Below are 57,671 nucleotides of genomic sequence, written 5' to 3'. Positions count from 1 at the left end.
TCGCTGCCAGGTGGCGGCGTCCAGCATCAGCCCGGACGACGTGGCGGCCTGATCGGCGAGCTCGCGGAGGTATCCCCCGGACAGGGGCGTGGACTCCGCGCTGTCGTAGAGGAAACGCAGGGAGATGGACGGCTGGATCCAGAGGGTCGTGCGCGCGCGCTGAGCGGGCGTGTCCGTCCAGGTGATGGTGAACGACTCGTTCCGACGCAGCTTGGTGGACAGGACGACCTGGAGGTACTGCAACAGGCGGTCCTCGATGTCTATGGGCTGCGGGTCGGAGCCGTAGAAAAGCATTCCCATGATGACTCCTGACGTGGCGGGTGGTCGAAGAGTGCTGAGGACGAGGCGGGCGGCGTTCACGCGCGAGCGGATGCCAAAATTTCAACCTCGATGATCATAAACCTAGCAGATAGTAAACGCATTTAGATAAGTTTGTTGATCATCACGAATCGTGAAAATCAATCACGGTGAAGGTCAGTCCGGGAATCTTAGGGCGTTAGGTATAGTTTCGGGACCACACGGAACGACGGGAGCGCATCGATGACGGCGGAATCGGGCGAACCCTCGTCTCTCATGGCCGCGCTGACGCACTACTCGCGGGAGCGCGAAGCGGCAGCTGTGAGAGCGCGGAAGCAGCTCGGCGTCAACGAGCTCGATGCGAAGGCGATGTCGTTCGTCGGGGAGCACCCCGGAGTGAGGCCGTCGGAACTCGCCGGCCATCTCGGCGTCACGTCCGCGGGTGTCACGACGATGGTGGAACGCCTGGTGCGACGCGGCATCCTCCGCCGTGAGGCCGACGAGGCCGACCGACGTGTCAACCACATCCACCTCGCGATCGACCTCGCGAAAGAGCCGTGGTCCCAGCTGGCGCGCTTCGACGACACGTGCCGACGAATCATCCAGGGACTCGACCCGCAACTCGAAGCCGACCTCGCGGTGCTGCTCCGGCAGACCACGATGGCCGCGAGCGAGCAGGCCGAGCGGGTCGACGTCATCTCGGCGGAGGAGGCCTCCGCCGCCTGATCAAGACGCGGAGTCCGCCTCGCGGAAGCTCATCAGGTGTTCCACCGACTTGGCCTGAAGGAACGAGCACAGGTCGGCGACGTTCTTGAGTTCGCGGCACAGGTCGTAGATCCCCTCGGGGGACAACTCCGTGATCTCAGGCTGCGCTTCGATCGTGACGCGCCACTCCGGGCGCCCCACCGCGACGGCCTGCAGGTAGACGGATGTCGTGGCGTTGCTCAGCGGGTAGACCACGAGCCCGCTGTCGCGGCCGTCCACGGCCTCCTGATCGGCGACGTACGCCACACCACCGCCGTCGGCGCCACTGGCGGTGTGCTCGTCGAGCCAGGCCTGCAGCGTCTCTTTGCTCCGGAACGGCACCGTCCGCACCCTCGAATCTTCCCGGCGCGATCGTCGCGCCGCATGAATCGTACGTCATTCTGGCCTCCGTCCAAGAGTGCGATGGCTCGTCGCGGGCCGGCACATCCCACGGGGATGGGCCCCGCCGGGTGCGGCGCGACCTCGGCTGGGGTGTCCGGGACCCACCGCGGTGTCAAGGATCTGCACGAAAGACGTTCGCGCGCGGATCCTGACGAGGTGATCGACGGCGACAATCCCGCATTCCCCCTGCTCGTGCCCCGTGGCATCCCCGACCTCGAGCGCGTCCGAGTCGCCCTGGAGGGGGCGGATGCCGTCGACGGCCTCGGCACCGACATCTCCGCTACCCTCGCGTGGGCGGCGGAGGTCGCCCCGCCTGCCTCGGTCTCAGCGACCTGGGAGCTGCTCGCGTCGATGGCAGCGCGCGACGTCGCCGCCGCGCGCGTGCTCGAGCCGCACCTCGACGCGCTCGGCATCCTCGACGAGGCGGCGGCGTCGGGCTTCGCACCCGACCTCGACTTGACGGGCACCTGGGGGGTCTTCGCCGCCGAGGGGCCGGGCATGCGGCTCGAGGCACGACACCGCGCGGGCATCTGGACGCTGCACGGAACCAAACCGTGGTGCTCGCTCGCCGCCGACCTCGACCGCGCACTCGTCACAGCCTGGATCGACGACGAGCGACGTGGGCTCTTCGCGCTCGACCTGCGGGATACGGCCGTCACCGCGCGCCGGGACCCGTGGCACGCCCGCGGGCTCGACCGCGTCGTCAGCGCCCCGATCGACGTCGAGGGTGCGCGGGGCGTGCCGGTGGGGGATGCCGGATGGTATCTGCGTCGGCCCGGCTTCGCGCACGGTGGGGTCGGGGTCGCAGCGTGCTGGTGGGGCGGCGCCGTCCCCCTGCGCGCAGCGCTCGCCGACGCCGCCGCCGGTGATCGCGCCGACCAGGTCTCGCGCGTGCACCTCGGCCGGGCCGATACGGCGCTGTGGGCCGCCCGCGCCGTTCTCGTCGAGACCGCACGGGTGTTCGACGCCGGGGGCACGGCATCCGAGGGGCTCCGTGCCGCCCGCGCGCGCACCGTCGTGGCCGACGCCGTCGAGACGACGATCGCCGAAGCCGCCCACGCCCTCGGCCCCCTCCCCCTCGTCGCCGACGAGGCGCACGCGCGGCGGGTGGCCGACCTGCAGGTGTACGTGCGGCAGCACCACGGCGACCGCGACCTCGCGAGGATCGGTGCGGATGTGGCACGGGGAGGAGGGGCGTGGTGAGTTTCGACCATCGCGACGCGGGTACCGACGAAGACGTCTGGGCTGCCGCCCTCCGCCGCGACCTCCCGCCGCTCGACCTCGACGTGGACCGTCTGGTCGTCGTCGCCGCCCATCCCGACGATGAGACCCTCGGGGCGGCCGGCCTCCTGGCCACGGCCGCCGTCCGCGGCATCGCGGTCGAGCTCGTCATCGTGACCGACGGCGAGGGGTCGCATCCCGATTCGGTCACCCACACTCCTGCGACGCTGGGGATGCGGCGTCGCCGCGAACTGCGCACCGCCGTGGCGCGGCTCGGACTCGACGCCGAACCGCTGTTCCTCGGCCTCCCCGACGGCGGCACCGACGACCACCGGGACGCCATCTCGGCAGCGCTCGGCGCGGCCCTCGACCGCGCCGGATCCGACCGCACCGTCGTGCTGTCGCCCTGGCGCGGGGACGGGCACCGTGACCATCGCGTGGTCGGCGAGATCGTCGAGGAGGTGTGCGCCGCCCGCGGCGTACGCTCGCGAGCGTTCCCTATCTGGCTGTGGCACTGGGGCGGTCCCGCCGACGTGCCCTGGGATCGCGTCGAGCGTGTCGTGCTCGACGCCGCGGCGCGGGATGCCAGGACCCGGGCCCTCGACGCGCACGCGAGTCAGCTCCTGCCGTTGTCGGCGGCTCCGGGCGACGAGCCGACGGTGCACGCCCGCATGCGCGCACATGTCGAGCGGGATGCCGAGGTGTCCTTCGCGCCGGAACGGGGCGACCGTGCGCTCGCCGCTCGCCCCGCGACGGAGGACGCCGCGCCGTCGGATCAGCCGCCCCCTGTCCCGGCGGAGCCCCCGCGCGACCCCGCTGTGCCCGCGCGCACCTCGGACTCAACCGTCGGCCAGGCGTACTTCGACGACATGTACGACCGTCACGACGACCCGTGGGGGTTCGACTCGCGCTGGTACGAGAAGCGCAAGCGGAATGCCCTGCTGGCCGCCCTGCCCCGGAGTCGCTATCGCGCGACGTTCGAGGCCGGGTGCTCCACCGGGGCGCTCACCGTGCGGCTGGCGGAGCGGAGCGACCGCGTGCTCGCCGTCGACCTCGCCGCCGCCGCCCTCGACCGGGCCCGCCGACGGATGCCGCACGAGACGAACGTGGAGCTGCGCCGCGGCATCCTGCCCGGCGACTGGCCCGCGGGGACGTTCGACCTCGTCGTGCTGTCCGAGGTCGCCTACTACTGGGCCGGCGCGGATCTGGGTCGCGGCCTCTCTGCGGCCGTCGCGTCCCTGAGCGCCGATGGCCATCTGGTGGCCTGCCACTGGCGGCACCCCGTGGCGGAATACCCCCGCAGCGGTGACAGCGTCCACGCGGCGCTCGCCGGACGGGGCGACCTGGTGCGTCTGGTCCGTCACGAGGAGGAGGACTTCCTGCTGGAGGTGTTCGCACGACCGGGGGCGCGGTCGGTGGCGACCGAGGCCGGGCTCGCATCGTGAGAGCGGTGGCCGTCGTCATCCCCGCGCATGACGAAGAAGGATTGATCGATCGGTGCCTCTCCGCGGTCGCACGCGCGGTCGCGCACGCACGGGAGCGCGATCCCCGTCTCGTGGCGAAGGTCGTCGTCGTGCTCGACGCGTGTACGGACGACACCCCTGCGCGGGTGCGCCGATGGCCCGTCGAGGCCGTCGAGCTCACCGCACGCCGTGTGGGTGCGGCCCGGCGCGCCGGTGTCGCCCACGCCCTGTCTCTGCTCGAGGCGAGCCCGCACGACACGTGGATCGCGATGACGGATGCCGACACGGTCGTGCCCCTGGACTGGATCAGTCACCAGCTCGACCTCGCCGCCGGTGGGGTCGACCTGGTCCTCGGAACCGTGCGACCCGACTTCGCCGACCTCAGTGCGCGGCACGCCGCCTACTGGCGAGCGACGCATCACCGCGGGCGCCCGCCCGGCAACGTCCACGGCGCCAACCTCGGTGTGCGGGCGAGCACCTACATCGAGGCCGGTGGCATCCCGGATCTCCTCGAACACGAGGATGTCGCCCTCGTTCGCGCCGCCCGCGCGATCGGGGCGCGGGAGTGCGCGAGCGACGTGCACGAGGTCGAGACCTCGGGACGACTCATCGGTCGGACGCCCGCCGGGTACGCGGGATTCCTCACGCGCGTGCACGCCTGGATCGACGCTGCGCCCCTCGCCGCACCGGGGCCTTGACGCATCGACCGGGGGCTCGTCAACCACCTCGCCGGGGGCGGCGGGGCGGGCGGACACTGATCGATCCCGGAGCGAAAGGTACGACCATGAAGGCACTGACCTGGCAGGGCAAGCGCACCGTAAGCGTCGAGGAGGTCCCCGACCCCGAGATCCTGGAGCCCACCGACGCGATCGTCAAGATCACCTCGACCGCGATCTGCGGCTCCGACCTGCATCTGTACGAGTTGTTCGGCCCGTTCATCGACAAGGGCGACGTGCTCGGCCACGAGCCCATGGGCGTCGTGGTCGAAGTGGGATCGGCCGTGACGAACCTCGCCGTCGGCGACCGCATCGTCGTGCCGTTCAACATCTCGTGCGGGCACTGCTTCATGTGCCGCCGCGGGCTGCAGTCGCAGTGCGAGACCACGCAGGTGCGCGAGTACGGTAGCGGCGCCGCGCTCTTCGGATACACGAAGCTCTACGGACAGGTGCCGGGCGGTCAGGCCGAGTACCTCCGCGTGCCGCTGGCCGACTACAACCACATCCGCGTGGGCGACGACCTCCCCGACGACCGCTATCTCTTCCTGAGCGACATCGTCCCCACCGCCTGGCAGGGCGTGAAGTACGCCGACGTCCCCGAGGGGGGCACGCTCGCCGTCATGGGGCTCGGTCCGGTCGGTCAGTTCGCGGCCCGCATCGGCGTACATCTCGGCTACCGCGTGCTCGCGATCGAGCCCGAGGCCGACCGCCGCGCGATGGCCGAGCGCCACGGCGTCCTCACCTACGATCTCACCGACACGGTGGTCGAGGAGCTCCTCGACCTCACCGAGGGGCGCGGAGCCGACTCCGTGGTGGATGCCGTCGGCATGGAGGCCCACGGCAACGGCGGTGTCAAGCTGGCGCAGGGCGCGATCGGGCTGCTCCCCGACGCCCTGGCGCAGAAGCTCATGGACAAGGCCGGTCTCGATCGCCTCGCCGCCGTGTACGCCTCGATCGACCTCGTCCGTCGCGGCGGCACCGTCTCGCTCAGTGGCGTCTACGCCGGCGAGGCCGACGTGCTGCCGATGAAGACGATGTTCGACAAACAGATCGCCTTCCGCATGGGCCAATGCAACGTCAAGCGGTGGATCGACGATCTGCTGCCGCTCGTCGAGGACCCCGCCGACCCGCTGGGCGTGATGGACCTCGTGACCCACCATGCCCCGCTCGACGACGCCCCCGGCCTCTACGAGACGTTCCAGAAGAAGGAGGACGGCTGCATCAAGGTGGTGCTGCGCCCCGGCACCTGAGTGCGTGAGAGGTTGTTTTCGGTCGCCGGGCACGCAGCCAGGCGACAGAAACTGACTCCTCACGCGTCGGGACGGCGTCAGGCGCGCCCGGCGTGCACGGCCTCGAGGGCAGCGGCATCCGTCTCGCTCATGCCCTCGATGGGCTCGCCGTCCCACACGATGTCGTCGCCGAGGGCGGCGAGCACTTCCTTGCGGTCGCCGTGCGAGATCTTCGCGCCGTGCACGATCGTGGCCGGACTCCAGAGCATCGCGGCGTCGTCCCACCACCCGGCACCGACGTCGCGCACGTGCAACAGGTCGTGCAGGGTCTTCGGCAGGTGCGAGAGCGGCTCGGTGAACGCGTCGGCGATCACGGCGAGGGTGATCTGCCGCTGCGTGCCGGGGATCGCCACGACGGGCTCGGCGAGCTCGCCGCCGATCGCCTTCGATACGTCTGCGGCCTCGAGCAGGATGATGCCGTTGGTGGGGCGCGGGTTGCACTCGATGATCTTGTAGTCGGGGGCGGCCTCGCTGCCGTGGTCGACGAAGTCGAACGAGATCTGGCCCGTGAAGCCGGGGTCGAGCGCGTCGACGAGCTGCTGCGTGTAGCGCAGGGTGTCGGTGCTGTCGACGGCCACGAAGGCGATCGCGGTGGAGTGCGCCCACTGCTCGGCGGCCTTGTAGGTCGTGTGCGCCTGCACGGTGCCGTCGACCACCACGCTGTAGGTGCACACCATGGGGCCGTCGACGAACGGCTGCACGAGCCACGGCTGCTCGGCGGTGGGTACGCAGTCCTCCACGGGCACCTTGCCCGCGAGCGGACCGGTGTTGGTCAGGAGGCCCACACCGCCACGCGAGAAGGCCGCGCGGGCGAAGTATCGGGGGAACCCATCGATCGCCGCGCGCAGCTCGTCGGGCGAGGTCACCACGACCGTCTCGGGGATGGGCACCCCGGCGGCTTGTGCGAGACGCTGGAAGCTCGCCTTGTCGTGCAGGCGCGCGAGGTCGCCGAAGCTGCCGGCATACAGGCGCACCCCTTCGGGCAGGTCGGCCGCGCGGGCGGCGAGGTAGAAGACCTCCTCGAAGGTCGGGATGATGACCTCGATCCCGTGCTCCTCGACGTAGGCGCTGACCGTCGCGATGAAGCGATCGGTCTCGAAGCGCGGCGACGGCGTCGTCAGATGCCCCGCGAGGAAGCGCGAGTGGCTGCCGACCGCTCCTTCGTACGTGTCGGCCGCGAACACCGTGTGCCCCACGCTCCCGAGCTTGCGGATCAGATCCAGGGCGAACGTGTTGCGGGAACTGGTGACGAGCACGCGCATGGAGGCACCCTTGTCGTTGCGGCGGACGGTGGGCGTCACTCTATCCACACCCCCAACACCCCGACGTCGTCGTGCGGGAAACGTGTCGGCAACACGGTGCTGAGTAGAGTCTCAGCATGGGTGACCTGTTCGACGGTTACGGCTCCACGCTGGCGCCGCGCAAGACCGCATCCGGCATCCCGGCGTACGACGAGATGTTCGGTGCCCCGGCCGCGGCCGGCGACACCGCCCCCTCTCGTGAGGCGTACCGGGAGCTGTACCACGCACTGGCGCAGATGACCCAGGAGGAGCTGCGGGGACGCACCGAGTCTCTGGCGAGTTCGTATCTGGCGCAGGGCGTCACGTTCGACTTCGCGGGCGAGGAGCGACCCTTCCCCCTGGATGCCGTGCCCCGGGTCATCGCGTACGACGAGTGGTCGCGCATCGAGGCGGGCGTGAAGCAGCGCGTCCGCGCGCTGGAGGCGTTCCTCGACGACGCCTACGGCAATCAGCACTGCGTGCGCGACGGCATCCTGCCCGCCGGTCTCATCTCGTCGTCGCAGTACTTCTACCGTCAGGCGGCCGGCATCCGCAGCGCCAACGGTGTGCGCATCCAGGTGTCGGGCATCGACCTCATCCGCGACGAGCACGGCGAGATGCGCGTGCTCGAAGACAACGTGCGCGTGCCCTCGGGTGTCTCGTACGTCATCTCCAACCGCCGGGTCATGGCGCAGACCCTTCCCGAGCTGTTCGTGTCGATGCGGGTGCGCCCCGTCGGCGACTACCCCAACAAGCTTCTCGCTGCGCTCCGCGCGTCGGCCCCGCCCGGGATCGACGACCCCAACATCGTCGTGCTCACCCCGGGTGTCTACAACTCGGCGTACTTCGAGCACACCCTGCTCGCGCGCCTCATGGGCGTCGAGCTCGTCGAGGGCCGAGACCTGCTGAGCATCGGCGGCAAGGTGTTCATGCGCACCACCCGCGGACCCCAGCGCGTCGACGTCATCTACCGCCGCGTCGACGACGACTTCCTCGACCCGCTGCAGTTCCGCGCCGACTCGATGCTGGGTGCCCCCGGTCTCATGCTGGCCGCGCGGCTCGGCAACGTCACGATCGCCAACGCGGTGGGCAACGGTGTGGCCGACGACAAGCTGCTCTACACGTACGTGCCCGAGCTGATCCGGTACTACCTCGCCGAGGAGCCGATCCTGAAGAACGTCGACACCTGGCGTCTCGAGGACCCGGGCGCGCTCGAGGAGGTGCTCGACCGCCTGCCGGAGCTGGTGGTCAAGCCCGTCGACGGCTCCGGCGGCAAGGGGCTCGTCGTGGGCCCCGACGCCTCGCCCGCCGAACTCGACGCGCTGCGCAAGCGGCTGAAAGCCGATCCGCGCGGCTGGATCGCTCAGCCGGTGGTCATGCTCTCGACCATCCCGACGCTGGTGGAAGACGGGATGCGACCGCGTCACGCCGATCTGCGCCCGTTCGCCGTGAACGACGGCGACGACATCTGGGTGCTGCCCGGCGGCCTCACCCGCGTGGCGCTCCCCGAGGGGCAGCTCGTGGTGAACTCCAGCCAGGGCGGCGGGTCGAAGGACACGTGGGTCGTCGGCGGTTCCGCGCCCTCGCACGTCGAGTACGGCCAGGGCAACGGCGTATCGGGACTCGTGGCCGACCAGGCGGCGGTGACCGAGGCGATCCCGATCATCTACGACGGTCAGCCCGCACCCGCCACCTCGCCGCGCGATCACCGCCCGGGTCGAGACCAGCAGGAGCAGCAGCAGCAGGCGGAAGCGGGCGTGCAGCACGGCCCGCAGGCCGAGCAGCAGCAGCAGGCGCGCCAGCGGGGTCCAGACCCTTCGACGGGCTCAGGGTCCTCGGTCGCGCCCGCGGGTGACGGACGGGAGCCGGGATCATGCTGAGTCGCATCGCCGAGAGCCTGTTCTGGATCGGCCGCTACATCGAGCGCAGCGACGGCACGGCGCGCATCCTCGACGTGCACCTGCAGCTCCTGCTCGAAGACCCGTGGATCGACGAAGATACCGCGTGCCGATCGTTGCTGAGCGTCATGGGTTCGGCCTGGCCCGAGAACGTCGACACGGTGCGCCGCGACGACGTGCTCGCCCGCCTCGCCGTCGACCGCATGAACCCGTCGAGCATCGCCTACTCGCTCACCGCGGCCCGCGAGAACGCGCGCCGCGCGCGCGAGATCGTGTCGACCGAGCTCTGGGAGACCCTCAACACCACCAACTCCCGGATGCCGCGGCGCCTGCAGACCGACAAGGTGCACGAATTCTTCCAGTGGGTGCGCGAGCGTGCGGCCCTGGCGATCGGCATCGTCGACTCCTCCACCAACCGCGACGAGGCGTGGCAGTTCTTCACGCTCGGCCGCAGCATCGAGCGCACCGACATGACGGCACGCCTTCTCGCCACCCGCTCGCTCACCGAGGTGTCGGGTCCGTCGTGGACGACGATCCTGCGCTCGTGCGGAGCGTACGAGGCGTATCTGCGCACGTATAGGGGGATGCCGAGCGCCCGCAACGCCGCCGAGTTCCTTCTGCTCGACCGCCTGTTCCCCCGCTCGATCATCTTCTCGATCCAGCGGGCTGAGGACTGCATGAGCGCGATCGATCCGCGCGCCGACCGCGTCGGTCACTCCAACACGGTGCTGCGCGCTCTCGGGCAGATCCGCAACGACCTCGAGTACCGCCCGGTGAGCGAGATCCTCTCGGAACTGCCCGAGCACATGCAACGCGTGCAGACGGTCACGAGGGAGGCGTCGGAGGCCATCCGATCGCGGTTCTTCCCGACGCAGGCCGAGCCCAGCTGGATCGGAGAGATCTCGTGACCCGCATGTACTCTCCGCGACCGGCGGCGCCGAGAGCCCCGCGTCGGACGAAAGGGATGACGCGATGAAACGACTGCGCATCGAACACCAGACCGGCTTCGTGTACCCGGGCGACGTCTCGGCGTCGTACAACGAGGCGCGCATGCTGCCGCACTCGACGGAGAGCCAGTTCGTGCTGAGCTCCTCGCTCGACATCGAGCCGTCGACCTCGGTCAACCAGTACGTCGACTACTTCGGCACGCGCGTCGCGGCCTTCGACGTGTTGTCGCCGCACTCGTCGCTGATGATCACGGCGCGCTCCCTCATCGAGGTGCGGCCTCGCCCGATCGAGCACAGCGACATCACCTGGGAGCAGCTCGCCGCCGAGGCCGGGCGATCGATCTCGACCGTCGAGCAGCTCACGCAGACCCGCCGGACGGCCCCGCATCCGGAGGTCGCCGCCTTGGCGCGGTCGATCGCCGCTCAGCACGATCGTCCGGGCCCCGCCGCCCACGCCATCGCCGAGGCGGTCGGTGACGCCATCGACTACATGCAGGGCGTCACGGGAGTGACCTCGACGGCGGTCGACGCGTGGGAGGCCCGCAAGGGCGTCTGCCAGGACATCGCCCACATCGCGATCGGGGCGCTCCGCGAGGTCGGCATCCCGGCCCGCTACGTCTCGGGCTACCTGCACCCGAAGCCCTCCGCCGAGGTCGGCGAAGCGGTGACGGGGGAGTCGCACGCCTGGGTGGAGTGGTTCGCGGGCGACTGGCAGGGCTTCGACCCCACGAACAACATCGAGATCGGCGATCGTCACGTGCTCGTGGGCCGCGGTCGCGACTACAACGACGTGCCGCCGCTCCGGGGCGTGTACGCCGGTCCCGGTCGCAGCAACCTCAAGGTGAAGGTCACGATCACGCGCGAGACGTGAGCTCCCCGCATCCCGGGGCGCGCTGCCGGGGCAGGCGGAAGAGAAGCGCGCGCTCGTCCGCCACTGCACCGTCCGGATGACACCGGGCCGGGCCGTCGCGGAGATCGAGGCGGCAGTGGTTCCGCCCCGGGTGGGTGCGGGCTGTGGCGACGTCAGACGCCCGCCGTGCGCCTGATCTGCTCCTGCACCTCGCGGTGCAGGTCTACGAGGCTGCCCGACTCCCCGCGGTCGACGCGGCGTGCCCACTCGTCGAGGGTGGTCCGCATCTCGAGCCCGGCCACGCCGGCGGCGGTGCGCACTTCGAGGTCGGTGCGTCCGATGCGCGCGGCGATCTCGGGGATGAAGCGATCGGATGACGTGACCTCGCGCCGGATGGCGGCGCCCAGCAGTCCCGGTTCGTGGGCGATGAGCCGGCGCACGCGCAGATAGCGTTCGCGCGCGCGGGGGTCGGCATCCAGGTTCTGCAATTCGCGGGCGAAGACCGCGCGCAAGCCGGTCATGAGCGCGGAGATGTCGTCACCCGCCGTCCCGACTCCCTGCAGTGCCTCGACGAAGCGTTCGTCGTCGATGAAGACGGCGTCCTCCTTCGTGCCGGCCAGGCGGAAGAACGTGCGGGGCGAGACACCCGCGCGCGCCGCGATCTCGTCGACCGTGGTACCCGCGACGCCTTTCTGCTCGAAGAGGTCGAGGGCGGCGGCGCAGATCTCGACCGAGGTCTCGCGACGGCGGCGGTCGCGCAGGCCCTCGACGGGGGGCGCGGAGGTGCTCATATCCGATACAGTAGTCGATGTCTTATTGGCAGTGTCTGCCAACTTGTCTTGCTCTGCTCAGATTGGACCACCATGGTCGCCACCGGAACCGTCCCCACCGCCGCCCCGCCCGGAAAGGCCGCCGCCCGACCGGGCGCGGTTATCGCCCTCCTCGTCGTCGCCGCATTCGTCGTCATCCTCAACGAGACGATCATGGGCGTCGCGCTTCCCGAGCTCATGCGCGAGCTCGACATCACCGCCGCCACCGCACAATGGCTCACCACGGCGTTCTTGCTGACCATGGCCGTCGTCATCCCGGCCACCGGTTTCCTCATCCAGCGCTTCCCGCTGCGGACGCTCTTCTTCACCGCGATGGGGTTGTTCACCCTCGGTACCGTGATCGCCGCGATCGCCCCCGGGTTCGGCGTGCTGCTGCTCGGTCGCGTCGTGCAGGCCTCGGGCACCGCCATCATGATTCCGCTGCTGTTCACGACGGTGCTCAACGTCGTGCCCGCCCATCGTCGCGGCCGCATGATGGGGCTCATCTCGATCGTGATCTCGGTCGCCCCCGCGGTCGGCCCCACCGTGTCGGGCCTGATCCTGTCGGTGTTCCCGTGGCGTGCGATGTTCATCGTCATGGTGCCGATCGCGCTGGTCGCGATCGCTCTCGGTGCCCGGTGGGTGCAGAACCTCACCGATACGCGCCGGGTCACCCTCGACGTCACCTCGGTTGTGCTCTCGGCCCTCGCCTTCGGCGGCATCATCTTCGGTCTGTCGAGCATCGGCGAGGCCGCCGGTGGGCACGAGATCGTTCCCGTGTGGATCCCGCTGGTCGTGGGAGTCGTCGCGCTCGCCGCGTTCGTCGTGCGTCAGCTGCGCCTGGGAGCGACCGACCGGGTGCTGCTGAACCTCGAGGTCTTCCGCCACTCGGCCTTCACCATCGCGGTGATCCTCGTCGTGGTGGCGATGACGACGCTGTTCGGCGTGCTCATCCTGCTGCCGCTCTACCTGCAGAACGTCCTCGGCCTCGGCACCCTGCCGACGGGCCTGATGCTTCTGCCCGGCGGCCTGGTCATGGGCCTCATGGCCCCGATCGTCGGTAACCTCTTCGATCGCTTCGGCGCACGACCGCTCGTGCTGCCCGGCGCGATCGTCGCGAGCGCCGCGCTGTGGGGCTTCTCGACGCTCTCGGTCGCGACGCCCATCGGCTTCGTCATCGCGGTGCACTGCGTCCTGAGCCTTGGTCTGGCGTTCATGTTCACCCCGTTGATGACCTCGGCGCTCGGTTCGCTCCCGCGCGAGCTGTACCCGCACGGCTCGGCGATCGTCTCCACGGTGCAGCAACTCGCGGGAGCTGCCGGCACCGCGGTCTTCGTCACGCTGATGACGGTGGGATCGGCGGCGGCCGTCGCCGATCAGGGCGCGTCGGTCGTGGATGCCACGGCCGCCGGCATCCACTCCGCCTTCTTCGTCGCGGCGTGCCTGTCGCTCGCGGTCATCGTGCTCGCGGCGTTCGTGCGGACGCCGACCCAGGTTGAGGGCGCGGAGGCGATGCCGGCCCACTGATGCTGGTCCTGGGGGCTCTCGCGGGCGTAACATGTGGTCAGACCACACGAAAGAGAGAACCCCCATGGTTCAGCGCCAGCTCCCCAAAGTCGGCGAGCTCCTCGAGCTCATGCAGTTCAAAAAGCCCGAGCTCGACGCGCGAAAGCGCCGCCTCGACGCGGCGCTGACGATCGCCGACCTCCGCACGATCGCGAAGCGCCGCACCCCGAAGGCGGCGTTCGACTACACCGACGGCGCCGCCGAGGGCGAGCTGTCGCTCGACCGCGCTCGTCGTGCGTTCGAAGACGTGGAGTTCCACCCCGACATCCTGCGTCCCGCGGCGAACGTCGACACCTCGTGCGAGATCCTCGGCGGTCCCTCCGCCCTGCCCTTCGGGATCGCGCCCACGGGCTTCACGCGTCTGATGCAGACCGAGGGCGAGACCGCGGGGGCCTCCGCGGCGGCGGCCGCCGGCATCCCGTTCACCCTGTCGACCCTCGGCACGACCTCCATCGAGGACGTGAAGGCGGCCACCCTTCGAGAGCCTCAGGGACCGATCCCCGGGAGGAACTGGTTCCAGCTGTACGTCATGAAGGACCGCGCCATCTCGTACGGTCTCGTCGAGCGGGCCGCCAAGGCTGGGTTCGACACCCTGCAGTTCACCGTCGACACCCCGATCGCCGGAGCGCGCCTGCGCGACAAGCGCAACGGCTTCTCGATCCCCCCGCAGCTGACCGTCGGCACGATCGTCAATGCGATCCCGCGCCCGTGGTGGTGGATCGACTTCCTCACCACCCCCAAGCTCGAGTTCGCCTCGCTGAGCACCACCGGCGGCACGGTCGGCGAACTGCTGAACGCCGCGATGGACCCCACGATCAGCTACGACGACCTCGACGTCATCCGCGGCATGTGGCCGGGCAACATCGTCGTCAAGGGCGTGCAGAACGTCGCCGACGCCGCGCGTCTGGTGGACCTCGGCGTCGACGGCATCGTGCTGTCCAACCACGGCGGCCGCCAGCTCGACCGCGCGCCCATCCCCTTCCACCTGCTGCCGAAGGTCGTGCGCGAGGTGGGGAAGGACGCCACGGTCATGGTCGACACCGGGATCATGAACGGCGCCGACATCGTGGCATCCATCGCCCTGGGGGCGAAGTTCACCCTCATCGGCCGCGCCTACCTCTACGGCCTCATGGCCGGTGGGCGTCGGGGCGTCGACCGCACCATCGCGATCCTGCGCAGCGAGATCGAACGCACGATGACCCTCCTCGGAGTCTCGTCGCTCGACGAGCTCGAACCGCGGCACGTCACGCAGCTCACCCGCCTCGTGCCGGTGGCCGACCAGGCGGCCGACGCGCGGGTGTGACAGCCCGCCGGAGTTCATAACCTCAGCGATTCGCGTGACTTCAGCCCGTTTCGGGCGTTCCGGGCTGAGCTCGTGCACATCGCGGAGGGTGCGCGCGCGGCACTCAGACCGCCTCACCGGTTCGTGCTTCATCGGTCTCGCGCCGCGAGGCGCCCGCGCCGAGCGTCAGGGTCGAGGCGAGACCGAGGGTCAGGAAGGCCGCAGCGGTGAAGGCCGCGGCGCGCGTGCCGTCGCTGAAGGCCGCGCGGGCGTTGATCGCCAGATCCTGCGTCTCGGGCGACGCGGCGAGGCCGGCGATGGCCGCCCCGGCGCTGTCGACGACCTGCGAGACCACCTGATCGCGCTCGGCCGCGGGGATGCCGCGACCGTCGAGAGTGGATGCCAACACCCCCGCGGTCGTCGAGAAGAGCACGGTGCCGAGGATCGCGACGCCGAGGGCAGCACCCAGCTGGCGCGACGTCGACTGCGTGCCCGAGGCCTGGCCGCTCGCCGACGGCGGGACGTCGGCCAGGACGACGCCCGTGAGCTGCGCTGTCGCGAGGCCCACGCCGACGCCGTACACGAAGAGGAAGGGGATGAGCGGTCCCCACGTGGCATCCGGACCGATGGTGAACGCGACGCCGCCCACGCCGATGATCTCGGCCAAGAGGCCCCCGCGCACGATCCATACCGGCGCGACTTTCCCGCTCAGCGCCCCCGCGATGCCGCTGGCCACGAACGAGCCGATCGCCATCGACAGCAGCAACAGGCCCGTCTGCAGGGCGTCGAAGCCGACGACGAACTGCAGCCACAGCGGCAGCGCGAGGATGATGCCGAACTCGCCCAGCGACACGACGGCGGCGGCGATGTTGCCGTTGCGGAACGACGTGATGCGGAACAGGTCGAAGGCGAGCAGCGTCGAGCGGCCCTGGCGTTGGCGACGCAGTCCCCACGCGATGAAGGCGATCAGGGCGACCGCGGCGACCGCGAACGCGAGGGGCACGGGAGACAGCGAGAACGGCCAGGTCCAGTCGCCGATGGTCGGGGCGGTGGCGACGGTCCACCATCCGTACGTGCGTCCCTCGATGAGGCCGAAGACGAGCGGGGCCATCGTGAGCACGGACAGCAGGGCGCCGACGCCGTCGATCCGCGCGACCCGGTCGCTGCGCGACTCGGCGACGGTGAGCAGGACGCCGATCACGATGATCACGCCGAGCGGGATGTTGATGCCGAACGCCCACCGCCACGAGAACGCCGTGGTCAGCCAGCCGCCGAGCAGGGGGCCGACGGCCGCCATACCGCCGATGGTCGAACCCCAGACGGCGAAGGCGATGCCGCGCTCGCGTCCGCGGAAGGTGGCGTTGATGATCGACAGGGTCGTCGGAAGGATCATCGCCCCGCCCACGCCCTGCACGAGGCGCGAGAGGATCAGCAGACCACCCGTGGGGGCGAGGGCCGCGGCGACGGAGGCTCCGGCGAAGATGACGACGCCCAGCAGCATCAGCCGTCGGCGACCGAATCGGTCGGCGAGACTGCCGAACACGAGAAGGAACGACGCGAAGACGAGGGTGTAGGCCTCTTGGACCCACTGAACCTCGGTCGAGGAGATCTTCAGCTCCTCGACGATCGAGGGGACGGCCACGTTGACGATCGTCGAGTCGACGATGATCAGCGAGACGGCGATGCTGATGAAAACGAGTCCCGCCCACCGGCGGGATGCCTGGTTCCCGGTCATATCGCTAGCTTATCTAGCTATAAGGCTGTCCGGGAGGGGGTGCGCGGGGCGGGGGTTCCGGTGCGCAACCTCGGATCGGGTCGCGATCGGTGCTTCAGGCGTGGCGGGCGGTGGTTCGGGGTGCTGTCGGCGCGCGAGATCCTCGCCCCAACGGGCGGGATGCGCCCCGAATCTTCGAGCGGGACCTCGCCGGAGGCGGACGGGCGCCGGATGGCCGGGGGTCGATCAGGTGCCGTGGCGGGGGCGGTGCGCGGGGCGCGAGACGTGCTCGCCCGGCGGCATCGGGATCGGCGTCGTGCCGGCGATCTCGTCGCTGAAATCCTCGGGTTCGGCGGGGATGATCTCCACCGGCCGCGTCTCGTCCACGGTGAGGCGGAAGCGCTTCGTCTCGTGGCGGTGCACGCGTCCCGACGCCAGCGTCCACGCAACGCCGATCCCGCAGGCGAGCAGAGCGACGGCGGCGGCGAGCCCGATCGCCGTGCGCGGTCCGAACGCCGTGGCCACGGCGCCGACGATCGGAGCGCCGACGGGGGTGCCGCCGAGCAGGATCGCCATGTAGAGGGCGATCACCCGGCCGCGCAGTGACGGATCGGTGGTGGTCTGCACATACCCGTTGGCGGTGGTGAGCGTCGTCACGACGCAGAAGCCGGTGAGCACCAGCGTGGCGGCATACGTCGCGTAGCTGGGGGCGAGCACCGAGAGGGCGGATGCCACGGCGAAGCCGCCGGTGCCGATGACCACGACGCGCATCCGCGCCCGTTCGCGGCGGGCGGCGAGAAGCGCTCCCGCGAGCGAGCCGATGGCGACGAACGAACTGAGCAGGCCGAAGCCGTCGGCGCCTCGACCGAATTCGAGGGCCATCGTCGAGGCGAAGATCGGGAAGTTCATGCCGAAGGCGCCCAAGAGGAACACCATGACGAAGATGACCACCAGGTCGGGTCGGCGCGCGACGTAGCGGAAACCGTCGGCGAGGCGAGCGGGTCCGTTCCGCTTGGCGCGGGCGACGAGTTCGTGCGGGCGCATGACGAGCAGCGCACCCAGCATCGCCAGGAACGTCACGGCGTTGACGAGGAACACCCACCCGGTACCGACGAGCACGATCATCACACCCGCGACGGCCGGGCCGATCAGGCGGGCGGTGTTGAACGACGCGGCGTTCAAGGCCACGGCGTTGGAGGCGTTTTCCTGCGAGACGAGGTCGGACACGAACGCCTGTCGTGCGGGGTTGTCGAACGCCGTCACCACACCGAGGGCCAGCGCGAAGCCGTACATGAGGGGGAGGGTCATCGCTCCGGCGAGCAGCAGGGCGCCGAGACTCACCGCGAGCACGAGGAGGGCGCCCTGCGTGCACATGATGAGCTTGCGGCGGTCGAAGCGATCGGCCACCCACCCGGTGACACCGACCAGCAGGAGGGGCGGGGCGAACTGAAGGGCCATCGTGACGCCCATCGCGGCGGCGTCGTTGTCGGTGAGCTGGGTGAGCACCACCCAGTTCTGGGCGGTGGCCTGCATCCAGGCGCCGATGTTGGAGACGAGTGCTCCGATGAACCAGACGCGGTAGTTGAAGATCGACAGCGACCGGAACATCGATGTGCTCACCTGTCGGCCACCTTCCTCATGATCAGGGCCGCGCGGGCCAGCGTCTCCCTCTCGTCGGCGGTCAGCTCGGCGAGCGACTCCTCGAGGAAGGCGTCGCGCCGCCGCACCGTCTCGTCGACGATCGTGCGGCCGTAGTCGGTGAGGTCGATGCTCACCCGACGGCGATCGACGGCATCCGGGATGCGTGTGATGTAGCCGGCTTCCTCGAGCAGGGAGACGGTGCGATTCATCGACGGCGCGGTGACGCGCTCACGATCGGCCAGTTGGCCGAGCGTGTGCGCGCCGTGCACCGTCAGCGCGGCGAGGACGGCGAACTGCCCGTCGCTCATGGTGTCGACGGCTCGTTGCGCCCGGAGGCGGCGAGCCAGTCGGAACGTCGCCATGCGCAGCTCGGAAGCTGCGGCGCTGTGGTCAGGAATGTTGTCGGTGAGGGGGGATTCGTCGACGCTGTCATTCATATTCCTGATCGTTAGCCTAACTCATTAGTCCTGCTAAGGGAATGGATGCCACGCTCCCGACCGTCCCGCGGAGGGTCCGGGGGCTTCGACGGGCTCAGCCCCCTGCGTTCTGCGAGTCCCGGGGGCTTCGACGGGCTCAGCCCCCTGCGTTCTGCGAGTCCCGGGGGCTTCGACGGGTTCAGCCCCCCTCCGTCGCACGGCGCCCCGGGGTCGCCGGCGCATCGCCGTCGTACACTCGGCCCATGCCCGAGTTCGTCGACGCCTACGGCATCCCGATCGTCTATTACGTCCACGAGGCGGCCGAGCCGCGCGCGGTGGTGCAGCTCCTGCACGGCGTGGGGGAGCACGCGGGTCGGTACGCCGCCCTGATCGAGGCCCTCGTCGCCGCGGGGTACACCGTCTACGCGGACGACCACCGCGGCCACGGACGCACCGGCCTCCGGCAGTGGGGCGGCGACCACGGCAAGCTCGGTCGCCTCGGCCCCGGTGGGATGGATGCCGCGCGCGACGCGATCTGGACCCTGACGCAGCGCATCGGCGAAGAGCACCCCGGCCTGCCCCTCGTGCTCCTCGGGCACTCGTGGGGGTCATTCCTGGCGCAGATGCTGCTGGATCGGCATCCGGACGCCTTCGACGCCGTCGTGCTGAGCGGGTCGGCCCTGCGCTGGCCGGGCTCCCTGAACGCCGGAGACCTGAACGGCCCGTGGAAGCACCTGCGCGGGTCGGGGATGCAGTGGCTGTCGAGTGACGAGCAGGTCGGTCGCGACTTCGTCGACGACCCGCTGACCACGTCGGTGCCCCTGCTGCGCCTGTTCGGGCCGATCGAGGCGGCGAAGCTGTTCGGTCGTCCGCGGCGGGATCTCGGCCGGGACGTGCCGATCCTCCTCATGGTCGGGCGCGACGACACCGTCGGCGGCCCCCGCAGCGTGCACAAGCTGGCGGACGCCTACCGTGATCGTGCCGGTCTGACCGACGTGACGACGAAGGTCTACCCGGGCGCTCGCCACGAGATCTTCGCCGAGGTGCAGCAGGCCCAGGTGCGCGCCGACCTGCTCGCCTGGCTCGACGCGCGCGTGCCGCCCCGTGCCGCGCCGTCTTCGCGCTGAGCAGCGCGGGGACGGGGCCGTCTGAGAGGGGACGAGATCCCCTCGGCGCCCGGCCCCTCTCCCCCCATCGGCGGCATCGACCGAAGCGGTGACGCATCGGACCGACGTCTCCAGCCTGCGGGGGTGAGGGCGTCCGGGGGAGAGTCGGAAGCGGTCATGTCCGCTAGGGGGCGCCTCCGCGGCGGCCGTCACGTACACGCCCGGCCATCGCGCAATTATTGCGCCTAATGGCTGCACCTTTTGGTTGCTATCCCGCAAAAGTCTCGGTACTGTCGGGAGGGCCGGGACGCCTCGAAGACGAGTCCCGCCCCGCACACCCGAACCGCCCGCCATCCCCCCTGAGGCGCGTCCCTCTTCCGGTCCTCCGACCGGTCGATCGCGCGCGCCCGGATCGTCACGTCCCTCAACGAAGAACGGATCCCGCGTGAACACTTCGGACACCACCCCCACCGCCGGCGTCGGCGCCTGGTTCATCGGCGCACGAGGATCGCTCGCCACGACGGCGACGATCGGCATCCACGCCCTCGCCGTCGGAGCAGCTGCGCCGGTCGGCCTCACCACGGAAACCGACGCCGTTCGCGTCGAAGAGTTCCCGGAGATCGCCGACATCGTCGTCGGCGGTCACGACATCTCCACGACCCCGCTCGAAGAGCGTGCCGAGCACCTCGCGGCCGGCGGCATGTTCCCCGCGGCCCTCGTCGAGGCTGTGCGCGAGCGGCTCCGCGCCACCGAGGAGAACCTCCGCGCGGTGCCCGCGCTCACCACCACGCAGCAGGAGGAGATCGACCTTCTCGCCGCCGACATCGTCGACTTCCGCGACCGTCACGGTCTGCGGGAGGTCGTCGTGATCGACGTCTCCTCGACCGAGCCGCTCCCGCCGTACCACCCCGGTTTCGACGACGACGGAGTGCTGCAAACCGCCCTCACCACCCCGGGCGTGCGCGTGCTCCCGCCGAGCTCCCGCGCCGCCCTCGCCGCCATCGCGGCGGGTGCCGCGTACGCCGCGTTCACCCCCTCGGCATCCCTGAATCTCCCCGTCCTGCGCGCCCGCGCCGAGCGCGCGGGCATCGCGTACGCAGGGCAAGACGGCAAGACGGGCGAGACGCTGCTGCGCACGGTGCTCGCGCCGATGTTCACCGCCCGCGGGTTCCGCGTGCAGTCCTGGGCGGGGACGAACCTGCTCGGCGGCGGCGACGGCGCCACCCTGGCCGACCCGGAGGCCGTGCGCTCGAAGCTCGTGTCGAAGAACCGCGGACTGCACGCCCTCGTCGGCGACGACGTCGTCACCCCCTTGCACATCGACAACGTCCCCGACCTCGGCGACGTCAAGACCGCGTGGGACCACGTGAGCGCGACCGGATTCCTCGGCAGCCGCGTCACCCTGCAGACGACGTGGAGCGCGTACGACTCCGCGCTCGCCGCGCCCCTGGTGATCGACCTCGTGCGATCGCTGTCGCTGGCCACCCGCGCCGGTCACGCCGGCGTCGTCCCCGCCCTCGGCTGCTTCTTCAAAGACCCCTGGGGCAGCGACGTGCACGGCTTCGGCGACCAGACGGCGCAGTACGTCGCGTGGGTGCACGAGACGGCGGCCGCGGTGGCTGCGGCGCGGGTCGCCGCACCGTGACAGGGGCGCGGGACTACCTCGACCTCGTCCGCGCCCCCGCGTCGCTGACCGTCCTGGGCGACGCGCTCGTCGGCGCCCTCAGCGCGCGCGGTCCGAGCGGCGACGGAGTGGTGCGCGCGAGTGTCCTGGCGGTGTCGTCGGTGTGCCTGTACAGCGCCGGCATGGCCCTGAACGACTGGGCGGATGCCGACCTCGACGCCGTCGAGCGACCGGAGCGCCCCATCCCGTCGGGGCGCATCTCGCGGTCGCGCGCTCTCGCCGTCGGCGTCGGGCTCACGCTGGTCGGCATCGGTTCCGCGTTCGTCGCCGGGCGTCGCGCGGGTGCGGTGTCGCTCGCGCTCGCGGGCGCGCTGTGGGCCTACGACGTCGTCTTCAAGCCCACGGCCGCGGGTCCGGTGGTGATGGCCGCCTGCCGCGGGCTCGACGTGATGATGGGCGCAGCGGGACCGGGGTGGCGCCGAGCGCTCCTTCCGGCCGGTGCCGTCGCCGCCCACACCGTCGCCGTCACCGCCGTCTCGCGCGGCGAGGTCGACGGGTCGACCCGGGCCACCGGACGCGCCGCGGTGGCCGCGGGCGTCGCCGTCGCGGCATCCGGTCTCGCGGGCCCGGGCGACCGGGCGGCCGCAGCCCTCGGCGGCGCCCGCTACCTCGCCGCCGTGCTGCCGGGGCACCTCGCCGTCGCCCGAGACCCCGACGCGGCGCACGCGCGGACAGCCACCCGGGCGGGCATCCGCGCCGTCGTGCCGTTGCAGGCCGCCCTGGCCGCCCGCGCCGGTTCGACGACCGCCACCCTCGCGCTGCTGGGCGTCGAGGCCGTCGGCTTCGCTCTCGGGCGCCGCCGCTCGCGAGGAGACATCACATGAACGACGTGCCCTGGAGCTGGGGATACGGCACCAACGGCTTCACCGATCACCCGCTGCCCGCGGCGCTCGACGTGATGCAGGGTGAGGGGTACACCGCCGTCGCCCTCACGCTCGGCCACCCTCACCTCGACCCGTTCGCCTCCGACTGGCGAGCCCGGGCCGAGGCGCAGGCTGCGGACCTCCGCCGTCGGGGCATGCGGGTCGTCGTCGAGACCGGCACCCGCTACCTGCTCGACCCCGTGCGCAAGCACCGTCCGACCCTCGTCGACCGCAACGCCGAGCCGCGGATGGTGTTCCTCCGCCGCGCGATCGAGATCGCCGCGATCCTCGAGGCGGAGTGCGTGTCGCTGTGGAGCGGCGTCCTTCCCGACGACGTCTCGATCGACGCCGCACGCGTTCTGCTCGACGAACGCCTGCTCGAGCTCTGCGGTTTCGCCGCGGAGGCGGGCGTGCCTCTCGCCCTCGAGCCCGAACCCGGCATGGTGGTCGAGACCGTCGCCGACGCCCTGGCCGTACGCGCCCGCATCGGGCATCCTGCGATCCTCGGCATCACCGTCGACCTGGGGCACTGCGTCGTCGTCGAACCCGACGGAGTGGTCGGAGCGCTGCGCGCCGCGGGCGCACTGCTCCGCAACGTGCAGGCCGACGACATGCTCCCGCACGCGCACGAACACCTCCCCTTCGGCGAGGGGGTCCTCGACCTGGATGCCGCCCTCGCCGCCCTCCGCGAGATCGACTACCGCGGCGTCGTCGCCGTGGAACTGCCCCGGCACGCGCACGCGGCGCCGGCGCTCGCGCGATCGAGCATGGCGGCGCTCGTCGCGGCGGCGGATGCGACCGCTGCCCCGTCAGCAGGAGGGGACTCGGTGGCGGGAGGACCGCGCGGGGCCGTGGCATCCTCCGCTCCCGGGATGTCCTCTCGTGATGCGACGCCCGTGACGACGGGAGGGTCGGGGCCCGGGGGAGGACCCCGCGAGTCCTCCCTGCACTCCGCTCTTCCCACGCCCTCCGCTCCTCCCACCTCCGACCGGCGGGTCATGCACCCCTGGACGGCCCGCGCCGCCGAGGACGTGCGAGCGGATGCCACCCGCGCCGCGCGTCTGTTCGCCTCCGCCGGCCGCGAGGTGGGGCGCGAACCCCTCTCCGCGGACCCCTTCGCGCCGACCGCCGACGACGCCGCGCGGGCCGCGATCGTCGCCGCCCTGGCCGACAGCGGTGCCGACCCCGCCGTCGCCGCCGCCCTCTACCGGCGCGGTGACGACGCCGAGCGCCGCGGGGTGCTGCGCGGGCTCGACGCGATCGCCGCTCCCGCTCCGGTGTGGCGCGACGCCGGCGTCGACCTGGTCGTCGACGCCCTCCGCGCCAACGACACGCGCCTCGTCGCCGCGGCCCTCGGGTCTTTCGCCGCGACCCATCTCGACGACCACGCGTGGCGTCACGGCGTGCTGAAGTGCGTCTTCCTCGGCATCCCCCTGTCCGTGGTCGCAGAACTGGACGCCCGCGCCGACGACGAGCTCGCCGCGATGGCCGCTCGCTTCGCCGAGGAGCGCCGCGCCGCCGGTCGCGCGGTACCCGATGACCTCACCCTCCTGCTCGCTCGCGAAAGGGCCTGATATGCGCATCTTCGACCCCCACATCCACATGACGGCGCGCACCACCGACGACTACGAGGCCATGTATGACGCCGGCGTGCGCGCCCTGGTGGAGCCGGCGTTCTGGCTCGGGCAGCCGCGCACGAGCGTCGGGTCGTTCCTGGACTACTTCGACACGCTGATCGGATGGGAGAGGTTCCGGGCGGCCCAGTTCGGCATCCGTCATCACTGCACCATCGCCCTCAACCCCAAAGAGGCGAACGACCCGCGCTGCCGCGAGGTGATGTCGGAGCTGCCCCACTACCTCGCCAAGGACGGCGTCGTCGCGGTGGGCGAGACGGGCTACGACTCGATGACGCCCGAGGAGGACGAGATCCTCGGCCAGCACCTCGCGCTCGGGATCGAGTTCGACCTCCCCGTCCTCGTGCACACCCCGCACCGCGACAAGGCCGTCGGCACGCAGCGCACCCTCGAGGTCGTCGCGGAGTCCGGTATCCCGATGGGGCACGTGCTCGTCGACCACCTCAACGAGACCTGCGTCGACGCCGTCGCCGACAGCGGCGCGTGGATGGGTTTCTCGATCTACCCCGACACCAAGATGGACGAGCAGCGCGTGGTCGCGATCATGCAGCGAATCGGCCTCGACCGCGTGATCGTCAACTCCGCCGCCGACTGGGGACGCTCCGATCCGCTCAAGACGGCGAAGACGGGGCTGGCCATGCTCGACGCGGGATTCAGCGACGACGACGTCGACCGCATCCTGTGGCGCAACCCCCGCGACTTCTACGCGCAGAGCGGCCGCGTCGTCACCGACCCGATCGAGGGCTTCGCGCCGGCCAGCCAGGGCCCCGACCTGTTCGAGGGCAACTCGGTGCTGCGCGGCACGGCCTCGCGGCGGGGAGCCTGATGCACCTCTCCTATTGCACCAACGTCCATCCCGCCGAGGACCTCGCCGGAATCGTCCGTCAGCTCGACGAGCACGCGGGCCCGGTGCGCCGCGCGGCCGGCCTCGACCGGCTCGGCGTCGGCCTGTGGATGCCGGCGGGCGCGGCATCCGTCCTGGCCCACGACGCCTCCGCTCGGGGCCTGCTCGCCGACGCCCTCGAGCGCAACGGTCTGGAGTTGCGCACGGTGAACGCCTTCCCCTACCGCGGGTTCCACGACGATGTCGTCAAGCTCGCGGTCTACCGGCCCGACTGGACCACGCCCGAGCGCCTCGACTACACCCTGGACTGCGCGCGTGCGCTGGCGGCGCTGCTGCCGCCCGGTGCCGCGGGCAGCATCTCGACGCTTCCGCTCGGCTGGCGGGAGGGATGGGATGCCACCGCCGACGCCGCCGCCGAAGAGGCGCTGACCCGCCTGGTCGCGGGTCTCGCCGCCATCGAGCGCGAGACCGGTCGCACGGTGCGCGTGGGGATCGAGCCCGAGCCCGGGTGCATCCTCGACGACGTCGCCGACGTCGTGGCCTGGCTCGGCGCCCGCCCGGACCTCGTCGCCGACGGCCTGCTCGGGCTGTGCCTGGACACCTGTCACCTCGCCGTGTCGTTCGCGGACCCGGCCGCCGTCGTCGCCGCGGCGACCGCCGCGGGCGTGCGCATTGTTAAGGTGCAGGCGTCGGTGGCACTCGAGGTCCCCGACCCCTCCGACCCGCGTTCGGTCGCGGCGCTCCAGCCGTTCGCCGAGGAGCGCTACGTGCACCAGGTGCGTTCCGCACGCGGCACGCACGCCGCCGACGACCTGCCCGAGGTGCTCGCCGCCCGCGAACCGTGGCCGACGGATCAGCCGTGGCGCGTGCATGTGCACATTCCTCTGCACGCCCGGCCGGAGGCGCCCTTGCGCGCCACGACCGAGGTGCTCCTCGCCGCCGTCGACGCCGTCCTGGCCGCGCCGGGTGGCGACGACGCGCACCTCGACGTCGAGACGTACACCTGGTCGGTGCTGCCCGCCTCCCTGCAGCCCGCGACGCTCGTCGACGGCATCGCCGCGGAGCTGCGTTGGGTGCGCGCGCACGTCCCGCACGCGGTGACCGGTGCGGACCCGGATGCCGCGCCGGCCGGTGCCGTGGCATCCGGGATCGCCACGCCCTCGCCGAGCGCGGTCGCCATGGTCGGAGCCACGGCATCCGGCGGGCAATCGGCTCGCGAGGACTTCGCCGCGACGGCATCCGGAATCGACGGCAGGAGCCGCGCATGAGCAAGGTCCTTCTCCTCGACATCGTGGGGCTCACCCCCCGCGCGCTCGCCGCGATGCCGCGGCTCAGCGCCCTCGGCCGCTCGGGCGGTCAGGTCGGGCTCGACACGATCCTCCCGGCCGTCACGTGCAGCGTGCAGTCGACGATGCTCACCGGCCTCGCGCCGCGCGATCACGGCATCGTCGGCAACGGGTGGTACTTCCGCGGCCTCGGCGATCCGCTGCTGTGGCGCCAGCACAACACGCTCGTCGCGGGGGAGAAGGTGTGGGAGACCGCCCGCCGTTCGCGCCCCGAGCTGCGCACCGCCAATCTCGGCTGGTGGTTCGCGATGGGCGCGACGACCGACGTCACGGTCACCCCGCGGCCGATCTACCACGCCGACGGACGCAAGAGCCCCGACGCGTACGTGCGCCCGGCCGCCCTGCACGACCGGCTCGTCGGTGCGCTGGGGGAGTTCCCGCTCTTCCAGTACTGGGGTCCGACCGCGACCATCCGCAGCAGCGCCTGGCTCGCCGAGGCGACGCGCGGCATGATCACCGAGAGGTGGGGGCCCGCCCCCGACCTCGCGATGGCGTACCTGCCGCACCTCGACTACGACCTGCAGCGCTTCGGACCGAACGGCGCCGAGGCCGAACGCGCCGCCCGCGAGCTCGACGACACCATCGCGCGGCTGCTCGGCGACGCCCTCGACCGCGGCTACACCGTCGTCGCGGTGTCGGAGTACGGCATCGAGCAGGCGCAGCGCCCGGTCGACGTCAACCGGGCTCTGCGCCGCGAGGGACTGCTCGAGGTCTACGTGCAGGACGGCCGCGAGCAGCTCGACCCCTGGACCTCGCGCGCCTTCGCCGTCGCCGACCACCAGGTGGCGCACGTCTACGTCCCGGATGCCGCGGACCTCCCGCGCGTCGCGGCGCTGCTGCGCGGACTCGAGGGCGTCGACGAGGTGCTCGACCGCGAGGCCCAGGCGCGCTACGGCCTGGATCACGAGCGCTCCGGCGAGCTGGTCGTCGTGGCGGAGCCCGGAGCCTGGTTCACCTACTACTTCTGGCTCGACGACGACCGCGCGCCCGAGTACGCACGCGGCGTCGACATCCACCGCAAGCCCGGGTACGACCCCGCCGAGCTGTTCTTCGACCCCGCAGACCGCCTCGCCAAGGCGAAGGCCGGGGCGAACCTGGTGAAGAAGAAGCTGGGCCTGCGCTACGCCATGAGCACCGTTCCGCTCGATCCCACGTGCGTGCGCGGCACCCACGGCCGCCTGCCCTCCTCGCGCCAGGATGCACCGGTGGTCCTGACCAGCGACCCCGGGCTGCTCCCCGACGTGGAGGCGGTACCCGCCGCTGCGGTCCGCGACCTGGTGCTGCGGGGGCTCGGCGTCTGAGGCGCGCCGCCGGGCACAACGCAGGAGTTTCTGTCGGACATCCGCTCGCCGAGCAGCCGGGCCGTGGTCGCACGACCGGATCTCCTGCATTGTGTCCGCGCGTCCGCCGAGAGCGGTCCCGGTGGTCCATGCACGTCCCGGGGCTTTGCCGCAGCGCTCCATCGACGTCGCTTCGGACACAACGCAGGAGTTCCCGGCTCACCTAGGCTCACCGAGCGGCCAGGACGGGGTCACGGCGCCGAATCTCCTGCGTTGTGTCCGCTCGGGCCCGCGCCCGGGGCGGAGCGCGACGGTTCCGGTTGCTACGACCGGCTCAGCGACCGCCGCGACGCGCCACCGGGCAGACGGAAGGGCCGGGCGCCCTACACACCCGGCCCTTCCGTGGCTCGCTTCCGCAGCCCCCCGTTCAGCGCTGGCTGAACGCCGCGTCGAACGCCGCACCCGAAGGCTCGAACGTCGACAGCTTCCTCACGAATCCGAGCGCCTCGGGCGCCCCGATCAGACGGTCCATTCCCGCGTCCTCCCACTCGACCGACAGGGGGCCGTCGTAGCCGATGGCGTTCAGCATGCGGAACGCGTCCTCCCACGGCACGTCGCCGTGGCCGGTGGAGATGAAGTCCCAGCCGCGGCGCGGGTCGGCCCACGGCAGGTGCGACGACAGTCGGCCGTTGCGGCCGTTGCCGAGGCGCTTCTTCGTGTCCTTGCAGTGCACGTGGAAGATCTTGTCCTGGAAGTCCCACAGGAACGCGACCGGATCGATGTCCTGCCACACCATGTGCGAGGGGTCCCAGTTCAGCCCGAACGCGTCGCGGTGGCCGATCGCTTCGAGCGCCCGCTTCGTCGTCCAGTAGTCGTAGGCGATCTCCGAGGGGTGCACCTCGTGGGCGAAGCGCACCCCGACCTCGTCGAAGACGTCGAGGATCGGGTTCCAGCGGTCCGCGAAGTCCTGGTATCCGGCATCCACCATCTGTTCGGTGGCGGGCGGGAACATCGCGACGTACTTCCAGATGCTCGATCCGGTGAAGCCGGTCACGGTCTTCACCCCCAGCTTGGATGCCAGGCGCGCCGTGTTCTTCAGCTCCTCGGCGGCGCGCTGACGCACGCCCTCCGGGTCGCCGTCGCCCCACACCCGGTCGGACACGATGTCGCGGTGACGCTGGTCGATCGGGTCGTCGCAGACGACCTGGCCCTTGAGGTGGTTCGAGATCGTCCACACCTTCAGGCCGTTGCGCGCGAGCACGTCGAGCTTGCCCTGCACGTAGGCGTCGTCCTCCCAGCGCCACGGGTCGAGGTGGTCGCCCCAGCAGGCGATCTCGAGGCCGTCGTAGCCCCACTCGCCGGCGAGGCGCGCGACCTCGTCGAAGGGCAGGTCGGCCCACTGGCCGGTGAACAGCGTGATCGGTCGCGTCATCGCGGAAGTCCTCTCATCGGGGGGAGTCGGGGGGATGCGATTCAGGATGCCGCGAGCACGCGGTCGGCGGAAGCGACAGCCGTCGCCGCCTCGACGCCCGTCCACACGCCGTCCGCGTCGGAGCTGCGCACCACGGCATCCAGAACCTCCTGCACGTGCAGGCCGTCGGCGAACGAGGGGCGGGGGTCGGCGCCCGCAGCGACCGCTTCGACGAAGTCCTTCGCCTGGTGCGAGAAGCCGTGCTCGTAGCCGAGCATGTGACCCGTGGGCCACCAGGAGCCGGCGTAGGGGTGGCCGGGCTCGGTCACCAGGATGCGGCGGAAGCCCTGCTCGGTGTCGGGGAGGGTGGCGTCGTAGTAGTGCAGTTCGTTGGGGCTCTCGAGGTCGAACGAGAGCGCGCCGAGGGAGCCGGCGATCTCGACGCGCAGACCGTTCTTGCGGCCGAGGCGGAAGCGGGAGGCCTCGAACGACGCGAGGGCACCGGATTCGAGGCGCCCGGTGAACAGGGCGAGGTCGTCGACGGTCACGGCGCCGCGCTCGGCGCCGGCCGAACCCGACAGCCCCGAGGACGCCGCCAGCACCGGACGCTCGGCGACGATCGTCTCGAGGACGCCGGCGACGCGGATGAGTCGCTGGCCGGTCATGAACTCGGTGATGTCGACGGCGTGCGCGCCGATGTCCCCGAGGGCGCCGGAGCCGGCGCGGTCCTTCTGCAGGCGCCACGTCAGCGGCGCTTCGGCGTCGCTCAGCCAGTCCTGCAGGTATTCGGCGCGCACCTGACGGATCTCGCCCAGGCGACCGGCGGCGATGAGGTCGCGCGCGAAGGTCGTGGCGGGAAGGCGACGGTAGGTGAACCCCACCATCGACCGGATGCCGTTCTCGGCGGCGGTCGCCGCGGCATCCGCCATCCGTCGGGCCTCGTCGACGGTGTTGGCGAGGGGCTTCTCGCACAGCACGTGCTTGCCGGCCTCGAGGGCGGCGATGGCGATCTCGGCGTGCGTGTCGCCGGGGGTGACGATGTCGACGACGTCGATGTCGTCGCGCTCGAGCACCTCGCGCCAGTCGGTCGAGCTCTCGGTCCACCCCCAGGTCTCGGCGGCGGCCCGGGTGCGAGCGGCATCGCGCCCGACGAGGACGCTCATCTCGGGGGCGAGGGGGAGATCGAAGAAGCGGGGAGCGACGCGCCATCCCTGGGAGTGCGCGGCGCCCATGAAGCCCGCGCCGATCATGGCGATGCGAAGGTGCTGGGTCACGATGAGGTCTTTCTGTGGGGGGAACGAGGACGGGGCGCCCGCGGCGAGCGCGGACGCCCCGGACCAGATCAGGACTCGAACGACAGATCGATGAAGGACGCCACGTTGTCCTTCGTCACGACCGGTGCGTCCAGCACGATGCGGTTGGGCACGCTCGGGGTGATGAGGTCGCCCGCGGTCTTGCCCTGGGCGATGAGGCGCGCGAGCGCGATGCCGTCGGCGGCCTGCGTCGAGGGGTAGATGACCGTCGCCTGCAGCGGGGTGTCGCCGGCCTCGATGGCCTCCATGGCGTTGCGGCTACCGGCGCCGCCGACCATGAAGAACTCGTCGCGACCCGACGCCGTGATGGCGGCCAGCACGCCGATGCCCTGGTCGTCGTCGTGGTTCCAGATGGCGTCGATCTTCGGGTTGGCCGAGAGCAGCTGCGAGGTGGACGACTCCCCTCCCTGCACGGTGAAGTCGGCGGCGACGCGCGGGCCGACCTCGAGACCGCAGTCCGACAGGGCGTCGGCGAAGCCGGCCGAGCGGTCCTGGGTCAGCGGCAGCGAGTCGATGCCGGCGATCTCGGCGACGACGGCGTCGCTGTTGCCCTCGAGCTGCGCGCAGATGTAGGTGCCGGCGCTGACGCCCATGCCGTAGTTGTCACCGAGCACGGTCGAGCGGGCGGCGAACGGGCTCGAGAACTCGCGGTCGACGTTGATGACCGGGATGCCGGCCTCCATCGCCTTGATCGCGACCTCGGTCAGGGCGGCGCCGTCACTGGGCAGCAGCACGATGGCATCCACGCCGTTGTTGATGAAGGTCTCGACGGCGGCGATCTGCGCGTTGACGTCGTTGGTGCCCTCGGCGACCTGCAGGTCGACGTCGGGGAAGCTCTCGGCGGCGGCGAGTGCGCCCGAGTTGATGGCGCCGAGCCATCCGTGGTCGGCGGCGGGGCCGGAGAAGCCGATCGTGACGGTGTCGCCGGTGGCGGCGTTCTCCTCGGTGCTGGTGCCCTGGTCGACGACGTTCTCAGCGTCGTTGTTCGAGCCCGTGCAACCGGCGAGCAGGCCGACCGACGCGAGGACGGCGACTCCGGTGAGAACGAGACGGGAACGCGACTTCATCTGTGAGCGCATGTACTTCCTCCTTGAATGTGATGCAGCGGGGGTCGTCGCGGACGCGGGTCGTCCCGAAGGAAGGGTCCACTCTGACGCCGCTCACGCTAGCAGAAGTATCGGTTCGGTAGTCAACTTTTGATATTCCGCTGATAAAAGTCGCGGAACGCCCCGTCATCAGCCCGCTTGCCCGCGCCGTGTGCGGCCGAGGCGGAAGGGAGTCGCCGCGCCCCCCTCGCATTTATGCGTGTCGCGCGTCGGAGATGTGGCGTGTTATGTTCGCTCCGTGATCAAAGTTGACCATGCGTCGTCATTACTCCACGTCCACGGCGTCACGAAGTCCTTCGCCGGGGTGCACGCCCTGCGCGGCGTCGACCTCGACGTCCGCGCCGGTGAGGTGCACTGCGTACTCGGCCAGAACGGCGCAGGCAAGTCCACCCTCATCAAGACGCTCGCGGGGGTCCACCGGCCCGACGGCGGCACGATCACCTGGCAGGGCGAGGGCGTCGAGATCGCCGACCCGCAGGCGGCGATCGACCTCGGCATCGCCACGATGTACCAGGAGCTCGACGTCGTCGACGGTCTCACGATCGCCGAGAACATCTTCCTCGGACACGAGCTCGCCCGGGGCGGCTTCACGAAGCGCTCCGCCGCCGCGCGACAGACCACCGAGCTGCTGCGCCGCCTGGGGCACGCGAGCCTGTCGCCGCACACCGAGGTCGGCTCGCTCAGCGCCGCCAACAAGCAGATCGTGAGCATGGCGCGTGCCCTCTCGCACGACATCAAGCTCATCATCATGGACGAGCCGTCGGCCGTGCTCGACAGCGAAGAGGTGAAGAACCTCTTCGCCGTCGTGCGGGAACTCACCTCCGAGGGCATCGCGGTCGTCTACATCACGCACCGCCTCGAGGAGATCCGCGAGATCGGCGACCGGATCACCGTGCTCAAGGACGGACGCACGACCGCGGTGGGACTCCCCGCCGCAGAGACGCCCACGTCCGAGCTCATCCGCCTCATGACCGGTCGCGAGATCACCAACGTCTTCCCCGAACGTGCCCCCATCGCCGCCGACGCGCCCGTGGTGCTCGATGTGAAGGACCTCTCCCTTCCCGGTGTCTTCTCCGACGTGTCCTTCAGCGTCCGCGCGGGGGAAGTGGTGGGACTGGCCGGTCTCGTCGGGTCGGGTCGCTCCGAGATCCTCGAGACGGTCTACGGAGCCCGCCGTTCCTCGGGCGGCAGCGTCAGCGTCAAGGGGCGCACCCTTCCGCGCGGCTCCGTGTTCGCCGCGGTCCGCGCCGGGGTGGGTCTGTCCCCCGAGGAGCGCAAGAGTCAGGGCCTCGTGCTCGACGAGCCCATCTACGTCAACGCCACGCTCGCGTCGATGTCGCGCTTCGCCAAGGGTGGCTTCCTCGACGACCGCTCCGCGCGACGCGTCGCCGCGGAGCAGATCGACGCCCTCGAACTGCGCCCCGCCGACCCCGACCGCGCGGCACGCACGCTCTCCGGCGGCAACCAGCAGAAGATCCTCCTCGCCCGCTGGCTCATCCACGGTACCGACGTACTGCTTCTCGACGAGCCCACCCGCGGCGTCGACGTCGGCGCACGCGCCGAGATCTACGCACTCATCCGCGACCTCGCCGCCGCCGGTAACGCCGTCGTCGTGGTCTCCAGTGAGATCGAAGAAGTCCTGGGCCTCGCCGACGTCGTGCTCGTCGTGGCCGACGGTCAGATCCTCCGCACGCTCCCCTCCCACCAGATCGACGAGCACGGCGTGCTCGACCTCGTCATGAAAGGATCCGCCGCGTGAGCGAGCCGACCACCCCGACCCGTGTGCGCACGGTTCCCGCCGAGGCCGGCGCGACGCCGGCCGCCCCGTCATCGACATCGCCCGTTCGGGCGTTCTTCTCCGGATCCGCCGGTCGCAACATCGGCCTCGTCGTCGCCCTCGTGGTGATGATGATCGTCGGAGCCATCTCCGCTCCGGGGACCTTCCTCACGGTCGACAACATCTTCGTGATCCTCCGCCAGGCCTCGATCACCGGCGTCGTGGCCATCGCCATGACCCTCGTCATCATCGCCGGCGGCATCGACCTGTCCGTCGGATCCGTCGTGGGCCTCGCATCCGTCGTCGGCACCCTGGCCGTCGTGCAGGACCTCGCCGATTCGATGCACTGGATCGTCTTCGTGATCTTCGCGCTCGCCGTGGGCGCGGCCGCGGGCCTGATCAACGGCATCGTCATCGCGTACGGCAACGTCGTGGCGTTCATGGCCACTCTCGCGATGCTCGTGGGGGCGCGAGGTCTCGCCGAGATCCTCGCCGAGCGCCGTACCCTCGTCGTCGAGGACCGCAGTTTCATCACCTTCATGAACTCCGACATCCTCGGCGTGAACATGCTCGTCTGGATCTTCGCGATCGTGGCGGTGCTCGGCTGGGTGCTGCTGAACCGCACCACGTTCGGTCGTCGCACCATCGCCATCGGCGGAAACCGCGAGGCCGCGCGCCTGGCGGGGATCAACGTCAAGCGTCACGTCATGTGGCTCTACGTGCTCGTGGGCCTGGCCTCCGGTATCGCCGGTGTGATGTTCCTCGGACGCACCACCGCCGGAAGCTCCACCAACGGCCAGCTCCTCGAGCTCGACGTCATCGCGGCGGTCGTCGTCGGCGGGACGCTCCTCGTGGGCGGGCGGGGCACGATCACCGGCACCGTGTTCGGCGTCCTGATCTTCGCGACGCTCACGAACGTGTTCATCCAGAACAATCTCTCCTCCTCGGTCCAGGCGGTGGCGAAAGGTGTCATCATCGTGGTCGCGGTGCTGCTGCAGCAGCGCTTCGCCCGCCCTCCTGGACGGAGCTGACGAGACCTTGTGCCGGCGGCGGCTGCGTAATGTGCGTAGCCGCCTTCGGCATGTGGATCGAACACATGTCAACTAATGGTGTACTGAGGGCGTGAAGAGGATGACGACAGATTCCGTGCAGTCGGTCAACGGCGTGAGCCAGTTGTTCCAGCTGCTGCGAGACGGGGTCCCGCGCACCCGCGCGGAACTGGCCAAGTCCACCGGCTTGGCGCGGTCCACCGTCGCCGTGCGCGTCGACGAGCTCATGCGGATGGGTCTGATCACCCCCGTCGCCGACGCCGTGTCCACCGGCGGTCGCCCTCCGTCGCAGTTCGCGATCAACCCCGCCGCGAAGGTCGTCGTCGCCGTCGACCTCGGTGCCTCGCACGGCACGGTCGCCATCGCCGATCTCACGGGCAAGGTGCTCTCGGAGAAGACCGGCGAGATCGACATCGCCCTCGGCCCCGAGCCGGTGCTCACCTGGCTCGTCGAGACGGCATCCGCCCTGCTCACCGAGTCGGGACGCTCGGCCTCCGACGTCGCGGCCATGGGCATCGGCGTCCCTGGACCCGTCGAGCACTCCACCGGGCAGCCCGTGAACCCCCCGATCATGCCCGGCTGGGATCGCTTCGACATCCCCGGCTGGATCAACCGCCACATGCCGGTGCCCGTGCTCGTCGACAACGACGTCAACATCATGGCGCTGGGCGAACGCAGCGTCGCCTGGCCCGCGGTCGAGCACTTCATGTTCGTCAAGGTCGCCACCGGCATCGGCACCGGCATCATCTCCGACGGACGCCTGCAGCGCGGCGCCCAGGGCATCGCCGGCGACATCGGCCACGTGCAGGTCGCGCGCGGCGCCGACATCCCGTGCCAGTGCGGCAATCGCGGATGCCTCGAGGCTCTGGCATCCGGTCCCGCCATCGCCCGCGCCCTGCGCGCGCAGGGGATCGAGGCGCACACCGGATCCGACGTCGTCGATCTGGTCAAGCGCGGCAACATCGACGCGATCCAGGCCGTGCGCCAGGCCGGTCGCGACATCGGCGAAGTGCTCACGACGTGCGTCAGCCTCATGAACCCGTCGGTCATCGCCATCGGCGGCTCGATGGCGCGGGTCGGCGAGCACCTGATCGCGGGCGTGCGCGAGGTCGTCTACACCCGCTCCACGCCCCTGGCCACCGAGTACCTCTCGATCGTGCAGTCCGTCGCGGCCGAGAACGCCGCGGTCATCGGTGCGAGCATGCTCGCCGTCGAGCACGCGCTCGCTCCGGAGTCGCTGAACGCCGCGTTCCTGCGGGCCTGACCCCGCGCCTGGGCGCGATGCGCTCCCGCCTGCACAACGGCGGGTCGTTGCGGTGACACGCCGGTTGTCGCGTCCCCCGCCGCGTCGTTGCGGTGACACGCCGAACCGGGATGCCGCCGGCCCGGCGCGTCGCGCATCGCCCCTTCGTTGCGGACCGCCCGTCGGCGTGCTCGGCCCGTCGGCGTGCACGTCGCCGCTCGGGGCAGGCGGCTCGCGGCCGTCGAGTGGGGCAGAACTCCCGCGGATCGACGTGGGTCGACGCTCCGGGGCGGGTCGACGCTCCGGGGTGGGTCCCGCGACACGACGCAGGAGATGTGCGCGGCAGAGCGACTCGAACGCGCGTGAGCGCCGCGTCCGGGACGGATCTCCTGCGTTGTGTCCGAGCGAGGGCTCGCCGACCCATGGGTGGGTCCGCGTGCGACTGTTCCCCGCACGTCGCGCAGTGAGGACACCGTCAGGGTGCCGTTCCTCGCAGATCGGCACCCTGCTGGCACGACCCGGATAGGGGGCTGTGCGCACCGCGCCCTTCTGCGACTCCCCGTGCCGCAGCGGCACCCACGCGGAACGCCCGCCGTGCCGCAGCACGACGGGCGTCGTCCATCGCTCGCGGCGTGGAGTGTCCCTCTCCACGCCGCGAGCGGGTCTCAGGGCCGGCGGGGGGTATCTCCCTCGGCGCCGGAGGGGTCCGCCCACGGTTCGGAGACGGTCGCACCACCTACGGGAACCGTCTCGCGCTCGGCGTCGACGCCCGGCGCTCCCTCCGCCCGAGCCGCGGCCACCGCGGCGGCGAGCTCCCGCGCGTGGGCGGCCTTGCGCCGGCGGGCGGCGACGATGCGCCAGGCGACGAACAGCGCGAGGACGAGAAGGATCGCGAGCGCCGTCCACGGCATCGCGGCCGTGGCCGCGGACCCCTCCGACACGAGCGGATCGAGGGCCGAGGGCTCGGCGCCCGCGAGGGTCCGCGAGACGACCTGCGAGGTCGCGGTCACCTCGGCGGTGAGGAGACCGAGCGGAACGACTCCGGCGACCTCGACCGTGCGCTGCAGGGTGCTCCCCGGCAGCAGTTCCGGGGCGTCGTCGGCGGCGGTCACGCCCGCGAGGCCGAAGGGGCCGCCGAGGGCGACGTCGACGGCGGGGTCGAGACGCGTGTTGCCGGTGTTGGTGAGGGTGTAGGTGACGGTCGCCGAGCCCGACTCGATCGGGCTGGCCGTGCCGTGGTAGTCGACGACGACGTCACCCACGGTCAGCGCGGGCGCGAGGTCGCCCTGCACGCGCAGGTGCACGCGGGAGCCGAGGCGTCGCTCGGTGATGGTGCCGTTGTCGGCGGTGACCCGCATGGATGCCACCACGCCCGCGGCGTAGTCGCCCGGGGGAGCGTCGGCGGGCACGGTGATGACGAAGGGGACCTCGGCGCTCGCGCCGCTGTCGAGGGTGAGCTCGGGCGTTTCGACCTGCACCCAGCTGCCGAGGTCCGTGGATGCCACGCCCCCGGCGAGGATGTCGAGCGAGCCGTCCTCGGTGAGGAAGCCGTCGGCGGCGTAGACCGAGAGCGTGATCGGCTGCGGGCTGCGGTTCGCGACGTAGAGTGCGTCGCCCACCGTGCCGCCCGGCTGCAGGTCGTAGGCGTAGTTGGGGCGGTCGCGGCCCTGCGCGGTGTCGGCGGGCTTGACGCTCCACGTCACCGTGGTGTCGGCGGAAGGGGCGGCGGCGGCCGCCGAGGCGGCGATCGGCGTGCCCAGCAGAAGGGCGAGAGCGGTGAGAAGGGAAAGGAGGAGACGGACGGGTGAGGTGATCGCCTGGGACATGGGCGTGGCTTTCGGTTCGAGGGAGGTCCGCCGGGGCCGCGCTCCGTGAGGGAGCACGACCCCGGCGGGTGGGATCAGCTGAGGGCGGTCAGCGTCACGGTCGCGGTGTAGGTGCCGCGGGGGGTCTCGAGCGGGAGCTTGAGATCCAGGTCGGCGCCCACGAGCGAGCTGCCACGTGCGTGGCCCTCGTCGGCCGACGCGAGGGTGCGAGCGACCGACAGGCCCTCGCCCTCGTCGAAGCCCGAGGGGACGGGTGCACCGGCGACGGCGTCACCGCCGTTCTCGAGCACTTCGGGCGTCCAGCCGAGGTACTTGCTCGACACCTGCTCGCCACCGGCGGTGAAGTCCGACACCTGGGCGGTCAGCGACCATCCGGGGTTGCCGGCGCGGGTGTCCTGGATGCGGATCGGGATGATCTCGCCCTCGGCGTGGAAGTGGTCGAGCTCCTGCTCGGCCACCCCGAGGTCGACGAGGCGCGACGTGCCCTCGATCGCCCACGTCAGCTCACCCGAACCCTGCTCGGGCACGGTCACGGCGATCGACTGGTCGCCGGTCGGCGGCGCGGTCGGCGCCTCGCCGGTGTAATCGCCCGTCGTCGAACCCGCGCGGACACCGGCGCCGAACACGGCGGCGGGGGTGTTCGCATCGAGCGCCACGGCGCCGTACACGGTGGTGTTCGCCACGCGCAGGTTGGCCGAGTTGCCCGTCAGCGACAGGCCGCCGCCGATGGTGTTGGCGAACGCGTCGCTGCCGCCGTCGGCGGTGGCGCCGATCAGCACGTCGCGCGAGCTGCCGCTCACGGTGACGTCGCCCTGGACGACCGCACCGGTCATCGACACGCCCCAGCCGGAGCGGTCGACCGACACGTCGCCTCCCACCGAGGTGCGCACGACGTCGACGTAGTTGGCCTGCTGCGTGAGCAGCGAGCCGGTGATCGCGCTGTCGACGACCTCCACGTCGATACCGCCGGCCTCGACCGAGCCGCCGACGAGCAGGTCGTTGACGTAGAGGAAGCCCACGGTGGTGTCGACCGAGTAGGCGCTGATGTCGCCCTCGACGCTGGTTCCGTCGAGCGAGACGCCGTAGGCATCGGTGGCGATGACGTCTCCCGTGACGGTGACGGAGGTGGCATCCAGCCATCCGCCCTCCTCCACGACGATGTCGCCCTCGACGGTCGCGCCGCCCAGGACGCAGTCCGCGCCGCTGGGGACCAGCAGGTTGCCCGAGACGGTCTGGCTGCCGAGGTCGTCGGTGCAGGTGAGGTCGGCCGCGTACGCGGGGACGGCGACGACGCTGCCCCCGATGACGAGGAGGCCGACGGTGGTGAGTTTGGTGATCTTGTTCATCTGATCTTCCTCGTCGCTCAGCCGCGCAGGGCTGCGATGTTGTCGTAGCTGCGGTCGGCGTTCGCCAGCGAGTCGCCGGGGTTGACCGGCACCGTAGCGGCGTTGTCCTGCTCGAACATGCCGAACCGCTGGCCGCGGTCGCGCAACTGCGACAGGAACGCCGTGTAGTCGATGTTCCCGGCGCCGAACTCGACGATGTCGTAGCCGTTGGGGCTGTTCGGGTTCAGCTTCCCGTCCTTGAGGTGCAGGATCGGGAAGCGTCGCGGGTCGCGCTTGATGTAGTCGATCGGCTCGAAGCCCGGGTACAGGTGCTTCCCGACGTGCGCCCAGTAGACGTCCATCTCGAAGAACACCGTCTCGGGGTTCAGGTGCTGCCAGTACAGGTCGTAAACGCGCTCCTGGGTGTCGGTGGTGTAGCCCCACTCCTGGGCGTGGTTGTGGAGGTAGAGCTTGATGCCTGCGGCTCGTCCCTTCTCGCCCATCTGGTTCCACGTGCCGATCGCCTGCATCCAGGCGTCCTTGGCGATGGGTCCGCCGTAGCCGCCGGCGATGGGACCGCCCTGGCCGAGGTGGGGCATTCCGAGCACGTTCGCGATCTCGAGCTGCTGGTCGATGTTGTTCGGGTTCAGGTTGACGTGTGCCCCGGTCGCGCGCAGGCCGTTGTCGTCGAGCAGCTGACGGATCTGCTGCGGGGTGATCGCGCCGACCTGGCCCTGGGTGTACCCGGCGAACTCGATCTCCGAGTAGCCGATGTTCGCGAGCTCCTCGAACACCGCGCGGAAGCCCAGCGAGCTGACCTTGTCGCGGACGGTGAACAGCTGGATGCCGATGCGGTTGACCGGCACGAGGCGCTTGCCGGCGCTGACCGGGGGAGCGGCTGCCGCGGCGCGGGCGCCGAAGCCGGTGGACGCGGAGGCTGCGGCGGGCATGGCGGCGGCGCCGATGCCGACGGCGACGGACGATGCCGCCAGGGCCTTCAGCAGCGTGCGACGGCTCATGGGCCGATCCGGCACCGTGGGGTGCGCGTGGTCGTGGTGGTGACTCATGACTCTCCTTCGAGGTGGGTCCGCCCCGAGGCCGGGGACGGCCGAGGGTGTGGTGGGGGCCGCAGCTGCGCGACCCCCACCGGGGTGTTACTTCTGGACGGTCAGGCTGGTGCTGCCGCTGCTCTTCGCGATGCCCGTCGATCCGGTGTAGGAGGCCTGCACCTGGTAGGCACCCACCGTGCTGAGCTTGGGCAGGGTCACCTGGACGGTGCCGTCCGCGCCGAGCGTTCCGGTGAGGGTGGCCACGACCGCGTTGTTGCGGCGGATCGTGACTGTGGCATCCCCGGTCGGGACGATGCCCGTCGACGAGACCACCTGGACCGTGGCGACGGCCGCCACGGCGGGCTTCACCGGCGTGGGCGAGACGGCGACCGTGGTCGTCGAGCGCGCTTGCGACACGGTGAGGCGACCGATGCCGGCCGAGCCCTTGAAGGTCTCGTCGGCGCCGTAGGTGGCCCGCAGGGTGTGCGTGCCGACCGGCAGATCGGCGGGCAGGGCGATGACGGCGTTGCCGTCGGCATCCAGCGTTCCGCGGGCGATCTCGTTCTCGCCCACCGTCAGCACGACCTCACCCGTGGGTGCGCCGCCCTCGCCGCGCACCGACACCGTCACGTCGCCGGGGGCGCCGTAGGTGACGCGCGGGGACGCGAGCGTGACCATCGTCCGCGTGTCGACCGTCGGCTCGTTGGGAGCGTCGAGGTCGATCGTGAACGACACCGCACCCAGCTCCGACACGTTGCCGCCGGTGTCGGTGGCCCGGTAGCGGAGGTCGTACGTGCCGTTCTGGTCGAACGTCACGCCGTACTGCTGGTTCGCGGCGAGGTTGGTCCAGGTCGCGCCGTTGTCGCGCGAGTACTGGACGCTGGCGAGCGTGCCGTTGTCGGCGGCCTGCACCGAGAAGCGGACCGGCTCGTTGAACACGCCGCCGACACCCGTCGGGGCGGCGGGGGCCAGGGTGTGCGCCACCGTGGGAGGCGTCACGTCGCCCACGCCGTCGCCGACCATGGTCAGCGAGTCGACGGCGAGCTCGTCGCCCGAGGTGACGTAGAGCGCGCCGGTGCCCTCGGGGGCGTCGAACGCGACCTGCACGTCCTTCCACCCGTTGCCGCCGGGGATCTTCGCCGTGGCGAAGGGTGCGGCGTCGACGGCGCCCCAGCGCAGCTGGACCTCGCCCGCACCGGTGGCCCGGACGATCGCCCCGTCGATCCCGGCGAAGTTCACCGGGTCGAAGGCGAGGAAGTCGCCCTGGCCGAGGCCGCGGATGGCGTTGCCGCCCGAGGCGTCGGTGTCGGCGTAGGTGGCGACACCCTGGCGGCGGATGGCGTGCTCCGCCTGCTGCAGCTTCGGGTTCAGGCGAACGGTCGCCTCACCCGTGGCGGCGGGCAGGCCGTTGGCGCCCCGGTCCGAGTAGGTGACCACGACCGCGCCGTAGAGCAGGGCGCCGGGGCCGTGCTCGGGCGAGTTCGGGTCGGTGCGGAAGACGCCGGTGCAGCCCGTGCCCGAGACCTCGGGGTGGGCGTGCTCGTCATGGCCGAGACCGTAGGTCCACGTCACGCGGGCGCAGTCGGTGGCGGTGCCGTCTTCGGCATCCGAGGTGGTCACCTTGAACGGGATGGCCTGGCCCCAGTCGAAGAACGCGCCGTTACCGGGGAACTCCACCGTGACCTCGGGTGCCTGGTTGCCCACCGAGATGGTGCGCGAGGTCAGGCCGAAGCGTCCGCCGGTGTCCGAGACCCGCAGGCGGGCGGTGTAGTTGCCGAGCTCCGTGTAGGTGTACGAGGCGGTCGCGCCGGTGGCGTCGAAGGTGCCGTTGCCGTCGAAGTCCCACTCGTAGGTGAGGGCGTCGCCGTCGGGGTCGGTGGATGCGGCGGCGTCGAACTGCACCGTGAGGGGAGCCTGCGACGACGAGGTGGGCGTGGCGGTGAAGCGCGCCTGCGGCGACTTGTTGCCGGCGACGTAGTCGATGCGGTAGAGCCCGGCATCCGGGTTGGCTCGGAAGAAGCCGTCACCGTAGTCGAGCACGTACATCGAGCCGTCGGGCCCGATCTCCATGTCCATGGGGTTGTCGTGCGTCGGCTGACCGAGCGTGCTCAGCGCGGCGTTCGGCAGGAAGTCCTCGATGTCGGTGACCTCGAAGGCGTCCCAGTCGAGCGTGAAGGCGGCGATGTAGTCCTGCGAGAACTCGCCCATGAACGCCTTGCCGTCCCAGTGGCGGGGGAGCTTCGTGGTCGAGGGGTTCGACTCGTCGTAGTGGTAGACGGGTCCGCCCATCGGGCCCTGGCCGGAGCCGGCGCCGAAGTTCACCAGCTCGTCCCACGGCTGGTCACCGGGGTTGTCGCCGTACCAGATGGTCGCGGGCTGCGCGGGCGGCAGGTCGGTGAGACCGGTGTTCCAGCGCGACTCGTTCTTGAGGTTCTGCGGGTCGAAGAACGCGCCCGGCGTCGCCGTGGCGAAGTCCCAGTCGTTGTACGCCTGGTTGTCGGCGTGCACGTAGGGCCAGCCGGCGTTCTGCGGCTCGTCGAGGCTGATGGCGTTCCACTCCACCAGGCCCATCGGGCCGCGGCCCGCGGTGGCGGCGACGGCCTTGGTCGCGTCGGGGCCGTAGTCGCCCCAAGACAGCGAGTTGGTCTCGATGTCGACCTCGATGCGGAACGGGTTGCGCACGCCCATCACGAAGATCTCCGGGCGGGTGAGCTCGGTGCCGGGGGCGAACAGGTTGCCCTCGGGGATCGTGTACGTGCCGTCGTCCTCGACGTGGATGCGCAGGATCTTGCCGCGGAGGTCGTTGGTGTTGCCGGCGCCGCGACGCGAGTCGAACCCGGGGTTGAACCCGGGGGCGTCGTTGTTGGGCGCGAAGCCGTTGGCGCCCGGGGTGGATGCCGGGGTGTTGTCGCCCGTGCTCAGATAGAGGTTGCCGTCGCCGTCGAAGCCGATGTCGGCGCCCACGTGGCAGCACTGCCCGCGCTGGACTTCGACGTCGAGGACGACCTGCTCGGTGGAGAGGTCGAGCTGGTCGCCGGTCCACTGGTAGCGCGAGAGGCGGTTCACGCCCACCCACTGGTCCCAGTAGGACTCGTCGGCGCCGGCGGGCAGCGTGTTGGGCGCGTTGCCGGTGGGGGTGTCGGCCACGCCGTCACCGTCCGCGTCGCGCGGCGAGTAGACGAGGTACACCCAGTTGTTGTTCTCGAAGTCGGGGTCGAGGGCGACCGTCTGCAGGCCGTCCTCGGAGTTCGCGTAGACGTCGAGGGTGTTGGTGACGCGCGTGACACCCGTGGCGGGGTCGGTGAGGCGCACGTCGCCGTTGCGGGCGGTGTGCAGGACGCGCTTGTCGGGGAGCACCGCGAGGTCGATCGGCTCGCCCACGTTCTTCGTGAGCAGGACGCGCTCGTAGTTGCTCCAGTCGAGGGCGCCGCCGTCTTCGCCGGTGTCACCGGGATCGGGGGTGCCGGGATCGGTGGGGTCGCCGTGGTCGTCACCGGGGTCGGTGACGACGGGGTCGGTCCCGTGGTCGTGCCCCTCGTGTGCGAAGGCGGGGGCGGGGGCCGCGGCGATGGCGCCCAGGCCCAGTGCGGTGGCCGCGAGGACCGCCGTCAACCGGGCCCTGACGGCCGGATGCCGAGAAGTAGAGTTCATCGTGAATACAGCTCCTGTGAATGCGTGCGAGTTGTTTTCACCGGGTCGCCACACGGTCGGTCTCAACGACTGTTACGTGGCGGCCCGGGCTCATCGTGCGGTGGCGGTCGGCCACACGCGGGTACGCTCCTCCGCTCTTCATCGAGTTCGGAATGGATCGCCGATCGCCGCCTCTACGGGGCGGTTCTCGGTCGAGCCTCAGGGGGATGAGTCGGTCGCACGGTCGGCGATGTCGCTCGTTGGTCATCCTGACCGATGTTTTTCCATAGGTCAATCAAAAGGTGCGTAATTAGCAACCAACAAAAGCACGCACGACGCGGAGCTTGTGAATCGAACTCGTCGCGGACTAGCATCGCCGACGGTGCGTCCCCCGCGCCGACACCCACCGCCGGCAACGACGTCGGCACGGCCGAGGAGGCCCCATGCTCCATGGACTGACCGGATGGCATCTGCTGATCGTGCTGGCGGTGATCCTGCTGCTGTTCGGCGCGGCCAAGCTCCCGGCGCTCGCGCAGAGCGTGGGCAAGTCGGCCCGCGTGTTCCGCGGCGAGATCAAGGCGATGAAGGAAGAGGATGCCGCCTCGGGCGCTCCTACTCCCGCCCCGGGCGTCGCAGATGCGCGTGTCGACGGCTTCGCGGCCGACACGCCTCCGTCGCGCTGACGCGGCGATGCCTCCCCACGGCTCCGCCGCGACGCGGAGGGCGGCCCCGTGACCTTCGGTCTGACGATCGAGAAACTCCTGCTCATCGGCCTGATCGCCGTCATGATCATCGGGCCGGAGCGCCTTCCGGCAGCTGCGGAGTCGCTGCGCCGCACGATCCAGCAGGTGCGACGCATGGCACGCACCGCGCAGGACCGGGTTCGGGAAGAACTCGGTCCCGAGGTCGCCGACGTCGACTGGCAGCGCCTCGACCCGCGTCGATACGATCCGCGTCGCATCATCAGGGAGGCGCTTCTCGCCGAGCCCGACGCCGGACCGGCGCCTGCGGCGACGACGGGTCCGCGGAACGCTGTCGAGTCGGGCGGGCCCGCGTCGAGCGCCGAGGTCATGCCCTCAGGGCTCGACCCCGAGGCGGCAGCCGCGTCGGGTTCCCCGTCGACGCCCCCTGTCCATCCCGCGCCGCGGGCGGAACCGGCTTCCGAGGCGGGTCGGGACGGCTCCTCCCCAGCGACCTGACCGGCGGCCGCGGCCTCGAGTCTTCGACCGACGATGCGGTGGTAGGCGATGATGGGGCGCATGCCCCAGACGTCCGCGCCCGCTACCTCGGGTGACCCCGCCGGTGCCCCGTCGGTGCCGGACGCGTCCGCCACGGCCCGGACGCCCGACCGGTCCTCGGCCCCGACCGGCGCGACGACGTGGGCGACGCGCGTGTGGAACGACCGCCGCGCCTGGGCGGCCCCCGTCGCCGTCTTCGCCGTCGTCTTCACGGGTTACGTCCTCTTCGCGGCGCAGCAGTGGGCGCAGTTCACCGCCCGCTCGTGGGACCTCGGCATCTTCACCCAGCTGCTCTCGCGGTACGCGGCGCTCCAGCCGCCCATCGTCTCCATCAAAGGCGACGGCTACAACCTGCTCGGCGACCACTTCCACCCGCTGCTCGCGGCGCTGGCGCCGGTCTACGCCCTCTTCCCGTCCGCCTTCACCCTGCTCGTCATCCAGGCAGCGTGCTTCGCGCTCGCCGCGGCCGTCTTCACCCGAGCGGCGCGGGCCCGTCTGGGGACGACGCCCGCGGTGGCCCTCGGCCTGGCGTTCGGCTTCGCGTGGGGTCTGCAGTACGCCGCCGACGCGCAGTTCCACGAGATCGCGGTGGCCGTCCCGCCCCTGACCCTCAGCCTCGTCGCCGTTCTCGATCGCCGGTGGCGGGCGGCGTGCCTCTGGGGTGCCCCGCTGGTCTTCGTGAAAGAGGACCTCGGACTCACCGTGGTCGCACTCGGGCTGCTCATCGTCTTCGTCGCGTGGCGGGGACACGGCATCCCCTCGGTGACCGACACCCCTGCGAGCGGGGGGTCCGCGGCGGCGCCCGCGACCCGCCGGTTCCTCTCCTCGGGCGTGGGCCTGGGAGCGGGCCTGGCGGCGTGGGGCGTGACCTGGTTCGTCGTCGCGACGATGATCGTGCTGCCGGCGCTGAACCCCGGCGGCGAGTGGGCCTACGCCGACAAGGCCGACCCGCTCGGCATCTTCGCCGACCCGGCTGCCCTCTTCGCCCCGGCGAAGGGCGAGACGCTCGCGCTCATCCTCGCCTGTTCCGCCGGGCTCGTGCTGCGCTCGCCGATGGCGCTCCTGCTGCTTCCGACTCTGGCCTGGCGCTTCCTCTCGACCAACACCGGCTACTGGGCGCCCACGTGGCACTACAGCGCTGTGCTGATCCCGATCGTCCTCGTCGCGCTCCTGGATGCCATCGAGCGCGCGCGCTCCTCGCGCTGGGCGTGGATGCGCGCCTACGTCCGACAGGCTCCCGCGATCGCGGTCACGGCGGCGGTCGTGCTGCTGCCCGGCCTGCCGCTCTTCTCGCTCGTCGAAGCAGCGAGCTGGGAGACGTCGCCGCGCGCGGCGAGCGCTCAGGCGGCGATCGCCGCCGTGCCGCAGGGGGCGAGCGTCGTCAGCGACATCGGCTTGATGAACTACCTGGCGAGCGATCACGAGGTGTTCTGGATCGGTAACGACAACCCGGTCCCCGATTGCCTCGTCATCGACACCGTCGCCGGGGGGACGCCCGGAGAGTGGGGCGATGTCCTCGCCGTCGGGCAGCGATTGTTCCCGGGTGCCGGGTTCGCGGGTGTCTTCGACGCTGACGGGTATCAGGTCGCCTGTCGCTGACGCGGCGAGACGTCCTCACCGGGCAGCCGCCCCGCTGTAGCGAGCGGCCACCGCGCTGTCCCGCCGTGCGGAGCAGCCGCCTCGCCGCGTAGCCGGTGCGCCGAGCGGAGCGGCCATCGCGCCGCCCCGCTGTGCCGAGCGACCACCGCGCTGACCGGGTGCGGAGCAGCCGCCTCGCCGCTGAGCGGTGACGAGAAGCCGCACCGCCGCGCGCCGTACCGAGCGGCCGCACTGCCGCCGCGTCGGGTGGCTACCGCGCCGCGGCCCCCGCCGCCACCGCGCGCAGTGCCTGCAGCACGCGCCGCACCGCGGCGTAGGCGAGGGTGTCGGGGCGGGCGAGCGCGTCGACGTGACGCACCAGTTCGAGGTCGGCGAGCGGGCGCAGGACGACGCCGTCGACCGCGAGGGGGATGGTGGTCGTCCTCGGCATGACGGCGACCGCGGCTCCGGCGCGCACGACCTCGGCCGTCACCGAGAACTCGTTGATGCGGTGCGCGATGCGCAGGGGCCTTCCGAGGTGCGCGGCGAGATGATCGAGCACGCCCGCGAGAGGAAATCCCTCGTGCACCGACACCCACTGCTCATCGAGCAGGTCGGCCGCGNCCTCGCGGTGCGCGAGGGGATGCCCGGCCGGGAGCGCGATGTCGAGGGGTTCCTCGAGCAAGGGAGTCGCCACGACGCGGTCGCGCGGCCAGGGGGCGTCGTGCGCCAAGCGGTGGGCGATGACGAGGTCGTGGTCGGCGGTGAGCCCCGGGAAGTCGCGGTGGGCCACATCGGCGTCGCTCAGATGCAGTGGGGGGATGCCGTCGAGCTCTCGCAGCAGGGGCCCGAAAAGCGTCAGCCCCGCGCTGTGGAACGCGGACACCCGCACGGGCCGACGGTCGCTCTCGAGGAACGCCCCCACCGCCTCCCGCGCGGCGACGAGCGCTTCGTCGACGCGGGTTCCCGCCGCGGCCAGCGCCTCGCCCGCCGGGGTCAGGGTCAGGACGCGTCCGCGCCGCGTGGTGAGGGGTACGGGAACGCGGGCTTGCAGGGTCGCGAGCTGCTGGGAGACGGCGGATGCCGAGATGTGCAGGGCTGCGGCGACGGCCGCGACGCTCCCGCGGTCGCCGAGCTCGCGGAGCAGGCGCAGGTGAGCGGCATCCATAAGTGTGAACTTACGCGATATTGAATAAGATGCCCGTTGTTCTTCTGGTTCGGACGGGCGACGGTGGACGCATGACCCGCCGGCCACCCGAGATCGTCGTCGACCTGCTGCTGATCGCCGTGGCGGCGGTGTGGGGTGCGAGCTTCCTCTCCGCGAAGGAACTGACCGGAGAGGTGGGCGTCGCCTCCGCCGTGGCCCTGCGCTTCATCGTCGCCGCGACGGCGCTCGGCGTCGTCTGCCTGATCCGACGGGAACGGATGCCGCGCGGCCGAGGTCTCGCGATCGCAGCCCTCCTCGGGTGCTCGCAGGCGGCGGTGATCGGGCTCGAGACCGCCGGTGTGCATCTCACCTCGGCGACGAATGCCGGTCTGCTGATCAGTCTCGCGCTCGTGTTCACCCCCGTGCTCGAGAGCATCGCCTCGCGCTCGTGGCTCCCGCGGTCGTACTTCGTCGCCGCCGTCGCCGCGGTCGTCGGGGTCGCGCTCCTGGTGTCGGGCGGGGGCCTACGCGCGCCCGCGGTCGGCGACGCGCTCGTCATCGCCGCCGCGGTGGTGCGCGCCGTCCACGTCACGGCCAGTGCGCGTCTCACCCGTGGGCGTCACGACAGCACGCTCGCGGTCGTGCTCGTGCAGCTCGTCGTGTGCGCCGCGACGTCATCGGCCGTGGCGGGTGCCGACCTTCCTGCGGCCGTCGGTCGCCTCACGGCATCCGGGTGGGTGAACGTGCTGTTCCTGGGTCTGCTGTGCTCGGTCTTCGCTTTCGCGGTGCAGCTGTGGGCGGTGCGGCGCACCTCGGCGACGCGCGCGAGCATTCTCATGGGCACCGAGCCGGTGTGGGCGCTCGCCGTCGGTGTGGCGATCGGCGGCGAGGTCGTGGGGCTGCCGGGTCTCGCCGGGGCCGTGCTCATCATCGCCGCCTCCTACGCGGGTCAGGCGATCGAGCGTCGCCACCGCCGCGGACTCGCCGCGTCGACGACGGCGGGATCGGGCATGCGTCGTCCGAGTCGCGCGGCGACGTCGTTCCCGCCGGTTAGCGTCGCCGGGGTCGAGTCGACGACCAGGACCGCCGCTCTGATGGGCCCGGCGGCAGTGCGAGCGGCGACGCCGCCCGAGTCGCGGTGCGCACCTTGCGGGTCCTGCCGGGGCAGGTGCTCTGCGCGGCGCTGATCCCGTCGCCTTGCCGCCGCGGTCGACGCGATGTGACGGCAAGCGACGGGACGGTTCACCCCTGGAGCAGGGTCAGCGTGATCGTGGCCGAGTACCCACCGGGGGTCACGGACGAGGGGGTCTCCAACAGCAGGCCCGCAGTGGCCGCGTAGGTGCCCCCGGCGGCATCCGCCGCGCTGTCGACGCTCGCGAGCAGCTCGGCGTCGAGGAAGCCGCCCGTTCCGGGGTCGACGTCGTCGCCGGGGGCGACGACCTGATCGCCACTCGCCGGGTTGCCCGTGAGGATCGACGGGTACCAGCCGAACGAGTCGGCCGAGACGATGTCGGGCTGGCCGGCGTTCCCGACGAAGTCGGTGATGGAACCCATGACGTACCAGAACGACTCGGGGTCGACGTCCTCGGCGCGGCGGGTGTCGGTGACCGTCACCGTCGGCAACGTGCCCGAGAAGGTGCGGTTGGTGCCCGACCTCTCGTCCTCGGTCAGGACGGCCGACTCGGTGGCGACGGTGAGCGCGAGGACGCCGGGTTCGGCATCGGGAGCGATCTCGACGCTCACGTCGACGGTGTCCTCGTCCGCCGCGAATGCGCTGCCACCGCCCACGACCGCGAGGAGGCCGACGCCGAGGGCGGCGACGCCGAGGCGAGCCGAGAGGCCGCGTCGAGAGGTGGGGGTCATGGGTGCTCCGTTCTTCCACCGTCGAGACGGTGACGCTGCCGACGGGTGTCGGCGGATGGGTAGAAACGGCCGGCGTCGGGCCGGTCGGTGAACGCGGGGATGACGTCGCTTCGCGAGGCCACCGCAGGCTCGGGGGAGCCTCGTGGCGGCGCTGTCACGAGTCTGTCTTGGCGGATCAGGTGTGACGATAGTGCGCGTTTCGAACGTGGTCAAGCAAAAGGTGTCAGATCTCCGACGCAGCGCAAAGCCCTCTGCAGAGGCGTGATTCAGGCCTCTGGAGGCGAACGTCAGAGAAGCCGCGGGGGATGAGCGCCGCGGCACCGCGGATGTTCGACATTACGTAACGCAAATAGTTCATGTTTTGTAGACGTATCGGCATAAGTCTCCTACAGTGACGACGGTCGGGGGCGACCTGAGCGATCCCATCGGTCGACGCCGCCCCCGCCGATCACTCAAAGGAGCAACGATGCCCGTACCCGCTGTCTTGTCCGGCTCCCGCCGGCGCAGCACCCGCGTCGCGAGGATCCTCGCGGCCGGACTTCTCGGTGGAGCGTTGGTGGCGACGGGAGCGATCGTGCCCGCCGGCGCGGCCGTCACCCCGTTCGTCAACACCCCCGCGGACCTTCCCAAGCAAGAGCCCGGCGTGACACTGCGCACCTATTCCACGCCGCCGCTGACCGAGCTCTGCACGCTCAAGTCGGGCCAGACGCCCAACGTCGACAAACTCATGTCGACGATCGACTGGCGAACGGACGAGCAGTTCGGCGCGGCCGACAACTTCATCACGCACGCCTTGGCGAACCTGACGGTCAGCCAGCCCGGCCAGTACGCGTTCCGCCTGACCAGCGACGACGGCTCGCGCCTGACCCTCGACGGAACGCAGATCATCGACAACGACGGCTTGCACGGAGCCGAATCGGTGGAGGGGACGGCGACGCTCGACGTGGGCGTGCACGACCTGTTTGTGGAGATGTTCGAGGCCACCAACGGCCAACAGCTCACTGTGGAGTGGAAGACCCCCGGGTCGTCGAGCTTCACGGTGATCCCCGACAGCGTGCTTACCACCGAGGCGGGCGTCGTCCGCGTGACCGCCCCCGGTACGAAGTACTGCGAGGGCAGCAGCGACTCCGCGGGCGACGGACTCCGACTGGATGGCGTGAACCCGAACTACACGCTGGTGAACCTGCGCCCCGAGGGCTTCAACCCGAAGGTGTCGGGTCTGGCCTTCCTCGGCAACGGCGACCTCGCCGTGCTCACCACCGGGTCGGTCAACTCGGGCGGCTGGGACACCTCGGTGCCGGGCAAGGTCTTCGTGCTGAAGGGCGCGCAGTCGGCCGACGGACCGGAGGACGTTACGGTCGTCGAGGCCGCGGGCGGCCTGCAGAACCCCATGGGCATCGACGTGATCGACGACAAGATCTACGTGTCCGAGCGGTACCAGCTCTCCGAACTCAGCGACGCGAACGGCGACGGATCGTACGAGACGAAGCGGAAGGTCGCCGAGTACCCCTCAGGCAACAACTTCCACGAGTTCGCGTTCGGTCTGATCCACGACGACGAGAACTTCTACGTCAACCTGTCTGTCGCCATCGACAACGGCGGCGCGACAACGAACCCCCAACCGGCGAAGAACCGCGGGACCTCGGTGAAGATCAACCGATCGACAGGTGCGATCAGCTACGTCGCCGGCGGTCTGCGCACGCCCAACGGCGTCGCCTTCGGCCCCGAGGGCGAGTTGTTCGCGATGGACAACCAGGGTGCATGGCTGCCCTCCAACAAGCTCGTCCACATCGAGCAGGATCGCTTCTTCAACCACTACACCACCCCCGCGGGACCGTTCGATCAGAACCCCGTGACCCCGCCGGCGGTCTGGATCCCGCAGAACGAGATCGGCAATTCGCCCAGCACGCCGGTCCTCATCGAGAACGGCCCCTTCGCGGGCCAGATGATGTTCGGCGACGTCACCTACGGCGGCCTGCAGCGCGCCTTCCTCGAGAAGGTGGACGGCGAGTTCCAGGGTGCGGTCTTCCGCCACTCGGCCGGCTTCGAGGTGGGCGTGAACCGCGTGATCGAGGGCCCCGACAAGTCGCTGTACATCGGCGGCACCGGTGAGGGCGGCAACTGGGGTGAAGCAGGCAAGCTCACCTACGGTCTGCAGAAGCTGGTTCCGAAGGCGACGCAGGGCACCTTCGACATGACCTCGATGAAGGTCGTCGAGGGCGGCTTCGAGATCGAGTACACGCAGCCCCTGTCGGACGAGACGGTGGCGAACCTCGCATCGGCGTACCGTGCCGAGCAGTGGCGCTACCTGCCCACCTCCACCTACGGCGGTCCCAAGATCGACGAGGAGATCCTCTCGGTCACCGGGGCCACGGCATCCGCTGATCGCAAGACCGTCACGGTCACCTTCGACGGCCTGAAGCAGGGACGCGTCGTGCACCTGCGTTCGCCGCAACCGTTCGCCGCCGCGAACGGGGAGAAGCTGTGGAGCACCGAGGCCTGGTACACGCTGAACTCGCTGCCCGGCTACGTCTCGCCCGCCGATCAGGGGTGGTACGAGGCTGAGGAGGCACGTCTCATCGGCGGCGCCAAGTTCGACTCCGAGCACAGCGGCTATTCCGGCGCCGGTTTCGCGGGCGGAATGTGGCAGGCGGGATCCGCATTCGAGTTCACGGTGAACGCCGAGACCGCGGGCACCGTCCCGGTCACCGTCCGCTACTCGAACGGCCCCAACCCGGCCCCCGGCACCAAAGACGTGAACCTGTACGTCAACGGCCAGAACCTCGGGAAGTGGGACTTCCCCTCGACCGGGGATTGGAAGACGTGGGCGACGCTCACACGGGACATGCCGTTGATCGCCGGGGCGAACACCATCGCCCTGAAGTACGAGTCGGGGAACAAGGGCAACATCAACGTCGACGTCCTCTCGCTCGGCACCGCCGACATCTGCGCGCCGACGCAGGTCGAAGACGGCTACCGCTCGCTGTTCGACGGTACTCTGGACAGCCTTAACGCGGGCTGGCGGATGGCCGGTCCCGGTGGATTCGGACGCCAGAACGACTGCAGCATCCGCGGCGAGGGTGGCCTCGGCCTGCTCTGGTACACGAAGGAGCAGCTCTCCGACTACAGCCTCAAGCTGGACTGGAAGCTCATCGCCGACCACAACGGCGGCGTGTTCGTCGGGTTCCCCGACCCGAAGGGCGACCCGTGGGTCGCGGTGAACAAGGGCTACGAGATCCAGATCGACGCCACCGACGCCGCCGACCGCACCACCGGCGCCATCTACGCCTTCCAGGGAGCGGATGCCGCCGCGGTCGAGGCTTCGCTCAAGCCCGTCGGTTCGTGGAACGCGTACGAGATCGTCGTGAAGGGGCAGACCATCAAGGTCTTCCTCAACGGCACGTTGGTAAACGACTTCGTCAGCACCGATCCCGCTCGCGACATCTCGCGGGGCTTCGTCGGTGTGCAGAACCATGGCGGGGGAGAGGCGGTGTCGTACCGGAACGTCCGCGTGAAGGACATCGACGAGCCTGCGCCCCTTGCGGTGATCGCCTCCGCCGAGGTGCGGTGCATGGCGAAGAAGGCGTCGCTGACGGTCCGCGCGACCAACGCCGACACCGTTCCGGTCGACGTGACGCTCACGACCGCCTGGGGCGAGCGGGTCATCCCCGCCGTCCAGCCCGGGGCGACGGTGTTCCACACCTTCACCACCCGCGCCGCGTCGGTCCCCGCCGGTGAGGCGACGGTCGCGGCGACCGGCGACGGTCGCACCGGTGCGGCCACGGCCGCATACGCGGCGAAGAGCTGCGGCTGATCCCCCCAGCGCCCNGAGGGCGCTTCCTCATGTCCCGGAGGTGTCCCATGCTGTCCTCGCTCGGCCGACGCATCAGCCGTCACCGTCTGTTCGTCCTCTCGCTCTGGGCGGTGTTCGTCGTCGTGGGCGCCGTCCTCGCCGGCGACGCCTTCGATCGCACGGTCTCCGTGGCCGACGCGCCCGCCGGCAGCGAGTCGCTCCGCACCGGAGACCGCCTGGATGCGCTCGACCCGGAGGGGGAGATCGTCACCGCCGTCATCCGGGGTGAGGACTTCTTCTCGCCGGGGCTCCGCGACAGCGCGACCGCCGTCATGGCGTCGTTGCGAGCTCTTCCGGGGGTCGTCGAGGTCACCGACGCCTACACCGCGGGAGGCGCCATCGGCGACGACGGTCGCTCCTCGCTCGTCGTCGTCGAACTCTCGCGAGAACTGCCCGACGACGATGCCCTCGCCGTCGCATCCGAGGTGTCCGGGCTGCTGCACTCGATCGCCGCTCCGGAAGTGCTGGTGGGCGGCGAGATCCTCGCCGAGGAGGCCTTCGTCGACCGCGCCGCCACGGACGCGGCCACGGGGGAGGGGGTCGCGATCCTCGTCCTCGTCGTGCTGCTCACCGTCGTGCTCGGGTCGGTGCGCATCGCGCTCATCCCCGTGCTCGCCGCACTGGCCGCGGTCGCACCGACGTTGGCGATCCTCGGTCTTCTCGCGCTGGTCGTCGACGTCAACGAGTTCGCGGTCAACGTCGTCACGATCCTGGGTCTCGGGCTCGCGGTCGACTACAGCCTGCTCGTCGTCCTCCGCGTGCGCGAGGAGCAGGCCGCCGACCCCGCCGCGGTCATCGACGACATCCTCGCGCGCGCGCTCGCCGGTGCAGGTCGGGCCGTGCTCGTCTCGGGGCTGGCGGTGGCCGTGGCGCTCGTGGGCATCCTGGTCCTCGGCGATCCCCTCCTTTCGGGGATGGCCCTCGGCGGAGTGATCGTCGTGGGGGTCGCCACCGTCGCGGGGCTCACGTTCGTCCCCGCCGCCCTGTCTTTCTTGCACCGTGCGCTCCCCGCTGCGGGAGAGCGCACGTGGGCGCGCCCCTGGGTAGGGACGTCACGACGTGGCGGCCTGCTCGTGTCGTCCACACGCCTCGCCCAGCGTCGCCCGGGTGTCACCGCCGTCGCGGCGGCCGCGCTCATGCTGCTGTTCGCCGCGCCCGTGGCATCCGTCGCCCTCGACGACTCGGGCGTGCGTGCCCTGCCCGCCGCCGCCGAGGAACGACGGGCGTACGAGGCGACGACGACCGGCTTCACCGGCATCGGGGTCGAGCCCGTCACCGTCGTGCTCGACGGATCGATCCAGGATGCCGCGGTCACCGACATCCTCGACCGGATCGCCGCTCTGCCCGAGGTCGCCGACGCCGACATGGTGCAGGGGCTGCCGTCCGAGATCACGGCGGTGGAGTTCACCCCCTCGGAGTCCACGGCCACGGGTCCGTCGGCGCAACGGCTGGTCGAAGCCGCGCGGGCGATCGACTCGTCGGTGCCGATCGCCGTCACGGGACCCGCCGCCTCGCTGATCGACACTCGTGACCATCTGTTCGCGCGACTGCCCTGGGCCGTCCTCGTCGTCGCCGTGACGAGCTTCGCGCTGCTGTTCGCCCTTACCCGCTCGGTGGTGGTGCCGGTGAAGGCGCTCGTCCTCGCCACCCTCACGGTGGCCTCGACGCTCGGCGTCCTCACCGCGGTCTTCGGGTGGGGGTGGGGCGCGCCGCTGCTGGGCTTCGAGCCGACGGGAACCCTCGACGTCACGACGCCGCTGTTGATCGGTCTGCTCGTCTTCGGGCTGACGATGGACTACGAGGTGTTCCTGCTCGCCCGCATCACCGAACGGTGGCGCGCCCGCGACCTCTCGCTCGACCCCCGCGCCGCCAACGCCGAAGCGGTGCGCGACGGGATCGCCCGCACCGCCCCCGTCGTGACGCTCGCCGCCGCCGCCATCGGCATCGTGTTCCTCGGCTTCGCCGTCGGCGAGCTGGTGGCGATGAAGGAGATCGGCGTCGGCATGGTGGTGGCGGTGGTGCTCGACGTCACCGTCGTCCGTGGGCTCCTCCTCCCGTCGCTGATGACCCTCCTCGGCCGCGCCAACTGGTGGCCGGGCGCACCGTCCGATCGGCGGCGATCGGCGGACGCCGCGTCGACGACGCCCCCGGCCGGTGATCCCGTCCTCGCGGCCGCGACCCCGCCGTAGGCTGGACCCATGCACGGCGAGTACAAGGTCCCCGGCGGCAAGTTGGTCGTCGTCGACCTCGAAGAGCGCGAAGGCCGCATCCACGGGTTCCACCTCGCGGGCGACTTCTTCCTCGAGCCCGACGACGCGCTCGACGACATCGATCAGGCCGTGAACGGTCTCCCGGTGGAGTCCGACGTCCCCACGATCGCGGCGGCGATCCGCGCGGCCCTCCCCGAGGGGGCGCAGCTGCTCGGATTCACCCCCGAGTCCGTGGCCACGGCGATCCGCCGCGCGCTCGTCACCGCCCCCGGCTGGGCCGATTTCGAGTGGGAGGTCGTGCACGACCGCCCCGTCTCGCCCCGCATGAATCTCGCCCTCGACGAGGTGCTGACCACCCGCGTCGGCGCGGGGCTGCGAAAGCCCACGCTGCGGCTGTGGGAGTGGAACGAGAACGCGGTCGTGATCGGCTCGTTCCAGTCGTTGCGCAACGAGGTCGACCCGGCCGGTGCCGACAAGTACGGCTTCGACGTCGTGAGACGCATCTCGGGCGGGGGTGCGATGCTCATGGCCGCGAACTCGATCGTGACCTACTCGCTGTACGTCCCGGCATCCCTCGTCGCGGGGATGACGTTCGCCGATTCGTACGCCTTCCTCGACGACTGGGTGCTGCAGGCGCTGCGCTCGCTCGGCATCGACGCGGTGTACCAGCCGCTCAACGACATCGCGGGTCCCCACGGCAAGATCGGCGGTGCCGCGCAGAAGCGCCTCGCCAACGGAGGCGTGCTGCACCACGCGACCCTCAGCTACGACATGGACGGCCAGGTGCTCACCGAGGTGCTGCGCATCGGCCGCGAGAAGCTCAGCGACAAGGGCACGGTCTCCGCCGCCAAGCGCGTCGACCCCCTGCGCAGCCAGACCGGACTCCCGCGCGATCAGGTCATCGACCGTTTCATCCAGACCTTCACGACCCTGTACGGCGCGACCGAGGGGCACATCACCGACGACGAGTACGCCGAGGCCGAGGCGCTCGTGGAGTCGAAGTTCGCCACCGACGCGTGGCTGCAGCGCGTCCCGTGAGCGCCGCGATCCCCCTCGACGCCCCCGAGCCGGGCGGCGTCGAGATCCACCACGCCGACAACCTGGCCGTCACTCCGGCGTACGCCGACGGCTCCTTCGCCCTCGTCTACCTCGACCCGCCCTTCAACACCGGTCGCACGCGTTCCAAGGCCGTCGAGTCGGCGACGTGGCAGACGCCGGTCGATGAGACCCCGGATGCCGCGGAGCCCGAGGCCCTGGCATCCGTCGACGACCCGAACATGCTCGCGTTCCCCGAGGAGGAGCCGCCCCCGCCCCCCGTGGTGCAGCGCGGGTTCCACGGGCGCGAGTACGCGCGCCTGCGCGGCGACCTGCGCACCTATGACGACCGCTTCGACGACTACTGGGGCTTCCTCGAGCCGCGGCTGATCGAGGCGTGGCGTCTGCTCGCCGACGACGGCACCCTCTACCTGCACCTCGACTATCGCGAGGTGCATTACGCGAAGGTGATGTGCGACGCCCTCTTCGGTCGGGACAAGTTCCTCAACGAGCTGATCTGGGCCTACGACTACGGCGCGAAGACGAAGCGACGCTGGCCCACGAAGCACGAGACGATCCTCGTGTACGTGAAGAACCCGGCCGCGTACTTCTTCGATTCGGATGCCGTCGACCGCGAGCCGTACATGGCCCCCGGTCTCGTGACCGCCGAGAAGGCGGCGCGCGGCAAGCTCCCCACCGACGTCTGGTGGCACACGATCGTGCCGACCACGGGCCGCGAGAAGACCGGGTATCCGACGCAGAAGCCCGAGGGGGTGCTGCGTCGCATGGTGCAGGCCTCGAGCCGACCTGGCGACCGCGTGCTCGACATGTTCGCGGGCAGCGGCACGCTCGGAGCGGTCGCGGCGCCCCTCGGCCGGCACAGCGTCCTGATCGACGACAACGCCGACGCGGTCGCGGTCATGCACAAGCGCCTGGGTCCGTTCACGTCCTGAGGCGCTGTGCTCCGATTCCGTGTCGTTCACCGATCCGGTGAGACGTCTGCTGTCGTGGCGAGGGTGGGCGGCTTCGGCTCACGCTCTTCGGCTCGATTGTTCCGTTCGGATGCCGTCCGCGAGCGGTGACGCGCGCAGAGCGCGCCGCAGGGCGCGAGTAGACGAGAAGCCTGACCGCGCGGCGACCGTAGCGGGGTCGTCGCGGTCGACCCGGAGCAGTTCGATGGCCCGGCCCATTCGGATCTCGCCGAGGCGGCGATGCGCTGTCGTACCTGATGCGCTGTAGACGCGCGCGAGGTAGCTGTGGGAGACGCCGAGGATCCCGGTCAGCTCGGCCACGGTGAAATCCGGATCATGGGCGCGGTCGTACATGACCCGTTCGGCGCGCGCCTTCAATCTCCGGGCAGCGCTGCCCGCACCCTGAGGGGCGTCATCGGGTGCGAGCTCGGACACCACCGCCGAGGCGAGATGCTCGAAGGCCGTCTGGAGCAGGGGGAAAGAGGGGGCCCGGGGGTCGGTGCCGTCGTTGAGCAACGCGTTCACCGCGGTGGAGAGAAAGGTCCAGCTGGCGAGCGGAGTGTTGGTGAGGTGCAGCGCCTCAGCCTGATCCGCCCCTGCACTTCCGTGGAGACGCGCGTGTACCTCGATGCGCGCGGTGGGTCGGGAGCAGCTCAACCGCACGCGACTAGGTGTGAAGACGGCGGATCCGCCCGAGATGAGCGTGGGGATTGACGGGTGGACCCGTTCCGAGCGGGATCCGGCGCGGCAACCGA

At 70.9% G+C, this 57,671-nt stretch carries 45 protein-coding genes (1 of these 45 cut by a window edge); 28 read left to right on the top strand and 17 right to left on the bottom strand.

Annotated features, from left to right (window positions below; all coding sequences use genetic code 11):
• On the bottom strand, nucleotides 1–300 hold the 5' portion of the coding sequence (locus ACTJJP_RS09435; protein WP_440774758.1) for a DUF7882 family protein. Its footprint begins 39 nt before the window's first position; the window shows 300 of its 339 coding nt (coding positions 1–300); its start codon is at nucleotides 298–300; the stop codon falls past the left edge of the window.
• 273 nt (nucleotides 301–573) lie between these two features.
• On the opposite strand from ACTJJP_RS09435, the gene ACTJJP_RS09430 reads away from it, so the two are divergent.
• Nucleotides 574–1,023 (top strand): MarR family winged helix-turn-helix transcriptional regulator, encoded by a 450-nt coding sequence (locus tag ACTJJP_RS09430; protein WP_440774757.1) that lies wholly within the window; start codon nucleotides 574–576, stop codon nucleotides 1,021–1,023.
• Here the strand turns inward: ACTJJP_RS09430 and ACTJJP_RS09425 are convergent, their stop codons facing one another.
• Nucleotides 1,024–1,383: a hypothetical protein gene (locus tag ACTJJP_RS09425; RefSeq protein WP_440774756.1), complete on the bottom strand. Its 360-nt coding sequence runs from the start codon at nucleotides 1,381–1,383 to the stop codon at nucleotides 1,024–1,026. It lies immediately after the preceding gene.
• 216 nt (nucleotides 1,384–1,599) lie between these two features.
• On the opposite strand from ACTJJP_RS09425, the gene ACTJJP_RS09420 reads away from it, so the two are divergent.
• The 4 genes from ACTJJP_RS09420 (at nucleotide 1,600) to ACTJJP_RS09405 (ending at nucleotide 6,093) form a co-directional block, all read left to right on the top strand.
• Nucleotides 1,600–2,646 carry an acyl-CoA dehydrogenase gene (locus ACTJJP_RS09420; RefSeq protein WP_440774755.1) on the top strand — a complete coding sequence of 349 codons (1,047 nt, stop codon included), beginning with the start codon at nucleotides 1,600–1,602 and terminating at the stop codon, nucleotides 2,644–2,646.
• Nucleotides 2,643–4,109, top strand: coding sequence for a PIG-L family deacetylase (locus tag ACTJJP_RS09415; RefSeq protein WP_440774754.1), 1,467 nt, complete (start codon nucleotides 2,643–2,645; stop codon nucleotides 4,107–4,109). The genes ACTJJP_RS09420 and ACTJJP_RS09415 overlap by 4 nt, the downstream gene beginning before the upstream one ends.
• A 5-nt stretch (nucleotides 4,110–4,114) precedes the next feature.
• Complete coding sequence (locus ACTJJP_RS09410; RefSeq protein WP_440774753.1) at nucleotides 4,115–4,825, top strand: glycosyltransferase; 711 nt, start codon at nucleotides 4,115–4,117, stop codon at nucleotides 4,823–4,825.
• 86 nt (nucleotides 4,826–4,911) lie between these two features.
• Entirely contained in the window at nucleotides 4,912–6,093 is a 1,182-nt protein-coding gene (locus ACTJJP_RS09405) for a zinc-dependent alcohol dehydrogenase (RefSeq protein WP_440774752.1), read from the top strand.
• Nucleotides 6,094–6,170: 77 nt separating this feature from the next.
• On the opposite strand, the gene ACTJJP_RS09400 is transcribed toward ACTJJP_RS09405, so the two are convergent.
• Nucleotides 6,171–7,433, bottom strand: a complete 1,263-nt coding sequence (locus ACTJJP_RS09400; protein WP_440774751.1) for a carbamoyl-phosphate synthase large subunit — start codon at nucleotides 7,431–7,433, stop codon at nucleotides 6,171–6,173.
• A gap of 77 nt (nucleotides 7,434–7,510) precedes the next feature.
• On the opposite strand from ACTJJP_RS09400, the gene ACTJJP_RS09395 reads away from it, so the two are divergent.
• The 3 genes from ACTJJP_RS09395 (at nucleotide 7,511) to ACTJJP_RS09385 (ending at nucleotide 11,128) form a co-directional block, all read left to right on the top strand.
• Complete coding sequence (locus ACTJJP_RS09395; protein WP_440774750.1) at nucleotides 7,511–9,292, top strand: circularly permuted type 2 ATP-grasp protein; 1,782 nt, start codon at nucleotides 7,511–7,513, stop codon at nucleotides 9,290–9,292.
• On the top strand, nucleotides 9,286–10,218 hold the full coding sequence (locus tag ACTJJP_RS09390; RefSeq protein WP_440774749.1) for an alpha-E domain-containing protein: 933 nt from the start codon (nucleotides 9,286–9,288) through the stop codon (nucleotides 10,216–10,218). Before ACTJJP_RS09395 ends, ACTJJP_RS09390 begins: the two co-directional genes overlap by 7 nt.
• 64 nt (nucleotides 10,219–10,282) lie before the next feature.
• Nucleotides 10,283–11,128: a transglutaminase family protein gene (locus ACTJJP_RS09385; RefSeq protein WP_440774748.1), complete on the top strand. Its 846-nt coding sequence runs from the start codon at nucleotides 10,283–10,285 to the stop codon at nucleotides 11,126–11,128.
• 152 nt (nucleotides 11,129–11,280) lie between these two features.
• On the opposite strand, the gene ACTJJP_RS09380 is transcribed toward ACTJJP_RS09385, so the two are convergent.
• Entirely contained in the window at nucleotides 11,281–11,898 is a 618-nt protein-coding gene (locus ACTJJP_RS09380) for a TetR/AcrR family transcriptional regulator (protein ID WP_440774747.1), read from the bottom strand.
• A 72-nt stretch (nucleotides 11,899–11,970) separates the two neighbouring features.
• On the opposite strand from ACTJJP_RS09380, the gene ACTJJP_RS09375 reads away from it, so the two are divergent.
• Both ACTJJP_RS09375 and ACTJJP_RS09370 read left to right on the top strand, forming a co-directional pair.
• Nucleotides 11,971–13,443, top strand: a complete 1,473-nt coding sequence (locus ACTJJP_RS09375; RefSeq protein WP_440774746.1) for an MDR family MFS transporter — start codon at nucleotides 11,971–11,973, stop codon at nucleotides 13,441–13,443.
• Nucleotides 13,444–13,507: 64 nt separating this feature from the next.
• Nucleotides 13,508–14,785 (top strand): alpha-hydroxy acid oxidase, encoded by a 1,278-nt coding sequence (locus ACTJJP_RS09370; protein WP_440774745.1) that lies wholly within the window; start codon nucleotides 13,508–13,510, stop codon nucleotides 14,783–14,785.
• Between the two features lie 103 nt (nucleotides 14,786–14,888).
• Here ACTJJP_RS09370 and ACTJJP_RS09365 read toward each other — a convergent pair whose 3' ends face one another.
• The 3 genes from ACTJJP_RS09365 to ACTJJP_RS09355 all read right to left on the bottom strand — a co-directional run bounded on the left by ACTJJP_RS09365 (nucleotide 14,889) and on the right by ACTJJP_RS09355 (nucleotide 18,556).
• Nucleotides 14,889–16,499, bottom strand: a complete 1,611-nt coding sequence (locus ACTJJP_RS09365) for an MFS transporter (RefSeq protein ID WP_440774744.1) — start codon at nucleotides 16,497–16,499, stop codon at nucleotides 14,889–14,891.
• Between the two features lie 225 nt (nucleotides 16,500–16,724).
• Nucleotides 16,725–18,086 carry an MFS transporter gene (locus ACTJJP_RS09360; protein ID WP_440775086.1) on the bottom strand — a complete coding sequence of 454 codons (1,362 nt, stop codon included), beginning with the start codon at nucleotides 18,084–18,086 and terminating at the stop codon, nucleotides 16,725–16,727.
• Nucleotides 18,087–18,094: 8 nt separating this feature from the next.
• Nucleotides 18,095–18,556: a MarR family winged helix-turn-helix transcriptional regulator gene (locus tag ACTJJP_RS09355; RefSeq protein ID WP_440774743.1), complete on the bottom strand. Its 462-nt coding sequence runs from the start codon at nucleotides 18,554–18,556 to the stop codon at nucleotides 18,095–18,097.
• A 242-nt stretch (nucleotides 18,557–18,798) separates the two neighbouring features.
• Here ACTJJP_RS09355 and ACTJJP_RS09350 point away from each other — a divergent pair, with 242 nt between their 5' ends.
• From ACTJJP_RS09350 to ACTJJP_RS09320, 7 genes are all read left to right on the top strand, one after another.
• Nucleotides 18,799–19,662: an alpha/beta fold hydrolase gene (locus ACTJJP_RS09350; RefSeq protein WP_440774742.1), complete on the top strand. Its 864-nt coding sequence runs from the start codon at nucleotides 18,799–18,801 to the stop codon at nucleotides 19,660–19,662.
• A gap of 424 nt (nucleotides 19,663–20,086) precedes the next feature.
• On the top strand, nucleotides 20,087–21,286 hold the full coding sequence (locus ACTJJP_RS09345; RefSeq protein WP_440774741.1) for an inositol-3-phosphate synthase: 1,200 nt from the start codon (nucleotides 20,087–20,089) through the stop codon (nucleotides 21,284–21,286).
• The gene (locus ACTJJP_RS09340) at nucleotides 21,283–22,149 is read left to right on the top strand and encodes an SCO3242 family prenyltransferase (protein WP_440774740.1); all 867 of its coding nucleotides are present in this window, start codon (nucleotides 21,283–21,285) and stop codon (nucleotides 22,147–22,149) included. Before ACTJJP_RS09345 ends, ACTJJP_RS09340 begins: the two co-directional genes overlap by 4 nt.
• Nucleotides 22,146–23,762: an EboA domain-containing protein gene (locus tag ACTJJP_RS09335; RefSeq protein ID WP_440774739.1), complete on the top strand. Its 1,617-nt coding sequence runs from the start codon at nucleotides 22,146–22,148 to the stop codon at nucleotides 23,760–23,762. The genes ACTJJP_RS09340 and ACTJJP_RS09335 overlap by 4 nt, the downstream gene beginning before the upstream one ends.
• Before the next feature lies 1 nt (nucleotide 23,763).
• Nucleotides 23,764–24,648 carry a TatD family hydrolase gene (locus tag ACTJJP_RS09330; RefSeq protein WP_440774738.1) on the top strand — a complete coding sequence of 295 codons (885 nt, stop codon included), beginning with the start codon at nucleotides 23,764–23,766 and terminating at the stop codon, nucleotides 24,646–24,648.
• Nucleotides 24,648–25,934: a metabolite traffic protein EboE gene (gene eboE / locus ACTJJP_RS09325; protein ID WP_440774737.1), complete on the top strand. Its 1,287-nt coding sequence runs from the start codon at nucleotides 24,648–24,650 to the stop codon at nucleotides 25,932–25,934. Before ACTJJP_RS09330 ends, eboE begins: the two co-directional genes overlap by 1 nt.
• The gene (locus ACTJJP_RS09320) at nucleotides 25,931–27,313 is read left to right on the top strand and encodes a nucleotide pyrophosphatase/phosphodiesterase family protein (protein WP_440774736.1); all 1,383 of its coding nucleotides are present in this window, start codon (nucleotides 25,931–25,933) and stop codon (nucleotides 27,311–27,313) included. The genes eboE and ACTJJP_RS09320 overlap by 4 nt, the downstream gene beginning before the upstream one ends.
• 406 nt (nucleotides 27,314–27,719) lie before the next feature.
• Here the strand turns inward: ACTJJP_RS09320 and ACTJJP_RS09315 are convergent, their stop codons facing one another.
• The 3 genes from ACTJJP_RS09315 to ACTJJP_RS09305 form a co-directional block, all read right to left on the bottom strand.
• Nucleotides 27,720–28,724: a sugar phosphate isomerase/epimerase family protein gene (locus ACTJJP_RS09315; RefSeq protein ID WP_440774735.1), complete on the bottom strand. Its 1,005-nt coding sequence runs from the start codon at nucleotides 28,722–28,724 to the stop codon at nucleotides 27,720–27,722.
• A 41-nt stretch (nucleotides 28,725–28,765) separates the two neighbouring features.
• Nucleotides 28,766–29,953 carry a Gfo/Idh/MocA family protein gene (locus ACTJJP_RS09310; protein WP_440775085.1) on the bottom strand — a complete coding sequence of 396 codons (1,188 nt, stop codon included), beginning with the start codon at nucleotides 29,951–29,953 and terminating at the stop codon, nucleotides 28,766–28,768.
• 92 nt (nucleotides 29,954–30,045) lie between these two features.
• The gene (locus ACTJJP_RS09305; protein WP_440774734.1) at nucleotides 30,046–31,095 is read right to left on the bottom strand and encodes a substrate-binding domain-containing protein; all 1,050 of its coding nucleotides are present in this window, start codon (nucleotides 31,093–31,095) and stop codon (nucleotides 30,046–30,048) included.
• Between the two features lie 265 nt (nucleotides 31,096–31,360).
• Here ACTJJP_RS09305 and ACTJJP_RS09300 point away from each other — a divergent pair, with 265 nt between their 5' ends.
• The 3 genes from ACTJJP_RS09300 to ACTJJP_RS09290 all read left to right on the top strand — a co-directional run bounded on the left by ACTJJP_RS09300 (nucleotide 31,361) and on the right by ACTJJP_RS09290 (nucleotide 35,212).
• Complete coding sequence (locus ACTJJP_RS09300) at nucleotides 31,361–32,881, top strand: sugar ABC transporter ATP-binding protein (RefSeq protein ID WP_440774733.1); 1,521 nt, start codon at nucleotides 31,361–31,363, stop codon at nucleotides 32,879–32,881.
• Nucleotides 32,878–33,930, top strand: coding sequence for an ABC transporter permease (locus ACTJJP_RS09295; RefSeq protein ID WP_440774732.1), 1,053 nt, complete (start codon nucleotides 32,878–32,880; stop codon nucleotides 33,928–33,930). The genes ACTJJP_RS09300 and ACTJJP_RS09295 overlap by 4 nt, the downstream gene beginning before the upstream one ends.
• 100 nt (nucleotides 33,931–34,030) lie before the next feature.
• A complete protein-coding gene (locus tag ACTJJP_RS09290; protein WP_183419329.1) occupies nucleotides 34,031–35,212 on the top strand; it encodes an ROK family transcriptional regulator in 1,182 nt (393 codons plus the stop codon).
• A 644-nt stretch (nucleotides 35,213–35,856) separates the two neighbouring features.
• On the opposite strand, the gene ACTJJP_RS09285 is transcribed toward ACTJJP_RS09290, so the two are convergent.
• The 4 genes from ACTJJP_RS09285 to ACTJJP_RS09270 form a co-directional block, all read right to left on the bottom strand.
• On the bottom strand, nucleotides 35,857–37,017 hold the full coding sequence (locus ACTJJP_RS09285) for a hypothetical protein (protein WP_440774731.1): 1,161 nt from the start codon (nucleotides 37,015–37,017) through the stop codon (nucleotides 35,857–35,859).
• 74 nt (nucleotides 37,018–37,091) lie between these two features.
• Nucleotides 37,092–38,363, bottom strand: a complete 1,272-nt coding sequence (locus ACTJJP_RS09280; RefSeq protein ID WP_440774730.1) for a hypothetical protein — start codon at nucleotides 38,361–38,363, stop codon at nucleotides 37,092–37,094.
• 17 nt (nucleotides 38,364–38,380) lie between these two features.
• Nucleotides 38,381–39,409, bottom strand: coding sequence for a sugar phosphate isomerase/epimerase family protein (locus tag ACTJJP_RS09275; protein ID WP_440774729.1), 1,029 nt, complete (start codon nucleotides 39,407–39,409; stop codon nucleotides 38,381–38,383).
• 87 nt (nucleotides 39,410–39,496) lie between these two features.
• A complete protein-coding gene (locus tag ACTJJP_RS09270) occupies nucleotides 39,497–43,042 on the bottom strand; it encodes a PQQ-dependent sugar dehydrogenase (protein WP_440774728.1) in 3,546 nt (1,181 codons plus the stop codon).
• Between the two features lie 422 nt (nucleotides 43,043–43,464).
• Between ACTJJP_RS09270 and tatA the strand changes: the two genes are divergently transcribed.
• From tatA to ACTJJP_RS09255, 3 genes are read left to right on the top strand one after another with little or no spacing between them, the layout of a single operon-like run.
• On the top strand, nucleotides 43,465–43,704 hold the full coding sequence (gene tatA, locus ACTJJP_RS09265; protein ID WP_440774727.1) for a twin-arginine translocase TatA/TatE family subunit: 240 nt from the start codon (nucleotides 43,465–43,467) through the stop codon (nucleotides 43,702–43,704).
• Nucleotides 43,705–43,752: 48 nt separating this feature from the next.
• Nucleotides 43,753–44,220 (top strand): twin-arginine translocase TatA/TatE family subunit, encoded by a 468-nt coding sequence (locus ACTJJP_RS09260; protein WP_440774726.1) that lies wholly within the window; start codon nucleotides 43,753–43,755, stop codon nucleotides 44,218–44,220.
• 60 nt (nucleotides 44,221–44,280) lie between these two features.
• The gene (locus ACTJJP_RS09255) at nucleotides 44,281–45,858 is read left to right on the top strand and encodes a DUF2079 domain-containing protein (protein WP_440774725.1); all 1,578 of its coding nucleotides are present in this window, start codon (nucleotides 44,281–44,283) and stop codon (nucleotides 45,856–45,858) included.
• A gap of 250 nt (nucleotides 45,859–46,108) precedes the next feature.
• Here the strand turns inward: ACTJJP_RS09255 and ACTJJP_RS09250 are convergent, their stop codons facing one another.
• A complete protein-coding gene (locus ACTJJP_RS09250) occupies nucleotides 46,109–47,005 on the bottom strand; it encodes a LysR family transcriptional regulator (protein ID WP_440774724.1) in 897 nt (298 codons plus the stop codon).
• Between the two features lie 71 nt (nucleotides 47,006–47,076).
• On the opposite strand from ACTJJP_RS09250, the gene ACTJJP_RS09245 reads away from it, so the two are divergent.
• The gene (locus tag ACTJJP_RS09245) at nucleotides 47,077–48,171 is read left to right on the top strand and encodes a DMT family transporter (RefSeq protein ID WP_440774723.1); all 1,095 of its coding nucleotides are present in this window, start codon (nucleotides 47,077–47,079) and stop codon (nucleotides 48,169–48,171) included.
• Nucleotides 48,172–48,226: 55 nt separating this feature from the next.
• Here the strand turns inward: ACTJJP_RS09245 and ACTJJP_RS09240 are convergent, their stop codons facing one another.
• Complete coding sequence (locus ACTJJP_RS09240; RefSeq protein ID WP_440774722.1) at nucleotides 48,227–48,847, bottom strand: hypothetical protein; 621 nt, start codon at nucleotides 48,845–48,847, stop codon at nucleotides 48,227–48,229.
• 466 nt (nucleotides 48,848–49,313) lie between these two features.
• Between ACTJJP_RS09240 and ACTJJP_RS09235 the strand changes: the two genes are divergently transcribed.
• The 4 genes from ACTJJP_RS09235 (at nucleotide 49,314) to ACTJJP_RS09220 (ending at nucleotide 56,898) form a co-directional block, all read left to right on the top strand.
• Nucleotides 49,314–52,661: a family 16 glycoside hydrolase gene (locus ACTJJP_RS09235; RefSeq protein WP_440774721.1), complete on the top strand. Its 3,348-nt coding sequence runs from the start codon at nucleotides 49,314–49,316 to the stop codon at nucleotides 52,659–52,661.
• A gap of 47 nt (nucleotides 52,662–52,708) precedes the next feature.
• On the top strand, nucleotides 52,709–54,889 hold the full coding sequence (locus ACTJJP_RS09230) for an MMPL family transporter (protein WP_440774720.1): 2,181 nt from the start codon (nucleotides 52,709–52,711) through the stop codon (nucleotides 54,887–54,889).
• A gap of 9 nt (nucleotides 54,890–54,898) precedes the next feature.
• Nucleotides 54,899–55,948 carry a lipoate--protein ligase family protein gene (locus ACTJJP_RS09225; protein ID WP_440774719.1) on the top strand — a complete coding sequence of 350 codons (1,050 nt, stop codon included), beginning with the start codon at nucleotides 54,899–54,901 and terminating at the stop codon, nucleotides 55,946–55,948.
• Nucleotides 55,927–56,898, top strand: coding sequence for a DNA-methyltransferase (locus ACTJJP_RS09220; protein ID WP_440774718.1), 972 nt, complete (start codon nucleotides 55,927–55,929; stop codon nucleotides 56,896–56,898). The genes ACTJJP_RS09225 and ACTJJP_RS09220 overlap by 22 nt, the downstream gene beginning before the upstream one ends.
• A gap of 78 nt (nucleotides 56,899–56,976) precedes the next feature.
• Here ACTJJP_RS09220 and ACTJJP_RS09215 read toward each other — a convergent pair.
• The coding region (locus ACTJJP_RS09215; protein WP_440774717.1) for a helix-turn-helix domain-containing protein at nucleotides 56,977–57,671 on the bottom strand (695 nt) is incomplete at its 5' end.

Source organism: Microbacterium sp. 22296, from assembly GCF_052045385.1.
In the GTDB taxonomy this organism is placed as follows: Bacteria; Actinomycetota; Actinomycetes; order Actinomycetales; family Microbacteriaceae; genus Microbacterium.
The sequence above is the reverse complement of the archived record's forward strand: the minus strand, read 5'-3'. Positions and strand labels throughout refer to the sequence as shown.

Bases quoted from the DNA above. Each gene is read 5' to 3' on its own strand.
- ACTJJP_RS09365 (WP_440774744.1), bottom strand. From the start codon at position 16,499: ATGACCGGGAACCAGGCATCCCGCCGGTGGGCGGGACTCGTTTTCATC.
- eboE (WP_440774737.1), top strand. From the start codon at position 24,648: ATGCACCTCTCCTATTGCACCAACGTCCATCCCGCCGAGGACCTCGCC.
- ACTJJP_RS09390 (WP_440774749.1), top strand. From the start codon at position 9,286: ATGCTGAGTCGCATCGCCGAGAGCCTGTTCTGGATCGGCCGCTACATC.
- ACTJJP_RS09230 (WP_440774720.1), top strand. From the start codon at position 52,709: ATGCTGTCCTCGCTCGGCCGACGCATCAGCCGTCACCGTCTGTTCGTC.
- ACTJJP_RS09405 (WP_440774752.1), top strand. From the start codon at position 4,912: ATGAAGGCACTGACCTGGCAGGGCAAGCGCACCGTAAGCGTCGAGGAG.
- tatA (WP_440774727.1), top strand. From the start codon at position 43,465: ATGCTCCATGGACTGACCGGATGGCATCTGCTGATCGTGCTGGCGGTG.
- ACTJJP_RS09330 (WP_440774738.1), top strand. From the start codon at position 23,764: ATGCGCATCTTCGACCCCCACATCCACATGACGGCGCGCACCACCGAC.
- ACTJJP_RS09280 (WP_440774730.1), bottom strand. From the start codon at position 38,363: ATGAACAAGATCACCAAACTCACCACCGTCGGCCTCCTCGTCATCGGG.
- ACTJJP_RS09355 (WP_440774743.1), bottom strand. From the start codon at position 18,556: ATGAATGACAGCGTCGACGAATCCCCCCTCACCGACAACATTCCTGAC.
- ACTJJP_RS09255 (WP_440774725.1), top strand. From the start codon at position 44,281: ATGCCCCAGACGTCCGCGCCCGCTACCTCGGGTGACCCCGCCGGTGCC.
- ACTJJP_RS09380 (WP_440774747.1), bottom strand. From the start codon at position 11,898: ATGAGCACCTCCGCGCCCCCCGTCGAGGGCCTGCGCGACCGCCGCCGT.
- ACTJJP_RS09375 (WP_440774746.1), top strand. From the start codon at position 11,971: ATGGTCGCCACCGGAACCGTCCCCACCGCCGCCCCGCCCGGAAAGGCC.
- ACTJJP_RS09395 (WP_440774750.1), top strand. From the start codon at position 7,511: ATGGGTGACCTGTTCGACGGTTACGGCTCCACGCTGGCGCCGCGCAAG.
- ACTJJP_RS09240 (WP_440774722.1), bottom strand. From the start codon at position 48,847: ATGACCCCCACCTCTCGACGCGGCCTCTCGGCTCGCCTCGGCGTCGCC.
- ACTJJP_RS09285 (WP_440774731.1), bottom strand. From the start codon at position 37,017: ATGTCCCAGGCGATCACCTCACCCGTCCGTCTCCTCCTTTCCCTTCTC.
- ACTJJP_RS09360 (WP_440775086.1), bottom strand. From the start codon at position 18,086: ATGTTCCGGTCGCTGTCGATCTTCAACTACCGCGTCTGGTTCATCGGA.
- ACTJJP_RS09370 (WP_440774745.1), top strand. From the start codon at position 13,508: ATGGTTCAGCGCCAGCTCCCCAAAGTCGGCGAGCTCCTCGAGCTCATG.
- ACTJJP_RS09270 (WP_440774728.1), bottom strand. From the start codon at position 43,042: ATGAACTCTACTTCTCGGCATCCGGCCGTCAGGGCCCGGTTGACGGCG.
- ACTJJP_RS09275 (WP_440774729.1), bottom strand. From the start codon at position 39,409: ATGAGTCACCACCACGACCACGCGCACCCCACGGTGCCGGATCGGCCC.
- ACTJJP_RS09335 (WP_440774739.1), top strand. From the start codon at position 22,146: ATGAACGACGTGCCCTGGAGCTGGGGATACGGCACCAACGGCTTCACC.
- ACTJJP_RS09350 (WP_440774742.1), top strand. From the start codon at position 18,799: ATGCCCGAGTTCGTCGACGCCTACGGCATCCCGATCGTCTATTACGTC.
- ACTJJP_RS09315 (WP_440774735.1), bottom strand. From the start codon at position 28,724: ATGACGCGACCGATCACGCTGTTCACCGGCCAGTGGGCCGACCTGCCC.
- ACTJJP_RS09385 (WP_440774748.1), top strand. From the start codon at position 10,283: ATGAAACGACTGCGCATCGAACACCAGACCGGCTTCGTGTACCCGGGC.
- ACTJJP_RS09310 (WP_440775085.1), bottom strand. From the start codon at position 29,953: ATGATCGGCGCGGGCTTCATGGGCGCCGCGCACTCCCAGGGATGGCGC.
- ACTJJP_RS09235 (WP_440774721.1), top strand. From the start codon at position 49,314: ATGCCCGTACCCGCTGTCTTGTCCGGCTCCCGCCGGCGCAGCACCCGC.
- ACTJJP_RS09305 (WP_440774734.1), bottom strand. From the start codon at position 31,095: ATGCGCTCACAGATGAAGTCGCGTTCCCGTCTCGTTCTCACCGGAGTC.
- ACTJJP_RS09225 (WP_440774719.1), top strand. From the start codon at position 54,899: ATGCACGGCGAGTACAAGGTCCCCGGCGGCAAGTTGGTCGTCGTCGAC.
- ACTJJP_RS09290 (WP_183419329.1), top strand. From the start codon at position 34,031: ATGACGACAGATTCCGTGCAGTCGGTCAACGGCGTGAGCCAGTTGTTC.
- ACTJJP_RS09320 (WP_440774736.1), top strand. From the start codon at position 25,931: ATGAGCAAGGTCCTTCTCCTCGACATCGTGGGGCTCACCCCCCGCGCG.
- ACTJJP_RS09245 (WP_440774723.1), top strand. From the start codon at position 47,077: ATGACCCGCCGGCCACCCGAGATCGTCGTCGACCTGCTGCTGATCGCC.
- ACTJJP_RS09430 (WP_440774757.1), top strand. From the start codon at position 574: ATGGCCGCGCTGACGCACTACTCGCGGGAGCGCGAAGCGGCAGCTGTG.